The following is a 56,266-nucleotide window of genomic DNA, read 5'->3' on the forward strand; positions in this document are numbered from 1 at the left end:
TGCGCGATATCATCGGCTTCCTGCGCTGACAGGTCGCTGCTGCGCGGATGCGGTGGGCGGTTTGCGCCTGCCGTGATTTGATATAATCTCCGCCCGAACCGTCGGGCGGTTTCTCGGATCACGGCGGACCTAGGGAGTGCAGAATGGTTTCAAAACGGCTGTCGCGTCTGGAAGGGCATCGTCGCAAGTTTCTCGCTGTTATCGATGACACACCGGAATGCGAAAGGGCCGTGCACTATGCCGGTCGTCGCGCCAAGAATTCCAATGGCGGGCTTGTGCTGCTTTACATGATCCCCGAAGGCGACTTCCAGCAATGGCTTGGTGTCGAGCAGATCATGCGGGCGGAAGCGCGGGAGGAGGCGGAAGCCACACTCGCCAAGATCGCCCAGAAGGTTCGTGAAACCATCGGCATCGAGCCGGAAGCGGTGATCCGCGAAGGCAGCGCCACCGAGCAGATCCACGGGTTGATCGAGGAAGACCGCGATATCGCGATTCTCGTTCTGGCGGCGGGATCGACAAAAGAAGGGCCGGGGCCGCTCGTTTCCTCCATTGCCGGGCGAGGGGCAGCCTTCCCGATCCCCGTCACCGTGCTGCCGGATACGTTGTCGGACGAGGAAATCGACGCACTCTGCTGACCCCGGGGTTCGGGCAAGATTTAGGGGCTGACGATTTCTTGAATGTAATTATCATGTCAGGGCTTGAAGTGAAGCTTCGCCGGGCGTATTTTTTGGAAGAATTCTAAATTACGGGGCGTGAACGGCGACCTCGAAGGAGAAGACGATGTTCATTCAGACGGAAGCCACGCCGAACCCCACGACGCTCAAGTTCCTGCCGGGCAAGGTGGTGCTGGAAAGCGGGACGGTGGAGTTTCTCAATCCTTCGCAGGCGCAGGCTTCGCCCCTGGCGGAGCGCCTCTTCACCATTCCGGGGGTTACCGGCGTTTATTTCGGTTTCGATTTCATCACCGTCACCAAGGACGGCGCGGAATGGCAGCACCTGAAGCCGGCCATTCTGGGCGCGATCATGGAGCACTTCATGTCCGGCCGCCCCATCATGGGTACGGCTATCGCGGCCGAAGTGTCAGATGAGGAAGGCGAGTTCTTCGAGGAGGGTGACGAAACCATCGTCGCGACCATCAAGGAACTGCTGGATACCCGCGTCCGCCCTGCCGTGGCGCAGGATGGCGGCGACATCACCTTCCGTGGTTTCCGCGACGGCACGGTGTTCCTGAACATGAAGGGCGCCTGCTCGGGCTGCCCGTCCTCCACCGCCACGCTGAAGCATGGCGTTCAGAACCTGCTTCGCCATTTCGTGCCGGAAGTGCGCGAAGTCGAAGCGGTATAATGCTGTAAGCCAGGTCATGATTGTTCTCGCACTCGACACCTCAGGTGTGGATTGTTCCGCCTGCATCTATGACAGCATCTCAGACAGGGTGCTCGGAGAGGTCTGCGAAACGATCGGCAAGGGCCACGCCGAAAGACTGATGGCCGTGATCGACGGGGCTCTGGAGCAGGCGCAACTGTCGCTCCAGAACGTCGAACGCATTGCCGTGACGATCGGGCCGGGGTCTTTCACCGGTATCCGTGTCGGTGTCGCCGCTGCGCGTGGTTTTGCCCTGTCGCTCGGCGTCGAGGCGATGGGTGTGACCACACTTGAGACGCTTGCCTTGCATCATCTGCTCGAAAATCCCGACCGGCCCGTGGCCGTCGGGCTCGATGCGAAACGCGGCGAAACCTATCTTCAGGCATTCGGCACGGACGGATCACCGCTCAACGAGGCGGCGCTTCTGTCTCTGGATGACGCCAGGGGTGTTCTTTCCGGTTTCAATGGTTCCGTCATCGGCTCCGCCGCGCCGCTGTTTGCAGGAGAGGAAAGCGGGTCCGGGCCGGATCATTTTCCGATTGCTTCCGTTGCCCGTGCTGGCGCGCGCAAGCAGGCGGGCCAGCCGAAACCCGCGCCGCTTTATCTGCGTGGACCGGATGCCCGGCCGCAGACCGGTTTTGCGCTGGCACGCCAGGACGTTGCCTGATACGGCATGCATGAGTGCATGTTTCTGATTCCCGATTTTTGTGATGTTTGACGACTATCTGACCTGGAAGCCCTATTTCGAGATCGTGCCGATGCAGCATGAGGATTGCGCCGCGGTGTCGGACTTGCACGCCTTGCGCTTTCCGCGCCCGTGGAACGACGGGGAGTTTTCCGGACTGCTGACGCAAGGATCGGTTTTTGGTGCTGTGGCACGCCAGACCAACGCATTTTTCAGCAAACCGCTCGGCGGTTTCGTGCTGGCGCGGGAAGTGGCGGGCGAGGCGGAAATCCTCACAGTTGCCGTGGCCGACAAGTTCGCACGCGCGGGTCTCGGCTGGCGCCTGATGCAGTCGGCCATCCGCGAGGCGATGATGCGTGGCGCTGAAACCATGTTTCTCGAGGTGGACAATAACAATGTCTCCGCTCTCGGGCTCTACAGGAAGCTCGGTTTCAAAACCGTCGCGGAACGCAAGGCCTATTACACCGCCAAGGATGGAACGAAGTCGACGGCGCTTGTCATGCGCCGCGATCTTCGCTAGTTCCCTGCGACAGGCATTTTTCGGCGAGAGCCCCGAAATTCAACCGGAATACTCAAAAGGCCAGAAGACGTGATAGACCTTTCGAAAACGCTGGAGGAACTTTGTGCCGAGCGCGGCATGCGGATGACCGACCAACGCCGCGTCATCGCCCGTGTCCTTCAGGAATCGGCAGACCACCCCGATGTCGAGGAGCTTTACCGCCGTTCCTCCGCCGTGGATCCGCGCATCTCGATTTCCACCGTCTACAGAACGGTGAAGCTGTTTGAGGATGCCGGCATCATCGAGCGTCACGATTTTCGCGATGGCCGCTCGCGTTACGAGACCGTGCCCGAAGAACATCACGACCATCTGATCGATCTGAAGAACGGTGTGGTCATCGAGTTTCATTCGCCCGAGATCGAGGCCCTCCAGGAAAAGATCGCCCGGGAACACGGTTTCAAGCTCGTGGATCACCGGCTGGAACTTTACGGCGTGCCGTTGAAGCCCGGCGAACACTGAGACGTCGGTGAACAAGCGCACGGTCCAATCATGATGTGGCTGCGGACAGTCTATATTGCGGTCGTTCTCCTGATCGTCACGCTTATATTGCTGCCGCTGCAATTGTTGGGCCTTGCCTTCGACTGGCGGATTCGTCGCCGCATTCCGCGCATCTGGCACCGCATCGCCTGCCATGTTCTCGGCATCCGCGTGCATGTCCATGGGGATGTGGAGCGGGCAAAACCGCTGATGCTGGCGGTCAATCACGCCTCGTGGAAGGACATTCTCGTTCTCGGCAGCATTGCCGACGTGGTGTTCATCGCCAAGACGGAGGTGCGCGACTGGCCGGTCTTCGGCTGGCTCGCCCGTCTGCAGAAAAGCATCTTCGTGCAGCGCGAGCAGAAGCGCAGCACCGGAGCACAGGTGAGCGAGATCGCCAGCCGCATGGCCGATGGCGAGATTGTCGTCCTGTTCCCCGAAGGCACCACCTCGGATGGCAACCGCATGCTCGCCGTCAAATCCTCGCTGTTCGGTGCGGCTTCCACTGCGGCTGAACAGGTTCCGGGCAAGCTCGTTTATGTGCAGCCGGTCGCCATCGCCTATACGCGGGTGCAGGGCATGGCCATGGGGCGTTACCACCGCGTCATTGCCGCCTGGCCGGGCAGCATCACGCTCGTGCCGCATCTGCTCGGTATCATCAGGGCCGGCGCCATCGATGTCGACGTGACGTTCGGTGACAGTGTACCGTTCCACAGCACCGATAACCGCAAGCGACTGGCTACAGATATTGCCGCCGCCATCCGCTCCATGCTGGCCTTCAGCCTGCGCGGCGGCTGGCGGAATTCGTGAGATCGTAGCTTTTCCGGCATTTTTCTGTTTAATCTGGCCGGGAAAAACACTAGATAGCCGCCATGACCCAGGAAACGCTCGGCCTTGACGCCACACCCATGATCGCCCGCGAGGGTTCGAACAGCCGTAAGGTTTTCATCAAGACCTATGGCTGTCAGATGAATGTCTACGATTCCGTCCGCATGAGCGATGCGCTGGCGAAGGATGGTTACGTTCAGACCGAGGATATGGGCGAGGCCGATCTGGTTCTGCTGAACACCTGTCATATCCGCGAAAAGGCGGCTGAAAAGGTCTATTCGGCGCTTGGCCGCCTGCGTGACATGAAAAAATCCCGCGAAGAGCAGGGCCGCGAATTCATGATCGGCGTTGCCGGTTGCGTGGCGCAGGCGGAAGGCGAGGAAATCCTTCGTCGCGCGCCTGCTGTCGATGTCGTCATCGGCCCGCAGACCTATCACCGCCTGCCGGATGCGCTGAAGCGCGTGCGCGGCGGCGAGCGCGTCATCGAGACCGAATATGCGGTCGAGGATAAGTTCGAGCATCTGCCGGTCGCCGAAAAATCAACATTGAGAACCCGTGGCGTTACGGCGTTTCTGACGGTGCAGGAAGGCTGCGACAAGTTCTGCACCTTCTGTGTCGTGCCCTATACGCGCGGTTCGGAAGTCTCGCGCCCCGTGCGCCAGATCGTCGATGAAGCGATGAAGCTCGTCGATGCCGGCGTGCGCGAAATCACACTGCTTGGCCAGAATGTGAATGCCTGGCAGGGCGAAGGCCCGCAGGGCGAGAAATGGGGACTTGCCGAATTGCTGTATCGGCTGGCGGAAATTCCCGGCCTTGCGCGGCTTCGCTATACCACCAGCCATCCGCGCGACATGGATGATCGCCTGATTGGCGCGCATCGCGATCTGCGCATCCTGATGCCCTATCTGCACCTGCCGGTGCAGTCTGGCTCCGATCGCATTCTGAAAGCGATGAACCGTCGCCATACGGGCGAGGAATATATCCAGCTTATCGAAAAAATCCGCGCCGCCCGCCCTGATATCGCCATGTCGGGAGACTTTATTGTCGGTTTCCCCGGTGAGACGGATCGCGATTTCGAAGATACAATGGCGATGGTCGAGACGGTAAAATACGCGCAGGCCTTTTCGTTCAAATATTCCACCCGTCCCGGCACGCCGGGCGCTGATCTCACGGATCAGGTTGCGGAAGAGGTGAAGGCCGAGCGTCTGGAGAGATTGCAGGCGCTGTTGCTGCGGCAGCAGAAGGAATTTGCGGAATCGCTGGTCGGAAAAACCATGGATGTGCTGCTGGAAAAGCCCGGTCGCATGCATGAGCAGTTGATAGGTCGCTCTCCATGGCTGCAATCCGTGAATCTTGATGCAAAGACGTTGAAAATCGGTGACATTGTTAATGTACGAATCACCGCAACGGGTCCAAACAGCTTGTTTGCCGAGGTGGCAGAGAGTTAGAGTGAGGAGCCGACACTGATTGGGACAGGAGCCTGACCGCTTGAACGCACATGAATTGGTATCACCTTCATCGCGCCAGCCACGCCAAGCCGCGACCGACGCCAATCACTTTGTCCTCACGTTCGAGAATAACAGGATAGCGGGAGAGCTATTCGGTCAGTTCGATCAGAACCTGAAATTGCTGGAACAGCGCCTCAATATCGATGCGCGCCCGCGCGGCAATTCCGTTGCCATCACCGGCGATGTGGTCGCTACCAACCAGGCCCGCCGGGCGCTCGATTTCCTCTACGAGCGCCTGCTCAAGGGCGGAACCGCTGAGGTTTCCGACGTGGAAGGCGCGATCCGCATGGCCATGGCCGCAGACGACCAGCTGACCTTGCCGACGATGGAGCGCAAGGCGAAGATTTCCATGGCGCAGATTTCCACCCGCAAGAAGACCATCGCTGCCCGCACGCCGACGCAGGATGTCTATATGCGGGCGCTGGAACAGTCCGAGCTGGTTTTCGGCGTCGGTCCTGCCGGCACCGGCAAGACCTATCTGGCCGTGGCGCACGCCGCCCAGCTTTTGGAGCGCGGCGCGGTCGACCGCATCATCCTGTCACGTCCCGCCGTGGAAGCGGGCGAGCGCCTGGGCTTCCTGCCCGGCGACATGAAGGAAAAGGTCGATCCGTATCTGCGCCCGCTGTATGACGCGCTTTATGACATGATGCCGGGTGACAAGGTGGAGCGCGCCATTCAGGCGGGCGTCATCGAAATCGCGCCGCTGGCCTTCATGCGCGGACGCACGCTCGCCAATGCCGCCGTCATTCTGGACGAAGCCCAGAATACGACGACGATGCAGATGAAGATGTTCCTGACCCGTCTCGGCGAAAACGGCCGCATGATCGTGACGGGTGACCCGAGCCAGGTGGATTTGCCGCGCGGCGTGAAATCCGGTCTTGTCGAGGCCTTGCAAATCCTCACCGATGTCGAAGGCGTGTCCGTCGTGCGCTTCAAGGATGTCGATGTCGTCCGTCACCCGATGGTGGCGCGCATCGTCCGGGCTTACGAATCCCACACGGCCGTGCCGGACGAAAGCCTCGTGAAGGGCGACTGACGCAAAGCAATGACAGCTCTGGATATTCAAATCAGCGTCGAGGCCGAAGGCTGGTCCTCGGAAGAGGACTTGGCTGCCTTTGCAACCAAAGTGATGGATGAGGCGGCCGATTTTCTGAAGCGGGAAGAGGATCAACCCTTCCCGAAAATGCCCGTGGAACTTTCGCTGGTCTTCACCGACGATGAAAATATCCGGGAAATCAACGCCGAGTGGCGCGACAAGGACAAGGCGACCAATGTCTTGTCTTTTCCCGCTTTTCCGCTGGAGCCGGGCGGTATGCCGGGCCCGATGCTGGGCGATATCGTCATCGCGCGCGAGACGGTTGAACGCGAGGCTCTTGAACTTGACAAGAGTTTCGAGGATCATCTGACCCATCTTCTCGTCCACGGGTTCCTCCATTTGTTCGGTTATGACCACATGGACGAGGAAGAAGCGGAAGAAATGGAGTCGCTTGAGACTCGCATTTTGGCGGTGCTTGGCCTATCTGATCCCTACGCGGGTCAGGAACCGCTTTAAATATTGTCTGGAGCCATGAACGAACATTCTGCACGACCTGCCAATGAGGGCAGAGAAAACGGCGAGCAGTCCTCTTCGGAGGAGGGCAGTAGTCACTTACGTCACGACTACAACGCCAAGCCGAAATCGACCATCTGGTCACGCATCGCACGGCTGCTGAAACCATCCCAGGGCGAGCGCCTGCGCGAGGATCTGACCGACGCGCTGATGGACGATACCGAAATCGGTGCGGCCTTTTCGCCTGAAGAACGGGCGATGCTGAACAATATCCTCCGTTTCCGTGAGATCAGGGTCGAAGATATCATGATCCCGCGGGTCGATATCGATGGTCTCGACCAGAACATGACGATCGGCGATGCGCTGATCCTCTTCGAGGAAACCGGACGCTCCCGCATGCCGGTTTATGACGAGACCCTGGATAACCCGAAAGGGATGATCCACATTCGCGATCTTTTGGCCTATGTCGCCAAGCAGGCCCGCAACAAGCGCCGCGCCGGATCGCGAAGCGTCGCTTATGGCGAAGTGAAGGCGCCGCGCTCACCGCGGCCGAATTTCGATCTGGCTCGGGTCGATCTTGAACAGACGGTCGCCGATGCCGGGCTCGTGCGTAAAATTCTCTTCGCGCCGCCCTCGATGCTCGCTTCCGATCTTCTGAAAACGATGCAGGCGCAGAGAACGCAGCTTGCGCTTGTTATCGATGAATATGGCGGCACGGACGGTCTCGTCAGCCACGAGGATATCGTTGAGATGGTCGTAGGCGACATCGATGACGAGCACGACAAGGATGAGGCGATGTTCTCGCGCCTTTCCGCCGATGTGCTTGTTGCCGATGCGCGCGCGGAACTTACCGAACTTGCCGAGGTGATCGGGCCGGAATTCGACGTGCGCGAACATCTCGAAGAAATCGACACGCTCGGCGGCCTCATCTTTTTCGCACTCGGCCGCATTCCGGCCAAGGGCGAGGTGGTTCGGGCAGTGCCCGGTTTCGAGTTCCAGATTCTCGATGCGGATAGCCGGCGCATCAAGGGCGTTCGTATCGCCCGGGATCATGGCTCCGAAGGTGAGGATGACCGCGCTCCGGGCGAAGCCAACGGGGTTATTGCGCTGCCCGCGCCGGATGTTCGCCTCATCACGCACCAGCAGAACGCCGATTAGGAGAGATGACGGGATGCCCCGTCATCTCCGCCACGCAGCAATTTGACAGGTCGGAGCGGCCAAAAGGCCGCACGGCGCTCCGGCCGCCATCCCTCCTGTGGACTGCGAATCTTTTTTCCTTTACGTCGAGTCTGAGGGGAAATTCCGTGGCTGCGGGCTTTTCCACATGCGCATGAACGGAGATGGCATGGAGCGTCTTGCAGGCAGGGTAATGCTGGCCGGCGGCATGAGCCGCGCAGTGATGGCGATTGCTGCAGGTGCGGTCGGGGCGCTTGCCTTGCCTCCATTCGGCTTTTTCGCGGCGCTATTTCTGTCTTTTACCCTGCTAGTCTGGCTTGTGGACGGCTGCACGGGAAAGCCCGGCGGCGGCCACTTCAGCCGTATTCTGCCGGCTTTCGGCATAGGCTGGTGTTTCGGGCTTGGTTATTTCGTGGCCGGCCTGTGGTGGTTGGGCAATGCGCTTCTGCTGGAGGCTGATGAATTCGCCTGGGCGCTGCCACTTGCCATCCTCGGTCTGCCGGCGTTTCTGGCGCTGTTTTACGGTTTTGCGGTTGCCGCCGCCAATCTCCTTTGGTCGGATGGCCTTGGCCGCATCGCGGCGCTTGCCGCCGCTTTCGGTTTTACGGAATGGCTGCGCAGTTTTCTGGCGACCGGCTTTCCCTGGAACGCCATCGGCTACGGCATCATGCCCATCCCGATCATGATGCAGTCGGCGCATCTGCTCGGTCTTTTCAGCATCACGACGCTGGCGGTTTTCATCTTCGCCTCACCGGCGCTGCTCGGTACGAAAAAAGGCATGGGACCGGGGCTGGCGCTGGCGGGTCTGCTGCTGGCCGCCCATTTCGGTTATGGCTTTTATCGCTTGCAGACGCCGGCGGAGATCCCGGCGGACGCCCTGACGGTGAGGATCGTTCAGCCTTCCATCGATCAGTCCCGCAAGATGTTGAACGACGACCGCGCCGAGATTTTCAGCGAGCATCTGCGGTTGACGGCCCTGCCGCCGGGCGAGGGGAAAAAACGCCCTGATATCATCGTCTGGCCGGAAACTTCCGTGCCGTTCATCCTGACGCAAAATCCGGATGCTCTGGCGGAAATTGCCAGAACACTCGAGGATGGCCAGGTGCTGTTCACCGGCGCCGTCAGAATGGAAGATCAGGGGGCCGGCCGGCCGCCGCGTTATTATAATTCGGTCTATGCGATCGACAGCCAGGGTGAGATCATCGGTGCGACCGACAAGGTGCATCTGACCCCCTTTGGCGAATATGTCCCCTTTGAAGGCATTCTGCGGGAATTCGGCATCGATAATGTCATTGCCCTGCCGGGAGGCTTTTCTGCGGCCTCTTCGCGCACACCGCTCACTCTGCCTTCGGGCAAGACCTTTTATCCATTGATCTGTTACGAGATCATTTTTCCGGGTGAGATGACGCCCGGGCTGGCCGGCTCGGCCGCCATCCTGAACGTGACGAATGATGGCTGGTTCGGTGATACGCCCGGCCCCTATCAGCATTTTCTACAGGCAAGGGTACGGGCCGTTGAGACGGGCGTGCCGGTGATTCGCGGCGCCAATACCGGAATTTCTGCCGTCATCGATCCCTATGGCCGCATTATTGCAGGGCTGGACTACGGTCGGGTCGGAATTGTTGACGCCACTTTGAGTGGTGGGTCAAACGACGCATTTACCTACGACACACATCGGACGTATTTCTGGTTGATTTTTTCCATCTTGATAATCGTCGCGGTATTGCCTGCGTGGAGTTTTGCGCGGCGCCAGAATTGACCGCGAACCCCCACAATTGCATAGTGAATACGTCAGTCGTAAAACAAGTTTAGCCGTTGTCGAAATACCGGCTCATTTCTTCGAATAGTACTGAAGCGAGATATCAACCCTTTCCGAGTGTCAGGACCGCATGATGACCGAGAATAAGAAAAAGCCTAACCCCATCGACATTCATGTCGGAAGCCGAATTCGCCTTCGCAGAACCATGCTCGGAATGAGCCAGGAGAAGCTGGGTGAAAGTCTTGGAATTACCTTTCAGCAAATCCAGAAATATGAAAAAGGCACCAACCGCGTCGGCGCCAGCCGCCTGCAGAATATTTCCGCGATCCTCAATGTACCGGTTTCCTTTTTTTTCGAAGATGCGCCCGGCGATCAGGTCGGCGGTACGACCGGCATGGCGGAAGCGTCGAGCTCCAATTACGTGGTCGACTTTCTGTCCTCGGCTGAAGGTTTGCAGCTGAACCGCGCATTCGTGAAGATCGCCGACCCCAAGGTTCGCCGTCGCCTCGTTGATCTCGTCAAGGCACTCGCCGCCGAGGGCGATGCCGAGTAGAGCCTGGCCCGCACAGCGCAGAAAATTTCCGGCACGGGATGCCGGGCACTCAACGGTCCGCAAGGACCGTTTTTTTGTGCCGGATTGGAAAGGAATTCTCACATAAAGATATATTTATGTGGTTGTGTCCTTGTTTTTCGCGCCTGAAATGACTAACAAACTCCAAGACCGTTCTTTGAGGGGAATCCCGCATGCGTGCCAATTACCTGTTCACCAGCGAGTCCGTGGCCGAGGGTCATCCGGACAAGGTTTGTGATCGTATTTCTGATGAAATCGTGGATCTTATTTATCGTGAAGCGTCCAAGACGGGTGTTGACCCGTGGACCGTGCGCATCGCATGTGAAACGCTTGCGACGACCAACCGCGTTGTTATCGCCGGTGAAGTTCGCGTTCCCGATACACTTCTGAAGAAGGACAAGGACGGCAAGGTCGTCAAAGACGCCGCCGGCCATCCGGTCATCAATCCTTCGAAGTTCAAGTCCGCCGCCCGCAAGGCGATCCGCGACATCGGCTACGAGCAGGATGGTTTCCACTGGAAGACCGCCAAGATCGACGTTCTCCTGCACCCGCAGTCGGCAGATATCGCGCAGGGCGTGGACAACGCCTCTGACAAGCAGGGCGACGAGGGCGCCGGCGACCAGGGCATCATGTTCGGTTACGCCTGCAAGGAAACGCCGGATCTGATGCCGGCGCCGATCTATTATTCTCACCGTATCCTTCAGCTGCTCGCCACCGCCCGCAAGAGCGGCGAAGGCGAAGCGGCGAAACTCGGCCCTGACGCCAAGAGCCAGGTGACGGTTCGTTACGTCGACGGCAAGGCTTCGGAAGCTGTATCCATCGTTCTGTCCACGCAGCATCTCGATGCAAGCTGGGATTCGAAGAAGGTTCGCGCTGTTGTCGAGCCCTATATCCGCGAAGCTCTGGGCGACCTGAAGATCGCCGACGATTGCCAGTGGTATATCAACCCGACCGGTAAGTTCGTCATCGGCGGTCCCGATGGTGATGCGGGCCTCACCGGCCGCAAGATCATCGTCGACACCTATGGCGGTGCTGCTCCCCATGGCGGTGGCGCATTCTCCGGCAAGGACACGACCAAGGTTGACCGTTCCGCCGCCTATGCTGCCCGTTATCTTGCCAAGAACGTCGTGGCTGCCGGCCTTGCCGAGCGCTGCACGATCCAGATTTCCTACGCAATCGGCATTGCTCAGCCCCTGTCGATCTATGTTGATCTGCATGGCACCGGCAAGGTCAGCGAAGATCAGGTCGAGAACGCGATCCGCAAGGTCATGGACCTTTCTCCGTCGGGTATCCGCCGTCATCTCGACCTCAACAAGCCGATTTACGCCAAGACGTCCTCCTACGGTCATTTCGGCCGCAAGGCCGGCCGTGACGGCTCCTTCTCCTGGGAGAAGCTCGATCTGGTAAAGCCGCTCAAGGAAGCTTTGAGCGCTTGAAGCATTTCCAGTAAAAGTGCGTAGCGGTTTTACGTCCGGAAAATGCGTCAACTGGATATCGCGCTTGTTATTTGACGGCGATTGAGAGATACCGTCGCCAACTTTTGTAACCCGCACAGTGCCTCATGTGGCGCTGTGCGGGTTAAATCTATTTGTTCTTGAGAGTATGAGATGACGGAAGAACGGCGTTCGCGCGCAACGGAAGCTTTTTTTGGCAGACGCAAGGGCAAGCCCCTGCGCAATCAGCAGGTCGATACGATCGAGAACCTGCTGCCTTTGCTGAAAATCGATCTGGAAAGCGCTCCGCCGCAAAATCTCGCCGCTCTTTTTCCGGCGGATGTACGATCAATCCGTCTGGAGATCGGTTTCGGCGGTGGCGAGCATCTCGCCCACCGCGCGGTCGAAAACCCCGAGACGGGTTTCATCGGGGTCGAGCCCTTCGTTAACTCCATGGCCAAGCTGCTCGCCACGGTGCGCGAACGCGAGCTGATGAATATCCGGCTCTATGACGATGATGCGACGCAGCTGCTCGACTGGTTGCCGGAACGGTCGATCGATCACATCGATCTGCTTTATCCCGATCCGTGGCCAAAGAAGAAACACTGGAAGCGCCGTTTTGTCTCGGACGTCAATCTCGCCCGTTTCCATCGCGTGTTGAAACCCGGCGGCAAATTCTGCTTTGCGTCGGATATCGATACATACGTCAACTGGACGCTGCAGCATTGCGCCCGGCATGGCGGTTTTGAATGGACGGCGACGAGCGCTGACGACTGGCGCACGCCCTATGCCAACTGGCCGGGCACGCGTTACGAAAACAAGGCGAAAAGAGAAGGCCGCAGCTCGGCCTATCTCACCTTCATTCGTCGTTGAGCGGCTGATCCCTCAGAGCGCGGCATCCACTTCCGCTGCCAGCGGAATGGAAGGCTGGGCGCCGGCGCGCGTGCAGGCGAGCGAACCTGCAACGGCGGCACGCTTCAGCGCCCTTTCGAAATCCATCCCCTGATCGAGGCTGGCGGCGAGATAACCGCAGAAGGTATCGCCCGCGCCAACCGTATCAACCGGCTCGATCTTGAGGCCGGAAGCCCTGTAGACCTTGCCGTTGCGCATGGCGATCACGCCGTCTGCACCAAGCGTTACGATCAATGTCTGGCCGGTCCTGTCGTGAAGGGTCTTGAGTTCGTTTTCCCGCTCGGCGCTGGAGAGGCCATTCTTGCCGATCAGCAACTCGAACTCGGTTTCATTGGCGATGACGATATCGGCGAGACCGGCGAGACGCGGCCCGTCATCGGTCAGCGGCGCTGTGTTGATGACGGTGGTGATGCGCTTTGCCTTGGCGGCCGTCAACGCCGCTTCGATGGCTGCGGCCGGTATCTCGAACTGCAGCATCAGAATGTCGCCAGCGGCCATGTCGGATACGGTCTTTGCGGCATCGGAGGCGGAGACCTCGCCATTGGCGGCGGGAATGACTGAGATCATGTTCTCTCCGCCTTCACCGATCAGGATCACCGCCGTTCCCGTCGGGCCGGGCGCAGTCTTGACCAGAGACAGGTCGGTGCCGGCGTCGCGCAGTAATGTCAGCGCCGGTGCCGCAAAGGTATCGTCACCCGCAGCCCCTGCCATCTTGACTGTGGCGCCTGCACGCCGCGCGGCCAGCGCCTGATTGGCTCCCTTGCCGCCGGCGGCCGTGGAGAATGTCTCTCCCGTTACGGTTTCACCGGGTTTGGGCAGGCGTTTGGCGGTCGCGACGAGGTCCATGTTGATGGAGCCGAAAACAGTAATCATGGGGCGCTGGGTCCATATGAAATTTGAGCAAGGCGGCGACTTTGCCCGAGACGATCACTCGTCGTCAACTACCCGCAATTTGGCTGCGCCGGCTCTGTTTTCGGCGAAGCGACGCGCCTGCTCGATTTCACCATGCGGGGCGTCTTTTTCCGTCGGCGAGAAATCAAGTCCTTCGATCTTCTGGCCGCGTGCCAGGACCTTGTCGGAGGAGATGAGCATCATGTCGACGTCCTTCTGTGCCAGCCCGAAATGGGCCTGCAGCTTGCGCGTCCGGTCGTCCAGCCGCCGCACATCGTCCATCAGAAGAGCAACTTCCCCCTGGATGAGATGCGCCTGCTCCCGCATGCGCTGGTCCTTCAGCACGGACTGAATGACCTGCACCGACAGCATCAGAAGCGACGGCGAAACGATGACGACACGGGCGCGGTGAGCGCGCTGCACCAGATATTCGAAATGCTGGTGGATGTCGGCGAAGATCGATTCGGACGGCACGAAGATGAAGGCGGTATCCTGTGTTTCGCCACGGATGAGGTATTTCTCGGCCACATCGCGAATATGCACTTCCATATCGCGGCGGAATTGCTGAACGGCGGCGCGTTTGGTTTCCGGTGTCTCATCCGCCTTGATGGCGTTCCATGCCTCCAGCGGAAACTTCGCGTCGATGACGAGCGGCGGCGCATTGTTCGGCATCTTGATGGTGCAGTCCGGCCGGTAACCGTTCGAAAGCGTCGGCTGAAGCTGGAAAGCGCCGGCGGGAAGGGCGTCGGCGATCAGAATTTCCATGCGTGCCTGTCCAAAGGCGCCGCGTGTCTGCTTGTTGGAAAGGATGGCCTGCAGCCCGACCACGTCCTTGGCGAGATCCTGAATATTGCCCTGCGCGGCGTCGATGACCGCCAGGCGCTCCTGCAGTCGGCTCAGATTTTCATGGGTCGAGCGGGTCTGTTCCGTCAGTGTTTCGCCAATGCGCTGTGACATGCCGTCGAGGCGCTGGTTGAGCGTCTGGCTCATCTCGGTCTGACGGGTGCCGAGCGTTTCCGCCATGGCGGCGATCCGGCCGTGCAGTTCGGACTGCGTTTTCAGGAGGTCGGAGATTTCACCGTCGGCTCCCGCTTTTTTCACGCGGTTTGTCGTGACCAGCCAGGTTGTGACCAGACCGAAAACCAGAGCCGCGAGCAGCGCGCCGAAGCTGATATCAACGGAGCCGGCCCGCAGCGCGGGATCAAGGAGAACGGAGAAATCTATACTCATGATTAAATCTAGCAGATTTCCAGTGATTCGGAAGATCAAAACAAGAACATTCCTGTGGCGGAAATGAGTCGGGCGGGGTGGATGCCCGAGGCGATTTGAACCTCGTATTTTTTATTTCCTCCGCGCAAGAGATACGTTATGGGAAGCCATGACCATCAAACCGCTTATCATTTTGCCCGATCCCGTGCTGCGCCAGCAGTCGAAGCCCATCGAAAAGGTGGATGCAGAGGTGCTGCGTCTTGCCGACGACATGCTTGAAACCATGTATGACGCGCCGGGTATCGGCCTTGCCGCTATCCAGATCGGCGTGGCGCGCCGCATGCTGGTGATCGACGTTGCGCGTGAAGGTGAGGAGAAGACCCCGATCGTCTTCATCAACCCGGAAATCCTCAAGGTGTCGGACGATGTCTCGACCTATGAGGAAGGCTGCCTCTCCATTCCCGACTACTACGCCGAGGTCGAGCGTCCCGCCTCGCTCACGGTGCAATATGTCGGCCGTGACGGCAAGCAGCAGACGGTCGAGGCGGATGGTCTGCTCGCTACCTGCCTGCAGCACGAGATCGATCACCTCAATGGTGTTCTGTTCATCGACCATATTTCGCGGCTGAAGCGCGACATGGTTATCAAGAAATTCACGAAAGCGGCCCGCGCAAAGATCTGATCCGTCCTCTCTGGACCGGAATGGACGACAGGGCAGGGGGCGACAATGGCTCTTCGCATCATATTTATGGGCACACCGGATTTTTCCGTTCCCACATTGCGTGCATTGGTGGAGGCGGGCCACGAGGTTGTCGCTGTCTACACCCAGCCGCCGCGTCCCGGCGGCCGCCGAGGTCTCGATCTGCAGAAGTCACCGGTGCATCAGGCTGCCGAATTGCTGGGGCTTCCGGTGTTTACGCCCGTGAATTTCAAGGCTGAGGAAGATCGTCAGCAGTTCCGGGAATTCAATGCTGATGTGGCGGTTGTCGTGGCTTACGGGCTGCTGCTGCCCGAAGCGATCCTCTCCGGTACGCGTCTCGGCTGTTACAATGGTCACGCCTCTCTACTGCCGCGCTGGCGCGGTGCTGCTCCCATCCAGCGGGCGATCATGGCCGGCGACCCCGAAACCGGCATGATGGTCATGAAAATGGAAAAGGGGCTCGATACCGGTCCCGTCGCGCTGACCGCGAAAGTCGCGATCGGCGATAACATGACGGCCGGCGAGCTGCATGACAGTCTGATGCTAACAGGCGCGCGGTTGATGCGGCAGGCGATGGAAAAGCTGGAAGCAGATGACCTGCCGCTCGTCACACAGGCGGAAGAGGGTGTTCTCTATGCCGCGAAGATCGACAAGGGCGAGACTCGCGTCGATTTTTCTCGGCCCTCGCAGGATGTGCATAATCACATTCGCGGCCTTTCGCCGTTTCCCGGCGCATGGCTGGAAATGGACATCGGCGGCAAGACGGAGCGCGTGAAGGTTCTCGCCTCCGAACTGGCAAGCGGCATGGGAGAAGCGGGCGCAGCGCTCGACGATGCTCTGACCATTGCCTGCGGCAGCGGGGCCGTGCGGCTCACCCGCCTGCAAAAGGCGGGCGGCAAACCGATGTCGGCGGCTGATTTCGTTCGTGGCACCCCCGTTCCGGCCACAACGAGGCTCGGCTGATGCCGCGTTTCCGCATGACCGTCGAATATGACGGCACGCCTTATTACGGCTGGCAGAGACAGGATAACGGCCCCTCGGTTCAGGGTGCGCTGGAGGCTGCGGTTCGCTCGCTGACGGGAGAGAGCGTCTCCATTCGCGGCGCCGGCCGCACCGATTCCGGTGTGCATGCCGTTGGGCAGGTTGTCCATGTCGATCTTTTGCGCGACTGGGAGCCCTACAAGCTTCGCAACGCCCTCAATGCGCATCTCGCCATGGCGGGCGAAGCCGTGGCCGTTCTCGATGCCGCTTCCGTGACCGAGGATTTCGACGCCCGTTTTTCCGCCCTTCGTCGGCACTATCTCTACCGCATCATTTGCCGCAAGGCCCGGCTGGCGCTGGAGCACAAGCGGGCATGGTGGGTGTCGAAGGATCTCGACCATGAGCGCATGCATGAAGCCGCCCAGATGCTCGTCGGCCGGCATGATTTCACCACCTTCCGCTCGGTCCATTGCCAGGCGAACAGCCCCGTGCGCACGCTCGACCGGCTGGATGTGACGCGCAATGGCGATCTCATCGAGATACGCGCGACGGCGCAGAGCTTCCTTCATAACCAGATCCGCTCTTTCGCCGGCACGCTGAAACTGGCGGGCGAGGGCACGATGACGCCGGAGGACTTGCGTGCCGCACTGGAGGCACGGGACCGCAAAGCCTGCGGCCCTGTCGCACCGCCGGACGGTCTTTATTTCGTGCAGGTCGATTATCCCGACGTCATTCCGCCGCGCCGGCGTCCCGAAGTCGACATGTCCGAGGATGCGGACTGACGTCTAAATCTGCGCCATTCTCAGGCGGGATAGACACCGAGAAAACGTTGCAGTGCTTCCGATAGAAGCATGGCCGGCACCAGCAGTGTCATGACGATGGCCGAGACGAGCAGCGACTGATCGCGGATGAAGAACCGCACGATCCGCGAAAAGGCGAAAACCAGTGACAGCAGCAGCGCCAGCCAGAGAACGGCGATCAATCCCTGCAGCGGCGGCAGGAAGAACGCGATCAGTATCAGAACCGCATAGGCATAGGAAAATGGCAGCGACAGCCAGTTCATGGTGGTGACGAGCGGCGCGAATTTTTCCCGAGCGCCGAAGGCGTATAGTAGCATGCCGATCAAAAGCAGAGGCACGATCCAGCAGATAGCCTCAACCATGGCAAGGCGGAAGAAAAAGATGAATCCCGTTCCGGTGCCCGGCGGATAGCTGGCGAGGAAGGCAGCCCGCAGCCACAGCCAGGAAACCAGCATGGCCGGCAGGCACCAGAGCGCGGAATAGAAGGATCGCCACATGCCGCGCTCGGAGAGATCAAGATAACGCGCACCGTTATGATCACCCAGCAGCAGAAGCCACAGGCCGGTCAGATAGAGCCTTACTTCACTTGCCGTCGGCATGGGCGAACCAGCGTTCGATAAAGGTCTCGTAAATGCGCGTCAGCGTTTCGAGATCGGCAACCGCCACGCGTTCATCGACCATATGCATGGTCTGCCCGACGAGGCCGAATTCCACGACAGGGCAATAATCCTTGATGAAGCGTGCGTCGGATGTGCCGCCAGTGGTCGAAAGCTTCGGTTCCTTGCCGGTAACGGCTTCAACCGCGCCTGAGAGCGATGAGATAAGCGCATTGTTCCGCGTCAGGAAGACATGGGACGGGCGGTCGGCCCAGACGATCTCATATTTCACCGGTGCGCGTTCGGGGCGAAGCTCACCCTCGGCCGCAGCGGCGTCGAGGCGGCGGATGATTTCCGCGCGCAGGCCCTCCGCCGTCCAGGTGTCGTTGAAACGGATGTTGAAGGCCGCTGTCGCTCGCGCCGGGATCACATTGGTGGCGGCATTGCCGGTATCGACGGTTGTCACCTCCAGATTGGATGGCTGGAAATCATCCGTGCCGTGATCGAAGGGCGGATGCATCAGCGCATGGGTCAGCTGCAGCAGACCGCGAATGGGGTTGTCGGCGAGATGCGGATAGGCGGCGTGACCCTGAACGCCATGGACGGTGATCCGGCCTGAGAGCGATCCCCGGCGGCCGATCTTGATCATGTCGCCAAGCTGGTCGGGATTGGTCGGCTCACCCACCACGCAGGCGTCCCACGTCTCGCCCCTGGCGGCGGCCCATTCCAGCAGCTTGGAGGTGCCGTTGATCGACGGGCCTTCTTCGTCGCCGGTAATCAGGAAGGAAACGGAACCCTGCGGCTTGCCGTGTTTTTCGATATGACGGGCGATTGCCGCCACGAAACACGCGATGCCGCCCTTCATGTCCACCGCCCCGCGACCGAACATTTCACCGCCGGCAATCTCTGCGGCAAAAGGCGGATGGCTCCACGCCGCCTCGTCGCCCACGGGAACGACATCCGTATGGCCCGCAAACATCAGATGCGGACCCTCGGTGCCGAGCCGGGCATAGAGGTTTTCCACGTCAGGCGTTCCCGCCTCACTCGCCACCATCCTGTCCACCGCAAAGCCGAGCGGTGAAAGCAGGCTATCGAGCAGGGAAAGCGCGCCGCCTTCGGCAGGCGTCACCGAAGGGCAACGGATGAGGGCGGCGAGATTGGCAACGGGATCGGTCGTGGTCATGGCAGTCGCTTTATATCAGTCGCGCAGAAGCTCGTTGATGCCGGTCTTGGAGCGGGTCTTTTCATCGACGCGCTTGACGATCACGGCGCAATAGAGGCTTGGGCCAGGCTCGCCGTTCGGGAAAGGTTTGCCCGGCATGGTGCCGGCAACGACGACGGAATAGGGCGGCACTTCGCCATAGGTGATCTCGCCGGTGGCGCGATCGACGATCTTGGTGGACTTGCCGATGAAGACGCCCATGCCGAGAACCGCGCCTTCGCGCACGATGCAGCCTTCCACGACTTCCGAACGGGCGCCGATAAAGCAATTGTCCTCGATGATCGTCGGACCCGCCTGCAGCGGTTCCAGAACGCCGCCAATTCCGACGCCGCCGGAGAGGTGCACATTCTTGCCGATCTGCGCGCAGGAACCGACGGTTGCCCAGGTATCGACCATCGTGCCTTCATCGACATAGGCGCCGAGATTGACGAAGGAGGGCATCAGCACAACGTTCTTGGCCACATAGGCGGAGCGGCGGACGACGGCGTTCGGCACAGCGCGGAAACCGGCGGCGCGGAACTGGTTTTCACCCCAGTTTTCGAACTTCGACGGCACCTTGTCCCACCAGGTGGATTCGCCCGGGCCGCCGGTGACGATTTCCATATCGTTCAGACGGAATGAGAGGAGCACGGCCTTTTTCAGCCACTGGTTCACCTTCCAGTTTCCGTCCGCCTGCTTCTCGGCCACGCGTGCCTTACCGCTATCGAGAAGTTGAAGAGATGTGTCCACGGCGTCGCGAACCTCGCCCTTCGTCGATACGTTCACGCTATCGCGGTTGTCGAACGCCGTTTCGATGATGGTTTCGAGGGAGGTGAGATCCGTAAGGCTCATGGAAAATTCCTTAAAGTCGCGTGGTGTTCATGGTCACGGATGGTACCGCGCCGCTGGAAGGCTTTGGTCATTTGATCTAAGGGAGTGTTGGAAAGGCGTCAATGTGATTTGGGTGATTTGGCGCGTCAGACGAAAGGCATGGAAATGACACGACTGAAAAACGGCAAGTTGCGACGTAAGGACGGGGTATGGGACCCGTTGAAGCGCAGCGCCGTGGACAAGCAGCAGGCCGAGGTCGTTCAAAAAACACCGCAGTCGGACTCCCCGTCCTATCGCCTCGCCTATGTGGACATGGATTTTCTCTGCCGCGAGGAATTGCGCCCCGTCAGGCTTCAATTGGAACTTCTGAAGACGGAAATGGCGCTCACCGAGCGCGGCATCAAATCCACCGTCGTCATGTTTGGCGGCGCGCGCATTCCCGAACCCGGCGGCGAAGCCTGGGCGGCACGCAACGAGACGCAAAAGCGCAATCTGGAACAATCCTCGGTCTATTACGACGAGGCGCGCAAGTTCGCCCGTCTTTGCACCGACTATGCCGCGAAATCGGATCACCTTGAATATGTCGTGGTCACCGGCGGCGGTCCGGGCGTCATGGAAGCGGGCAATCGTGGTGCGGCCGATGTGGGTGGCCCATCCATCGGCCTTAATATCGTCCTGCCGCACGAGCAGGCGCCGAACCCCTATGTGACACCGGAACTGAGCTTCAACTTCCACTATTTCGCCATTCGCAAGATGCATTTCCTGATGCGGGCGAAGGCGGTTGTGATCTTCCCCGGCGGTTTCGGCACGCTGGACGAATTGTTCGAAGCGTTGACCCTGATCCAGACGAAGCGCATGGAGCCCATTCCTCTCATCCTGTTCGGTGAGAAATTCTGGCGATCGGTGATCAATTTCGAGTTCCTGGCGGATTTCGGTACTATCGCGCCTGAAGATATGAATCTTCTGCATTTTGCTGAAACGGCCGACGATGCATGGAAAATCATCTCGGCTCACTACGAGCACTGATTATGCTTGGCGCGACGAAGTAATTTTAGGGCTTAATTAGCAATCTTCTTCTAGTTTTGCCTCGTCGCGCTGCAGCGCACTGTCCCATGGGGACGGGCCTCCATGACGGAGATTTATCATCCGTTGACGTCAGCCTTTTCGGGCGGGCGATTTGATCGAGGCCAAAATGTTCAATTTCAAAGTGAAGTCGCTTGCGACCAAGCTGATCCTCGTAACCGGCTGCGCCATCACCACGGTTCTCGTTGCATCGAATTCCTTCCTCATTTCCCAGACGAGTGAGCGCGTGCACGCGCTGACCATGGATCAGGCCAATACCGAAGCGCGCGCCATCGCCAACGTCATCGCCGCCGATGTGGGTGAACTCGGCAGCGCCGCGCGCTCCATGGCCGGTGTCATCGGCCGTGCGCATCAGGCGAAATCAATGGATCGCCCCGGCATCGTCAACATCCTGAAGGCCAATGTCGAGCAGAACGCCTTTGCCTTTGGCAGCTGGTTCTGTGAGCAGCTCGGCCTTTTTGACGGCCAGACGACGGAGATCGCCAACAGGCTCGATCTCGGCACCAATGCGACCGGCGCCTTCGCTCCTTACTGGTCGAAAACCCAGAAGGGCGAAATCCAGTTCTCGACGTTCAAGAATGACTATGCCGCGGAATGGTATGCGCTTGCCGCCAAGTCCGGCAAGGGCGCGATCACGCAGCCCTATCTCGCCGAAGGCACCGAAGTGCCGACGACGATGACGTCGCTTGCCTATCCCGTCATGTCTGATGGCAAGATGATCGGCGTGGCTGGTGTCGATATCTCGCTGGCCTCGCTGTCGCAGAAGCTGCAGGCGCTGCATCCTTTCGAGACCGGCCGCGTGACGCTCGTTTCGCAGGGCGGCCAGTGGCTGGTGCCGCCGACGCCCGAGCAGAACATGAAAGCCTATGACGGAGACGGTGCAAGCACCGTTCAGGCGGCAATCACGTCAGGCAAGCAGGGCCTCATCGAAAATCTCGGCGTTGATACGGACGCGCCCTATAACCGTCTCGTCTATCCCTTCGCCGTTCCCGGCCTCAACGCGACCTGGGTGGTGCTGGTGGATATTCCCCATCAGGCCCTGAACGCACCGGTTCAGGAGCAGACCTACATGATGATCATCGGCGCGATCGTCATTCTCGCCGCGGTCATCACCGCGCTTTATTTCGCCGTGCGTTATTTCGTCCGTAATCCGCTTGCTTCGCTGGTTTCCGATGTCAGGACGCTGAGCGACGGCCGCTACGATGTGCCGGTTTCCGGACAGGAGCGCCGGGATGAGACGGGCGCCGTCGCTACCGCGCTGGAAGGTTTCCGTGCGAAGCTTGCCGGCATTCGCGAGATGGAGGCTGAAGCCGACGCCCAGCGCGGTCACGCCGAGACGGAGCGCCAGCGATCCGAATTCGAGCGCAATGAGAACAGCCGCATGCAGCAGCACATTGTCGGCGTGCTGGGTGCTGGCCTCAATGCGCTCTCGCAGGGCAATCTCACCTACCGCATCGAGGACGAATTCCCGGGTGAATATGCGAAGCTGCGCGAGGATTTCAACTCGGCGCTTGCGAGCCTCGAGGAAACGGTTTCCACCGTCAACGCAACCGTCGTCAGCATCGGCAACGGCACAGGTGAGATCACCCGCGCCGCCAGCGATCTTTCGCACCGCACGGAACAGCAGGCCGCAAGCCTCGAAGAAACCGCTGCCGCCCTCAATCAGCTGACCGCACAGGTCAATTCCAGCGCGGAAAATGCTGCACAGGCGGCTGGCGCCGTCAGCCATGCCTGCGACGACGCCGGCAAGTCAGGCGAAGTCGTGCAGCAGGCCGTGAATTCCATGGAAGGCATCGCGCAATCCTCGGCCGAAATCTCCCGCATCATCGGTGTTATCGACGAGATTGCCTTCCAGACCAATCTTCTGGCGCTGAATGCGGGCGTCGAAGCCGCCCGCGCGGGTGATGCCGGCAAGGGCTTTGCCGTCGTCGCACAGGAAGTCCGCGAACTGGCGCAGCGGTCCGCAACCGCCGCCAAGGAGATCAAGGGCCTCATCAACACTTCGGCCACCCAGGTGGGCGAGGGCGTCCAGCTGGTCGGCAAGGCCGGTGAGACGATGAAAAAGATCGCCGATCAGGTTCTGCAGATCAACCAGCTGATACGGCAGATCTCCGCCTCCGCCAGCGAACAGGCGGTAGGCCTCAAGGAGATCAATTCCGCCGTTACCCAGATGGACCAGGTTACCCAGCAGAATGCGGCGATGGTGGAAGAAACCACGGCGGCAAGTGTAACGCTGAACAGCGAGGCCGAAACGCTGAAATCGCTCGTTGCCGGTTTCTCCGTTTCCGGCGGCCATTCCAGCCAGCAATTGCGCGCCACTGCTGCGGTGATGCGCGCACCCACCGCGCCGGCGCAGGCATCGGGCCGCCCGGCCGCGCCGCGCGCCCGCCCAAGAACCAGCGGCGCAAACGCGCTGGCGCAGGATGACTGGACGGAGTTCTGACGCGCCATTTCCGCCTCAAATAAAAAGGGCCGCTGGTATCGCCAGCGGCCCTTTTTCCTTGTCCGCTTCCGTCAGAGACGGGCGAAACGTTCCGTCAGCAACTCGAAGAAGCCGTCGGCATCCACATTGCGCATCACGCGGGCATTGGCGGGCCGTTCGGTAACATTCCACCAGTCCACCACGGTCATGCCCATGGTCAGTTCTGAATGGACCTCGATTTCGACGTTGCACTCGCGACCCTGAAACAGTTCGGGTTTGACGAGATAGGCAATGACGGTCGGATCGTGCAGCGGGCCGCCATCCGAACCGTATTTCTCGATGTCGAAGCGTTCGAAGAATTCCAGCATTTCCGCCATGGCGATGGCCGGCCGTGTGCCGATCTCGCGAATGCGGCTGACCCGGGCCTTGGTCGTCAGCAACTGATGGGTGACGTCGAGCGGCATCATGACAACAGGCATGCCGGATCGGAAGACGATGTCGGCGGCCTGTGGGTCGACATAGATGTTGAATTCCGCCGCCGGTGTGATGTTGCCGCCCTCGAAGAAGCCGCCCCCCATCATCACCAGTTCCTTGACGCGGTCGGCGATCTCAGGCGCCTTCAGGAGCGCCAGCGCCACATTGGTCAGCGCGCCGAGCGTGCAGAGCGTTACGGTGCCGGCGGGTTCCCGCATCAGCGTTTCGATGATGAAATCGACCGCGTGCTGCTTTTGCGCCTCCATGGACGGTTCGTCGAGAACCGGGCCATCGAGGCCGGTGCTGCCGTGAACATGTTCGGCGGTGATGGGCTTGCGTACCAGCGGCTTCTCGGCGCCCTCATAGACTGGAATATCGGTGCGCCCGCACAATTCGCAGATGATGCGGATGTTGCGGCTGGTCAGCTTCAGCGGAACGTTGCCGGCGACGGCGCACAATCCGAGAATGTCGATTTCCTCCGGGCTGGCGAAAGCGAGCATGATTGCCGCTGCGTCGTCCTGGCCGGGATCGGTGTCGATGATGATTTTTCTGCGTTCTGCCATGTCTTGCCCGCCGTTGAGATGAGCGCTTTTTTCGAGCGGCGGGTGCTCACTTGTCAAGTCTCATTCCTGCGGCTTGCCTTTGCCCCGCGTTTCGTCTTGCGCATCGTGGTTCGGCTTCCCATATTGCTGGGGCCGGTGCTATTGACCGGCAAGGTTGCCGGAAGCGGGACCGCGAAACGTCGCTTGGTTGCAAGGACAGAAGAGACATGAGCCGCATGACGCCATTCACCCACCCGCTTCTGCTGGGTTTTGATGCCATGGAAAAAACGCTGGAGCGTATGGCGAAGGCCAATGACGGCTATCCTCCCTACAACATAGAGCGCCTGCCCGGCAGCGAAGATATGCCCGAACGCCTGCGCATCACCATCGCAGTCGCCGGTTTTTCGCAGGATGATCTGGATGTGACGACGGCCGATAACCAGCTTGTCATTCGTGGTCGCCAGCAGGAACAGGAGAAGCGCGATTTTCTCTATCGCGGCATCGCGGCGCGCCAGTTCCAGCGGGTTTTCGTGCTTGCCGATGGCATGCAGGTCAGGGAAGCGCGCCTGCGCAACGGCCTTCTTTCCATCGATCTGGTCCGCCCTGAAATTTTAAACGTGGTGAAGAAAATTAATATTTCCGTCTCAGAGTAGAACGTGAACGCCAGAATCCGGCACGAATCGCTAGGCGTGAAGAAGGAGGCTGAAATATGCTTTTAAAAGAAGCGCATGCGCGTCTCACCCAATCCCAGCTCGCCCATATCGGCGAAGGAGAAGTGGGATATATCCGCAAGATCCGGGCGGAAGACGTCAGCCGCTGTTTCCCGGAAGCGCCTGATCTCGATCCGCAATTGGATCTTTGGGCACTGTTCGGTGCGGATGGTACGCCGATCCTCCTTACGGACAACCGATCAAGTACGTTTTTCAAGGCTGCCGAAGACGATCTCAAGACAGTCAGCCTGCATTGAATAAAAAAGCCCGCTTTTAAGCGGGCTTTATGCTTAGTGGATCAGAGGAACGGGCGCTCCGGCATGTCGTCGATGGAGATGACGCCGTCCTTGTTCCTGTCCAGCCGTTCGAACATCTTTTCGCCAGCGGCGGTGAATTCGGCCTTGCTGACCTGACCGTTCTCGTCGGTATCGGCCCAGCGGATCAGCGCGTAGCCTGCGCCCTTGCCGCCATGCTTGCCCCAGCCCTGATGGCCGAAACGGCCGCCGTGCTCGCGCTCTGCGCGCTTGCCCTCGGGACCCTTGCCTTCATCCGCCTTGGCTTCCTCTCGCTCGGGGCGCGGATGGGCGGCGCGGAAGGCTTCCATCTTCGCCTGACGGTATTCGCGCATCTCCTTCGGCGTGATCGAGCCGTCCTTGTCCTTGTCGATCTCAGTGAAGAGCGCGTCCTGACGGGCGGCGAATTCCTCCTTGGAAATCTTGCCGTCCTTGTTGGCGTCGGCAACCTTCAGCAGGTGAACGAAAGCCGCTTCCGGCCGGATCGGCATGCGATCCTTGTGGCCCTTGCCGGGCGCAGCGAAACTGGCCGTTGCGGCCGTGCTGAGCACAAGGGCTGCGCCAAGAGCAGACAGGGCGATTTTGCGTGTGGTCATCGTCATTACCTTTCTTTGGTGTCCCTGAAGAAAAGATAGTGACGTCCAGCAAGCCTCACCACTTAAACATCCGTAAGGTGGATGAAGCTTCGGTAATGTTCGCTGCTCAGCGGGTGATGGTTTTCGTCAGGAACCCGGTCAGGTCGTCGGTAATGTAGTCGATATGCTCATCCGTCACGGCCGGGATTTCCCAGCGTTCCATGATGACGCCCTCAAGATTTGAAGGCACGAGCAATACGGTCTTCATGCCCAGCGCCTTGGGGGCGGCAAGATTGCGCGGCAGATCCTCGAACATGGCGGCTTTTTTCGTGTCGAGTTTCGAAAGTGCTGCGAATTTCTCATAGGTCGCGCTGGCTGGTTTCGGCAGGTATCCCGCGGCGACGATATCGAAAATATCCTCGAAATGATCGAGAATGCCGAGCGCGCCAGCGGCGGCCTGCGCGTGTTTCACGCTGCCATTGGTGAGGATGAACTTGCGACCAGGCAAAGCCTTGATTGCCTCACCAAGTTCCGGATGCGGTTTCAGCGCCGAATAATCTATGGCGTGGGCGCGTTCCAGAAACTCGTCCGGGCTGATGCCGTAATGGATCATCAGGCCCTGCAGCGTCGTGCCGTGGTCGTGATAATACCGTTTCTGCAGCACCCGGGCTTCCTCGGGGTCAAGCTTCAGAAGTTCCGCCACATAGGCCGTCATGTTTCGATCGATCTGCGAAAACAGATTGATGTGATGCGGATAGAGCGTGTTGTCGAGATCGAAGACCCATTCGCTTACATGGTCGAAATCGGCGGCTTCGGGCAGGTTTTTCGGCTTTGTGTCCATGGGCTGCTTTATGCCCTTTTCGAATGACGAAGAAAATCGAAAAGACGACGATTGGTCAGAAAATCGGGCTTGGCTGCGGCCTCCGGCGCATGATACCGCCAAAGCCATGGAACTCTGGATAGGCATAACCTTCGCAAGCGCGTTCTTGCAGAACCTGCGCTCGACCCTGCAAAAGCACCTCAAGGGGATGATGGGCACCACGGGCGCGACCTTTGTGCGCTTCGTGTTCGGCATGCCCTTCGCTCTCGCCTATCTCGCTTTTCTGCATTTCGGGCTCGGTCGCCCGCTGCCGGTGCCCAACATGTCCTTCGCTTTGTGGGCGACTGTCGGAGCCATGGCGCAGATCGCCGCCACCTTCCTGCTGGTGCACCTGTTCTCCTTCCGCAATTTTGCGGTGGGAACAGCCTATTCCCGCACAGAGCCGGCGCAGGCGGCGCTGTTCGCGCTTATCTTCATCGGTGAAAGCGTCAATGGCGGTACATTGGCGGCCATCGCCATCTCGGTCGCCGGTGTCATGCTGATTTCGGTGGCGCGCACGGAAGTCACGCCCGCTTCCTTCTTCACCTCGATCTTCAGCCGGACGGCGGGCATCGGCCTTGCCTCGGGCGCTTTCTTCGGCCTGTCGTCGGTTGCCTACCGATCGGCGTCGCTCGCGCTTGCGCCGAGCCTTCCCGTTCCTGACGCGATGATGCAGGCGGGCTTCACGCTCGTCGTCGTCATCGTCATGCAGACCGTGTCGATGTTCCTGTGGATCATCTGGCGCGAGAGGGAAGAATTGCGACGCATTGCCAGGGTGTGGAAACCGTCGCTTGCAGTCGGTTTCGTGGGCGCCACGGCCTCATTCGGCTGGTTCACGGCAATGACCCTGCAGCAGGCCGCCGTGGTGAAGGCATTGGCGCAGGTGGAGATGCTCTTCGCCTTCGCCTCGACCGTGCTTTTCTTCAAGGAGAAGATCAACCGGCTCGAACTCTCCGGTTGCCTGCTGATTGTCGTGGGTGTGCTGTCGCTTCTGGTCTTCGGCTGAAAGCCAGCCGTGGCGGACAGATTTGCCGTCCGCCACCTGAAGCATGTCAGGGCACGATGAGCGTGCCTGCGCCTTCCGTGAAGATTTCCAGAAGGACGGAGTGGGGCGTCTTGCCGTTAAGGATCACCACGCCCTGAACACCAGCCTTGATGGCGTCGATGCAGGTCTCGACCTTCGGGATCATGCCACCGGAAATCGTGCCGTCCTTGATGAGCGCACGCGCCTGCGAGACGGTGAGTTCCTTGATGAGTTCCTTGTTCTTGTCGAGAACGCCGGGAACGTCGGTGAGAAACAGCAGACGCGAGGCGTGAAGCGCACCGGCAATCGCGCCGGCGAAGGTATCGGCGTTGATATTGTAGGTGGCGCCATCGCGGCCAGGCGCGACCGGGGCGATGACCGGGATCATTTCCGATTTGGCGAGCAGGTCGAGCAGGGTGCGGTCGACTTCGGTGACTTCGCCGACGAAGCCGAGATCGAGCACGCGTTCGATATTGCTGTCAGGATCGATGACGGTCTTTTTCGCCTTTTCGGCGAAGACCATGTTGCCGTCCTTGCCGCACAGGCCGATGGCCCATTCGCCTGTCTGGTTGATGAGGGCGACGATTTCCTTGTTGATCGAGCCGGCCAGAACCATTTCGACGATCTCGACCGTCTTGGCGTCGGTGACGCGCAGGCCGCCCTCGAATTTCGATTCGATGCCCATCTTGGTCAGCATCGCGCCGATCTGCGGGCCGCCGCCATGCACGACGATCGGGTTTATGCCTGATTGCTTCAACAGCGCGATGTCTTCCGCGAAAGCCTTGCCGAGCGTGGAATCCCCCATGGCGTGACCGCCATATTTCACCACGATGGTCTTGTTCTCGTATTTCTGCATAAAAGGCAGAGCCTGTGCGAGCAGCCGCGCCTGAGTTTCGCTTTCGGAAGACGTCATCTAAAAACCTCGGTCTGTGGTTGCGGCTGTTGAGAGCCTGTCATCGCTCTAAAGCAAGTCTTTGACGGATGAAATAACCTCTCGGCCTTATTGTGTCGGCAGCAGTCAAATTTCTTTTTTTTGGCGTTCCGGGCCCTGTAATGCGATTGACATAAAGGCCCAATGGGACCAGCCTTGCAGGGGAAAGGGGAGGGGTGAATTCAGGGCGACAGAAGATGTCGCGCGCCGCGCAAGCGATGCTGACCTGAACGACCGAGGAGCGAGAGACCACATGACGGCACCCGATCGAGACAAGCAAAGCGGTTTGCGGGACGAAGTCCTTGCGGGCGAATATGTGCTGGGTGCCTTGCCGCCTGAGAGCATGGCGGAGCTTGCCAAGCGCATCAAACGCGACCGCCAGTTCGCGGCCATGGTCAGGCGCTGGCGGGACAATCTGGCGGAAACCGAATATCGTGAAAACGCGAGCGTCGCCGCCCTGCTCGAACGGGATCCAAGCCGCTCCGGCCTGCCATTCAGGAGCCAGCCGCTACGGGGTGGCAGCATGTTCGCTGCCATATTTTCGGAGGTCTGGCATTCGGTGCGCTTCTGGCGCCTTCTGGCATTGACGGCGATGCTCTGGACCGCCGTTCTGCTTTTCACTATCGCCTGAGCGGCGCGCCTCTCAAAGAGAGATCGTTCTGACGATCTCGGCCCGCAGGCTATCCAGCCCAAACGATTTTTCCGAGGACGTGGCGAGAACTTCCGGATAGGCGGCAGGGCGCTTGCGGATTTTTTCAAGCGTTTCGCCGATCAGCCGAGGAACGCCGACATCCTTGATCTTGTCCGTCTTCGTTAGCACGATCTGGTAGGACACGGCGGCCTTGTCGAGCAGGGTCAGAACCTCTTCGTCATTCTTTTTCACGCCGTGGCGGGAATCGATCAGCACGTAAACGCGCTTCAGCGTCGCACGGCCGCGCAGATAATCGAAGACAAGCTTCGTCCAGGCGTCAACATGATCCTTGGGGGCCTGCGCATAACCGTAACCGGGCATGTCGACCAGCGCCATCGGCGGCAGGTCGCCCGCTTCGCCGGAATAACCATCCGGAACGAAGTAGTTGAGTTCCTGCGTGCGTCCGGGCGTGTTGGACGTGCGGGCAAGCCCCTTGTGGCCCACCAGCGCATTGATGAGCGAGGACTTGCCGACATTCGAACGACCGGCGAAGGCAATCTCCGGCGGGCCTTCGGGCGGCAGGAATTTCATTGCGGGGACGCCGCGAATGAAAATCCAGGGTCGCCCGAACAGGGGCTTTTCGGTTGCCGTGCCGGTCTCACTCATTTCGATTGCACCGGCTTTCGCTTGAACAGCCCCTTGATATTATCGAACAGTTCGATCTTGGCGCCCTGACGCTTCATGATGACGGCCTGCTGGGTGATGGAGAGCGTATTGTTCCATGCCCAGTAGATGACCAGACCGGCCGGGAAGGAGGCCAGCATGAAGGTGAAGATCAGCGGCATCCAGTTGAAGATCATTGCCTGCGTCGGATCGGGGGGCGTCGGGTTCATGCGCATCTGCAGGAACATGGTGATGCCCATGACCAGCGGCCAGACGCCGATCATCAGGAAGTGCGGCACGTCGTATGGCAGAAGGCCGAACAGGTTGAAAAGCGACGTCGGATCGGGCGCGGAAAGGTCGTGAATCCAGCCGAAGAACGGTGCATGCCGCATTTCGATCGTGACGTAGATGACCTTGTAAAGCGCGAAGAAGACCGGAATCTGTAGAAGCATCGGCCAGCAGCCGGCAACCGGGTTGATCTTCTCTTCCTTGTAGAGCTGCATCATCGCCTGCTGCATGGCCATGCGGTCATCGCCATGCTTGGCTTTCAGCTCTTCCATCTTCGGCTGCACGCGCTTCATGTTCGCCATGGAAGCATATTGCTTGCTGGCGAGCGGGAAGAAGAGCGCCTTGACGACGATGGTGGTGAGCAGGATGGCCACGCCGAAATTGCCAAAATAACGGAAGAAGAAATCCATCATTTTGAACATCGGCTTGGTGATGAAGTAGAACCAGCCCCAGTCGATCAGAAGGTCGAACTTCGGAATGGAATATTCTTTTTCATAGCGGTCGACCAGCGGCACTTCCTTGGCGCCGGCGAAGACAAGGCTCTTCAGCTCGATGGACTGGCCGGGTTCGACCGTCATCGTGTCGCTCTTGAAATCCGCCTGGTAGCTCGGCTGATTGCCGGTGATATGCGAAAAGCGGGTTTCGAACGGCGTTGTCTGCGGCGGAACGATGGCTGCAGCCCAATATTTGTCGGTAATGCCGAGCCAGCCGCCGGTCGCCTTGGCAATAGTTACCGGTGCTTCTTCAACATTCTTGTATTTTTCTTCCGTCAGGCTGCCGTCTTTGCCCGAAACGCCAAGAAAACCTTCATGGATGACGAAGACGGGCGGGATCGCCGGCTTGTTGTTACGCGTCACACGGCCATAGGTGGCGAAGGAGACCGCAGCCTGTCCCGGGTTCTCGACCTTGTCGGCGACCGAGATCATGTAATGCTCGTCGATCGAAATCGTACGGGAGAAAATCACGCCCTTGGAATTGGTGTAGGTGAGGGTGACCGGGGTGGTTTCCGTCAGCTTCTCACCGCTTGCAAGCGTCCAGACGGTGGTCGGACCGGGAACGCCGCCGACTTCCTGTGCAGCAACAAAACCGAGTTCGGTGAAGTAGCCGTCCTTGGTGTCGGAGGGCGAGAACAGCGTGATGATCGGGCTCGAGTCATCGACGGTCTCATGGTAATCCTTGAGCCGGATGTCGTCGAAACGGGCACCGGTGAGATTGATCGAACCGGCGATGGCGTTGGTGTCGATGGCCACACGCTGGGTTCTTGCAATCGACTCGTCACGGGTCGCCGTTGCGGCGGTCTGCGGCGAGGAGGCGGGCGGTGTGCCTTCGACGGCTGCACCGGGCGCGGCACCCGGTGCCGGCTGCTGTTGCTGCGTCGTCTGCTGCTGCGCCTGGCGGGCCTCTTCGGCGCGGCGCTGCTGCTCGATACGCGGATTCATGTAAAGGAATTGCCAGGCGAGGACGATGACAACCGAAAGGGCTATCGCGATGAAGTAATTGCGGTTCTTTTCCATCATTCTTTCCTGGAGCGGGTCTCCTGGGACCGTTTCGGTTTCGCCGTTCCTTCAATGCGCTCGGCAAGGAGAGACTGAAGTTTCGGGAAGGCCGTATCGAGCACATCCCTGCGGGCGACAATCACATAGTCATGACCGGGCTTCATTGCGACCCCGGCAGAAAGCCTGACGGCTTCCCTGAGACGGCGGCGCATGCGATTTCGCTCGACCGCGTTGCCTTGTCTTTTTGTTACGGTAAAACCGACGCGAGGCTCGGTTTCCGGGGCTTTTCGGTCAAGCACTTCCAGAAGAAAGGTGCTTCCCCGCCGTTTTTCCCCCGCCTGAACGGCAAGAAACTCCGACCGGTTTTTAAGCCGGCCGGGGTGTTTTTCAGTCTTGCTCATGTGCCCACGACTTTCATCGGGCCACAGGCTCGGCAATTAAGCCGACAGACGTGCGCGGCCGCGCGCACGGCGGGCTGCGAGAACCTTGCGGCCGCCGGCGGTAGCCATGCGGGCACGGAAACCATGACGACGCTTGCGAACAAGCTTGGACGGTTGGTAAGTACGCTTCGACATTTATTTAATACCGCGGTGTGCGGCCCTTCTTGAATTTGCAATTATTTGCAAGAGCGTTTCGTTTTTTGCACGGCTAACCCCGCCTGGGCGAGCTTTCAATGGCCGAGCGTGCGCGGCTTATAAGGGCATAGGCCGAGCAAAGTCAATTGCCGAAGGGGTTTTCGCGGTTCACCTTTTGCGGAAAACGCACCGCAATCTCCTTCGCCGACTGTCGATTGAGGCTGATTCCGACGCGCAATCGATAAAATCCGAAATTCTTTCTTAACGCCGGATTGATAAATCTTGTGACGCGAAAAGTTATGCCAGCTTCCCATTTTCATTGCGCGGCTGGTTTTTGTTGGGGGAACGAAATTGAGAATTCGCGGTCGTATCAATCTACTTGTCGGGCTTATGAGCCTCGTTGCCTGCACCATCGGCGGGCTTTCCATCTATGCGATCAACGAGTTCCGGGTCAGGTCGCATCATTTCGAGGAGACTGCCGAAAGGGCCTACAAGGGCGAGGCGCTTAACCGTCTGGTGACAGCAGTCGTCATGGAGGCGCGCGGCGTCTATGCGGCGGCGGATGTGGCCGCAGCCACCCCCTTTGCCGACGGCATGGTCAAAAACCTTGACGCCATGGAAAAGCTGATTGCCAGCTGGGCTCAGCTCGTGCCGGCGGAACAGCGGACGAGTTTCGACAAGCTTGTCGGCCGGTCCAAGGAATTCCGGACCTTCCGTCTGGAGACTGTCCGGCTGGCGAAGGAGAGCGGGCCGCAGGCAGCCGCCCAACAGGGCAACAATGAGGCGAACCGCGCCAACCGCAAGGCCTATCAGGCGGAGATCGATGGTGTCGTGAAAAACGACATTGCCGAACTGGAAGTCGTAAAGGCAGGAATGGATTCTTTCAGCACCGCCATATTCTGGGTGATCGTCGCCGTGACGGTTGCAGGTGTCGGCGCAGGCGCCGCCTTCGGCCTCTACATCGGAACGCGGCAGCTCAGCGCGCCCATCCGCAGGGTTTCGCAGGTGATGAATGCGGTGGCCGATGGAAATCTGGACGCGGAAGTCCCCTATCTCGGCCGCAACGACGAGATCGGTGAAATGGCCGCCGCCGTCGAGGTCTTCAAGAACAACGGCCGCGAGGTGCGCCGCATGAATGCGCAGGAGACCGCCATGCGCGCCAAGAGCGACGACCTGCAGGCCGGCATGGCCGTCGTCGTCGACGCCGCGGCCCAGGGCGATTTCAGCCGCCGCATCAACAAGGATTATGGCGACGAAAACCTCAATCGTTTCGCCGCGACGATCAATTCGCTCCTCACGGGGGTCCATAACGGCGTATCCGAGACCAGCCGCGTCATTGAAGGTCTGGCGCGGGGTGATCTGACGGAGAAGATGGACGGCGAATTCCGCGGTGTGTTCGCCGAACTCCAGGAGAACGTCAACCAGACGCTGACGAAGCTGCGCGAGACGATGAGGGAGGTGCGCGGCAGCACGGAGGGCATCAGCGGCAACGCAAGTGAACTGCGCTCGGCGGCCGACGACCTGTCGAAGCGAACGGAACAGCAGGCTGCGGCGCTGGAGGAAACCTCCGCCGCCCTGGACGAAATCACCGCCGTTGTTCGCAATTCCACCGACCGTGCGCAGGAAGCCAGCGCCATGGTTGCCGAAACCAAGCAGAAGACGGAGGAATCCGCCAGTGTCGTGCGCGATGCCGTCTCCGCCATGGATCGCATCGAGCATGCCTCGCGGGAAATCAGCCAGATCATCAACGTCATCGACGAGATCGCCTTCCAGACCAACCTTCTCGCGCTGAACGCCGGCGTGGAAGCGGCGCGTGCTGGCGAAGCCGGCAAGGGCTTCGCCGTCGTCGCGCAGGAAGTGCGGGAACTGGCGCAGCGTTCCGCAACGGCTGCAAAGGACATCAAGGCGCTGATCACCAAATCCGGCCAGGAGGTCGGACGCGGCGTGTCGCTGGTGCAGAAAACCGGCAGCGCACTAAGCGAGATCGAGACCCGCGTTCTGACGATCAATGAGCACATCCATTCGATCGCGACGGCGGCCAGGGAGCAGTCCACCGGACTGCACGAGGTGAATACCGCCATCAACCAGATGGATCAGGTGACGCAGCGCAATGCCGCCATGGTGGAGGAGACCTCGGCCGCAACCCACAAGCTGAGCAGCGAGGCGGATCATCTCGTGACGCTGGTGACCCGTTTCAATGTTGGCGCCGAAAATGCACAGCGCAGCCACCGTTTCGAGCAGCCTGCAAGACCGGTAACGGCATCCGCCGGACCGGTTGCGGTCTCCGGCAGGACGGCGGCGGTGGCGTCTCCGGCCCGCAAATTGATGAACAGCGTCAGTCGTGCGCTCAACGCCCAGCCCGCTGCAGCACCGGCGCATGGCGACTGGCAGGAATTCTAGGCGACCTGCGGTTCCGCGTCAAACAGGCTTATGTTGCGAACGCCGCCCCTTTCAGGCGGCGTTTGTTTTCCGGCAATGAAAACGTTTGTTTTGCAGCGCATTGGAAAAATATCCATTAGGTCCTATTATCGTCGCTGCATATAAACCGAGCCGTTCCACGCAAGCAGCGGCGCGCATACAGGATCATGGCCCGGTGTTTTCTAAAGGCGTAGACAGCTTGGACCGCACGCAAGACGATCCGGTGCACTGCATGCCGGGATTGACCGCCGGTCTTTCCGGGCGGCTGCTGCTGCTCACGGTCATTTTCGTGATGATCGCCGAAGTGCTGATCTTCGTGCCTTCCGTCGCCAATATGCGTCTTTCCTGGCTGCGGGACCGTCTGAATACGGCCGCCGCCGCCGGCGCGGTGATTGATGGCTTGCAGGCCGAACTGCCGCGAAGCGTGCAGAACGACACGCTGATGGCAACCGGGGCGAAGCTTATCGCGTTGCGAAAGGACGGCACCTCGCGCCTGCTTGCCGTGGCGGAAACACCGCCCGGTGTCGACGAGCAATATGATCTTTCCGATGTTTCGCAGGTGGCGGCGGTGCGGGATGCCTTCTCCACCCTGCTGTTTGGCGGCAACCGTGTCATCCGCGTTTTCGATGTGGTGGGCGACAGCGATACCATCATCGAACTGGTGCTGGGCGAAAACAAGCTGCGGGCGGCGATGCTTGCCTATGCCCGCAACGTTTTCCTGATTTCCATCGTCCTGTCGCTGATCACGGCCGGCCTGATATTCATCTCCATCAACCGCATCATGATCCGGCCGATACGTCGGCTGACGCTCGGCATGCAGAATTTCTCCGAGGATCCGGGTAATCCCGAGCGGATTTTCGTGCCCGAGGAGGGGACGGACGAACTGTCGGTTGCCGGCCGCCACCTTGCGGATATGCAGACCGAACTGCAGAAAACCCTGCGCCAGCAGAAGAACCTCGTGGATCTCGGCCTTGCGGTGTCGAAGATCAACCATGACATGCGCAACATCCTCTCCTCCGCGCAGCTGATGTCCGACCGGCTTGTGGATGCCAAGGACCCGATGGTCAGGAGCTTCGCGCCGAAGCTTCTGCGCACCATCGACCGTGCCGTGGCCTATACGGGCGAGGTTCTGGCCTATGGCCAGGCGACCGAAGGCGCGCCGAAACGCAAGATGGTGCAGTTGAGCCTTCTGGTGCGGGATGTGCGCGACATTCTGGCGCTCGATCCCGACAGCGGTATCGAGTTTCACGACAGCGTCCCCCCGGATCTCACGATCGATGCGGATTCCGAACAGCTTTTCCGGGTCATCCATAATCTCTGTCGCAATGCCGTCCAGGCTCTGCAATCCGATGCCACGAATGCCGCGCCGAGACACCTTTCCATCCTTGCCCAGAGAGCCGGCAGCGTCGTCAGCATCGTCATCGACGACAATGGGCCGGGAATGCCGCGCAAGGCCAAGGAAAACCTGTTTTCCGCTTTCAGGGGGTCTGCCCGCTCCGGCGGCACGGGCCTCGGGCTGGTCATTGCCCGCGAACTGGTGCTTGCTCATGGCGGCACCATCGCGCTCGTCGAAAAGCCCGGTCCCGGCACGCAGTTCCGCATTGAAATCGCCGACCGCGCCACCTCCGTGCAGGCCGCCAGAACCGCCTGAAAAACCCGCACCGCAGCAGGCCCGTGAAATCATTATCTCCGCCGGAATGGACATGGTCTCAGGCCCGTGGAAAATGAGACGCATGGAATTTTCAATATAATCAACAAGATAAAGGAATTGCTGCGGAAAAATGACAATTTCCAAACGAAATCGCTTGCATTCGGAATGAGGACGTTTTAGAGGATCGCCACGCCACCGGAAACGACCGGAACGGCACGCACCCGTAGCTCAGCTGGATAGAGCACCAGACTACGAATCTGGGGGTCAGGAGTTCGAATCTCTTCGGGTGCGCCATTTTCTTTCCTAAAAAACAGGTCCTGAAACACGCGATGTTTCTCGCTTGCCATGTGGCTTGAAACGGTAAATCCGTTCCGCCAGATGCTTCGGCCGCTGCGACACCCGGCAGGACCGAAGGAATTCCGAACCTTCCGAATATATGTTAAAATCATCCGGTCATCGATGGCCCGGGGTGAAAGCCATGTTGGAAGCGGACAAGGTATTTGCGGGTTCGATTCCGGAAAATTACGACCGCTATATGGTGCCGTTGATTTTTGCGCCGTTCGCCGCTGATCTGGCGCGACGGGCGGCGGCCCTGATGCCGATTGATATTCTGGAGGTCGCTGCGGGAACCGGTGTCGTCACGCGAGAACTGGCTCCCCGATTATTGCCTGCCGCAAACTATGTGGTGACCGACCTCAATCGGCCGATGCTCGATTTCGCCGCGTCGCGGCAGGCGCCGGATCACCGCATAAAATGGCAACATGCGGACGCCCAGACGCTGCCTTTTGAAAGCGCTGTTTTCGACCTCGTCTTCTGCCAGTTCGGTGCGATGTTTTTCGGTGATCGCCTGTCGGCCTATCGAGAGGCAAAGCGGGTGCTGAAGCCCGGTGGGCATTATTTATTCAACGTCTGGGATCGCATCGAGGAAAACCACTTCGCGAATGATGTGACGAACGCCCTGGCGCGCCTGTTCCCCCATGATCCGCCGCGCTTCATGGTCCGTACCCCGCATGGTTATCATGATGTGGCCGTGATCCGCCGCGAACTGGAGGATGCCGGGTTTTCCCGCGTGACGATCGAGACGGTGGCGGCGCAAAGCCGCGCCTCTTCGCCGCGTATTCCAGCGATCGCTTATTGTCAGGGAACCGTTCTGCGGACGGAGATCGAGGCAAGGGCTCCCGGAAAGCTGGATGCCGCGACGGATTATGTCACCACGGCCATTGAAACGCGTCATGGCGGCGGTGAGGTTGCCGCCAAAATTCAGGCGCATGTGATTCTCGCCGCCGTATAAATCGGCGCCTTAAGGCTGGTTTCCCAGTCCATGAATAAGCGCCGGGAATATTCTGTAATGCCCCCCTCAATATTAGTGGTTTGGGTAGAGGCCTATACAGCAAGGTTTTCCGATTACCCGAGATTTCCGGGCTTTCGAGTGTCATCGAACTTTCCCCGAACCTTCGTCATATTGTCATACAATAAAAGCATATGCGCTCCAGAAAAGGAGCGCAGAATGACGCCACAATCACTTGAACTTTCGGGCATTGGCAAAGGCTTCGGGGCTGACGATGTTCTGAAAGAGATCGATCTCTCAATCCGTCCAGGCGAGTTTTTGTCCCTCGTTGGCATGTCGGGCTGCGGCAAGTCCACGCTGTTGCGTATCATTGCGGGCCTGGAAACGCCGGATCGCGGTTCGGTTTCGATCGGCGAACAGGATGTGACGGAGATTGATCCGAGCGATCGCAATCTGGCGATGGTTTTCCAGTCCTACGCCCTTTATCCGCATATGAGCGTGCGCCAGAACATCGCGACGCCGCTCAGGATGCGACGCCTGCCTTTTGCTGCACGCCTGCCGCTGATCGGACGTTTTGCGGCGCCCGCTGAAACATTGAAGCAGATCGATGCCGCCGTCGAACAGGCGGCCGAGACCCTGCAGATCGCGCATCTGCTGGATCGCAAGCCGGCGCAGCTTTCCGGCGGCCAGCGTCAGCGTGTGGCGCTCGCCCGGGCGCTGGTGCGTTCGCCTGCAGCCTTCCTGATGGATGAGCCGCTCTCCAACCTCGATGCGAAACTTCGCGCGCATATGCGTGAGGAACTGGCGGGCCTGCACCGCAGGCTTGGGGCAACCTTCATCTACGTCACCCATGACCAGATCGAAGCCATGACCATGTCCGACCGCATCGCCCTGATGTCGGAAGGCCGCATCGAGCAGCTGGGCACGCCGGACGAGCTTTACCGCAAGCCCGCGACGCTGACGGTCGCGCGTTTTATCGGCACGCCTTCGATCAACCTGCTGCCGGTCGAAATCGATGCGCAGGGCAAGATCACGGCTTTTGGGCGCGATCTCGGCATTGAAGGTGCCGGCCGCGATGCCGGCCCGGCGACGCTCGGCCTTCGTGCCGAAGACTTGCGTCCGGGCGAAGAGGGTTTTGCCGTGCGCGTGGTGCGCAGTGAAACCCACGGCGCCGATCGTTTCGTGAGCTGCCGCCTGCTGAGCGACGAGAACGTCGCCATCACCCTGCGTCAAGTCGCGGGGGAGGCGCTGGGTGCCGATGCGAATGGCGTCATGAATCTCGGCTTTGCGCCGGAACGCGCGCATCTCTTCGCGGCCGATGGGCAGCGTCGCAAGGTGACGGTGCGCGAACGGGTGCCGGCATGACGGCGGTTGATTTCTCCTCGGCTGCACGGGCGAAGGCTCGCCCGCGGCTGTCGAAGGCGGACCGGCGGATGATCTGGCGCGGCCTGATGTTCGCAGCCCCCGCAAGCCTGCTGCTTCTGGCGATCTATATTGTGCCGATGCTTGTTCTGGCAGGTTTTTCCGTCACCGATTATCAGCTGGGTGCGCTTTCCACGCGTTTTGTCGGTCTTGGAAACTTCATCAAGGCGTTTCAGGATCCGGTTTTCCTGCGCGCCCTGGCCAATACCGCCATCTATGCGCTCATCGTTATTCCCTTCGGCGTCTTTCTGGCGCTCGGCGTGGCTTTGCTCGTATATAACCGCAAGCGCAGCCGCGCTTTCTGGGAAGTGGCTTATTTTCTCCCCGTCACAGCAACACTCGTCGCCATGGCGACCGTGTGGCAGTTCCTGCTGCACCCTTCGCTTGGTCCGGTGAATGCGGCGATCAAATGGCTGGGCTTCGAGCCCGTCGCCTTCCTCTCCAATCCCGTCCTCCTCATTCCCACCATGGCGCTGATGGGCGTCTGGCAGATCCTCGGATTCAACATGGTGCTGTTCCTTGCCGGCCTCACGGCCATTTCGAAGGATTTGCACGAGGCGGCGCGGCTGGATGGCGCCAAGAACCCCATCGACCGGTTCCTGACGGTGACATGGCCGATGCTCGGACCGACGACGATGTTCGTGGTGGTCACCACCTCCATCTCGGCCTTCAAGGTGTTCGAGACGGTCGCTGTACTGACCAAGGGCCGTTTCGGTTCCGAAACGCTGCTGTTCGACCTCTATCTCGAAGGTTTCGAATATTCCAACACCGGTTATGCCGCCGCGCTGACGATTATCTTCCTCGCGATCGTGCTGGTCCTGTCTATCGGCCAGACGCTGCATATGGACCGGAAGGTGCATTACTGATGGCCGCATTGCGCAAATATTTCCCGCATCTCGTGCTTGCCGTTGGCGCTTTCGTGATGCTCCTGCCGTTCTACTGGATGGTGCTGACTTCGATCCGCTCGCCGGCGGAAATATTCGATGTCTCGCTCTGGCCGATCCCGCAAAAATTCGACGCTGTCGATAATTACGCCCGGGCGGCGGGTCAGGTGCCGATGGCGCGTTTCATGCTGAACGGCGTCATCGTCTGCGTCGGCATTCTCGTCGTGCAGGTGCTGACATCGGTTCCGGCTGCCTATGCGCTGGCAAAGCTCCGGTTCCCGGGCCGCAAGCTGCTGCTGGGCCTCGTTATTGCGGCGCTCTGCGTTCCCATTCAGGCGCTTGCATTGCCGCTTTTCGTCGGTCTGGCCAAGACGGAACTTCTGAATACCTATTTCGCGATGATGATGCCGTTCTTCCTTTCGGTCTTCGCCATCTTCCTGTTCAACCAGTCCTTCCGCAGCTATCCGAATGAAATCATCGAGGCTGCCCGCATGGACGGGTTCTCGGAAATGGAGATTTGCTGGGGACTGGTCCTTCGCGGGTCGTTGCCATCGCTTGCCGCCTTCTCGATCTTCTCGCTCGTTGCCCACTGGAACGACCTGTATTGGCCGATGATCGTGGTCTCCGACACCAATCTCGCCCCGCCGCCGCTTGGCATGATGCTTTTCGCGGATGTCGAATCCGGCGCGAATTATGGTGCGCTGATGGCGGGCGCCACACTGATTACCGCGCCGATGGTGCTGTGCTTCCTCCTCGCACGACGGCACTTCATCGCCGGTATTACCATGACCGGCGTCAAGTGACGCCGTTCAGACTTCCTCCTCCCAACCTCTCTGGAGACTGACATGAAACTCAACCGACGCGCTGTGATGGGCGGTCTGGCTCTCGGCATGGCTTTTGCGGGCCTCGCTCAGCCGGTTCTGGCCAATGAAATCACGCTCAACGTTCTCTACAACCTGCCGGGCTTCACCAAGTTTCATCAGCCGCTGGCCGATGAATTCATGAAGAAGAACCCTGATGTGAAGATCAACTTCCTCGCTCCGGCCGCCGGTTACAATGAAGGCCAGCAGCAGGTTCTGCGCTCTGCCGTCACTGGCAATCTGCCTGACGTTTATTTCTCGGGTTACAACCTGACGGCGGAACTCGTTCACACGCTTGCACCGCGCAACCAGATCACGGATCTCGGCCCGTTCATTCAGGCTGAAGGCGGCCAGGCCTTCCTTGACAAGAACTACAGCCCCAAGATGGCCGCACTCGGCCAGATCGACGGTAAGCAGTACGGCCTGCCGGTCAACGCCTCCTCGCCGATCATCTACATCAACTCCGACCTCGTCACCAAGGCTGGCGGTGATCCGGACAAGATGCCGACGACCTTTGCCGAGCTCATTGCTCTTGCAAAGAAGATCAAGGCTCTCGACCCCAAGTTCGCCGGCATGAGCTACGACATCAACGGCTGGCCGGATGACTGGTTGTGGCAGGCGCTCATCGTCGAACAGGGCGGCAAGCTCGTTGACGAGACGGCCAAGACAGTTGGCTTCGACAACGAGATCGGCCTCAACGCCCTGAAGATGACCCGTCAGTTCGTCACCGAAGGCGGCCAGAACCTGCTCGACTGGGATCAGTCTCGCCAGCAGTTCGGTGCAGGCCTCACCGGCTTCATCTTCTCGACGCCCGCCCACGTTCAGACGATCCAGGGTCTGGTCGGCGACCGCTTCAAACTGAAGACGGCGACCTTCCCGCTCGACAACAAGGAAAAGGGTGGCGTGCCGACCGGCGGCAACTCTGCCGTTATCCTGACGCAGGAAAAGGCCAAGCAGGATGCTGCCTGGAAGTACCTGAAGTGGATCACCGGTCCGGAAGCGCAGAACACCATTGTTCGCATCACCGGTTACCTGCCGACCAACAAGCTGGCAACCGGCCCGGACTTCCTCGCTCCCTATTATGTCGAGAACCCGAATGTGAAGACCGCGTCGCTTCAGGCTGACCGTTCTCTGCCCTGGGCAGGTTATCCGGGTGGCGATTCCGTTCGCATCTGGCGCACGCAGCGCGACATCATCGGCACCGTCATGCGCGGCGAGGTGACGCCGGAAGCCGGTCTCAAGCAGATCGTCGAGCAGACCAACGCCCTGCTGAAATAAGCAGAGCCATGAAAGAGGCTGCGGGGAAATCCGTTCCCGCAGCCGTTTTGCGCAGAAAGACTTGTCATGAAGATCATCCAGATTACCGATAGCCATCTCGTACCGCCCGGCATTGCTGTAAACGGCGTGGACCCGGAAAAGCAGCTGCGCGCGGCGGTGGCCGATATTGTCGAAAAACACGCCGACGCCGATCTTCTTGTCATGACGGGTGATCTTTGTAATTACGGCGAGCCGGAAGCCTATGAGCTGCTGCGCGACATCCTCACGCCGGTCTCCATGCCGGTGAGGCTGATGCTCGGAAATCACGACCGCCGACCGGAATTCGTGGCCGCCTTTCCCGAGCAGCCGCGCGACGATAATGGTTATATCCAGTCCTTCATCGATACGGATTTTGGTCGTTTGCTGTTTCTCGACAGCCACGAAGCTGATGTCATAGGCGGCATGTATGGTGCGGATCGTCTGGCATGGCTGGAGAGTGCGCTGGAAAACCCGAGCGATCTTCCGGTGACGGTTTTCATTCACCACCCGCCGATGGATTGCGGCATCCGCCATTTCGAACATATCGGCATGCATGATGACGGTGCTGTCATGCGCCGCCTCTCCGCCCATCCGGCCGGTATACGTCACATCATTTTTGGCCATATCCATGTACCGATGGCGGGCACGACGGCGGAAGGCATAGCTTACAGCTCCGGTCAGGCCTGCGCGCACCGTTTCATTACCGATATCGATGTTGTCGATCCGCTGTGGACGGGCGGCAATCCCTGTTACCGGGTCATAAGCCTCGGCGCATTCGGTCTGCGTGCCTATGATGCGGAGGTGGGGCAGGTCGTGCTCGGTCAGGCGCCTGTCTGCGAAGGCCCCTGACACCGGACAATTTCCGTGTTGCAGAGAGATGATCTCCGCCTCGCCGCCTGTTGCCAGTGCTGATGGAGGGTTTTTTGCCAATTACAAGGCTGCGGTGGTGAGAAGACCCCGCAGCCTGTCGCGCCGATGCGTCACTTGAGGTTTGTTGAACGGATTTGATGCGCGAGAGCCATGGTTCCGTGCACACCCTTGATCTATGTCAGTTTCATCGATGAAACTGCACGCCATAGTCGCCGAGAGGTGGCCAACAGAATGCCGTGCCATCGTGATGACAGATCATGGAGAAGTGCATGCTTGAAAAGCGTATCCGCAACGCGTCCCTCTTGAACAGGATCGTCAGCGCCGAAGAGGCCGCCAGCCTCATTCAGGACGGCATGACGGTCGGCATGAGCGGCTTCACGCGGGCCGGCGAAGCGAAGGCCGTGCCGCTGGCGCTGGCCGAACGCGCCAAGACGATCCCCATGAAAATCACCCTGATGACCGGCGCATCGCTGGGCAACGATCTCGACAAGACCATGGTCGAAGCGGGCATGCTGGCGCGCCGCATGCCGTTTCAGTCCGATCCGGCTTTGCGCAGGGCGATCAATGACGGCAAGGTGATGTTCATCGATCAGCATTTGTCCGAAACGGTCGAGCAATTGCGCGGCGGCCAGATCCACGGTGTCGATATCGCAATTGTCGAGGCGGTGGCAATCACGGCGGAAGGCGGCATTATTCCCACCACCTCAGTCGGCAATTCCGCGAGCTTCGCGATTCTGGCTGACAAGGTCATCGTCGAAATCAACTTGTCGCAGCCCGAGGTGCTGGAGGGGCTGCATGATATCTTTATTCCCGCCAAGCGCCCGACCCGCATGCCCATTCCGGTGGTGGCAACGGATAGTCGTGTCGGCCTGCCCTTCATCCCGGTGCCGCCGGAAAAGATCGCGGCCATCGTGCTGAGTGACAAGAGCGACAGTTTTTCAACCGTGCTGCCGCCGGATGACGAGACCAAGGCCATTGCAGGCCATCTCACCGAGTTCCTGTTGAACGAGGTGCGTCACGGCCGCATGACCCATGAACTCCAGCCGCTTCAGGCCGGTATCGGCACCATTGCCAATGCTGTCATGCATGGTTTCATTGATACGCCGTTTCACGATCTCAAAATGTATTCGGAGGTCCTGCAGGATTCGACTTTCGAACTGTTTGATGCGGGCAAGCTGACCTTCGCCTCGGGTTCGTCGATTACCCTGTCTTCCGCCATGAACGAGCAAGTGATGCCGCGACTGGCGGAGTACAAGAGCAGGTTGATCCTGCGCCCGCAGGAGGTCAGCAATCACCCGGAAGTCATCCGCCGCCTTGGCATTATCGGTATCAACACGGCGCTGGAGTTCGATATTTACGGAAACGTCAATTCCACACATGTCGGCGGAACGCACATGATGAACGGCATCGGCGGTTCGGGGGATTTCGCCCGCAACGCCTATATGTCCATCTTCGTCACCAAATCGATCGCCAAGGGCGGGGCAATTTCCAGTGTCGTACCGATGGTGAGCCATGTCGATCATACCGAACATGATGTCGATATCCTCGTCACCGAGACCGGGCTTGCCGATCTGCGCGGTCTCGCACCTCGCGAGCGTGCGGCGGTTATCATCGCGAATTGCGTGCACCCCCATTACCGGGATGCGCTGACGGATTATTATCAGCGCGCGGTGGCGCGGGGCGGGCACACGCCGCATCTCATCGAAGAGGCGCTATCCTGGCATGAGGCTCTGCGCGAAAGGGGCACGATGCTGCCGCAGAAATAGGCCTGCGTTTTTTTAAAGGCGCCCCCGCCGCCGGCTCAACCGCCATACAATTGGGTCTGTTTGGACACACCGGGGCGGAAATTGTCCGCTCTTGGGTCAGGTTGCTGGCGTGGCGGTTCCGCCTCCGGTAGAAAATCCTCTCCCCCGGCTGCTTTCCGGCTGCCTCTGGGTTGTAGGAGAGTGATGTGATGCCCATTCGCTTCGTGGCCATAATCGCCATTGTCGCCCTGCTCGCCGGTTGCGGGGGGCGTCCGATCGGGGTCATGACGCCGACGGGGCAGACCGTGGCGGGAACCACGCCGGTCAATCTTCTCGTCGCCACCACCCGCGCGCCATCGGAAAACGCCGCCGTGCTTTTTGGCGGCGAGCGTGGAACGGGTCTGAAGGTGGATGCGGTGACGGTTTCCATTCCGCCCAACGCCAACCGCAAGGTCGGGCAGGTGCAATGGCCGAAGAAGCTGCCGCCGAATCCGCTGAAGGATTTCACCACGGTGGCGGTGGAGCCCATTCGCTCGGAAGCCGAGACCAGAAGCTGGATCGGCAGACATATCCAGAAGGACCGGCGGGTGCTGGTCTTCGTTCACGGTTTCAACAACCGGTACGAGGAATCCGTTTATCGTTTCGCGCAGATCGTCCATGATTCCGGCACTGACGTCGTGCCCGTCGTCTTCACCTGGCCGTCGCGAGCGAGCATCTTTGACTATAACTACGACAAGGAAAGCACCAACTACTCGCGCGATGCGCTGGAGGAGATGCTAACCCGCCTCGCCAAGGACAGGTCCATCGGCGAGGTCACGGTCATGGCCCATTCCATGGGCACCTGGCTTGCAGTGGAGGCGCTGCGCCAGATGGCCATCCGCAATGGCCGTGTCGATCCGAAGATCGGTAATGTCATCCTCGCGGCGCCGGATCTTGATGTGGACGTGTTCAGCCGGCAATTCGCAAGCCTCGGCAAAACCCCGCCGAAATTCACACTTTTCGTTTCGCAGGATGACCGCGCGCTCAGCCTGTCGCGCCGCATTTCCGGCAATGTCGACCGTCTCGGCCAGATCGACCCATCCGTCGAGCCCTATCGCAGCGAGCTTGAAAAAGCCGGTATCACCGTTCTCGATCTCACCAAGCTGCAATCCGGCGATCGTCTGAACCATGGCAAATTTGCCGAGAGCCCCGAGGTCGTGCGTCTGATTGGCGACCGCCTTATCGCCGGGCAGACGGTAACGGATTCCGACGTCGGTCTCGGCGAAGCTCTTGGCGCTGTCAGCATTGGTGCTGCGCAGACCGTTGGAACGGCGGCCAGCGTGGTGGTCAGCGCACCGATTGCAGTCTTCGATCCTCGCACGCGGGAAAATTATGGCAGGCAGGTGGAACGACTGGGCCGCTCCATGGAAAACACGGTCGGATCGGTGGGGGATACGGCCAGCTCCGTAGTGGACGATCAGGCGCTTCAATCGTCAAGGGTGAACTGCGATGCTGCTGCCAACCGAAACCGGGCGGAATGCCGTAACCGCTAAGCTACGATGCGAGAAAGGGCGCGGAAACGCTAAGCGTTTTTGTCATCACATTCTCGCAGATTTGTATACAGCTTGTATTTTTATCTGTATGGTCCGGTTAATAACCCCACTTCCGGAGTAAGACCCATGCGTTGGAAACGCACCCTCCAGCTTCTCGATGTCCATTGCGAAGGCGAAATCGGTCGTGTCGTCACTGGCGGCGCGCCGAAAATTCCCGGCAATACCGTGGCCGAACAGCTTCACTGGATGAATACCGATCCGCAGGGTGAGGCGTTGCGCCGCTTTCTGACGCTGGAGCCGCGCGGCACGCCCATGGGCTCGGTCAATCTTCTCCTGCCGCCGAAACATCCGGATGCGCATGCGGCTTTCGTCATTCTCCAGCCGGATCAGGCGCATGCCAGCTCGGGCTCGAATTCCATCTGCGCAACGACAGCGCTGCTGGAAAGCGGCATGGTGGAAATGCAGGAACCGGAAACCGTCATCATTCTGGAAACGGCTGCCGGTCTGGTAAAGGCCACGGCCACCTGCCGGGACGGTCGTTGCGAAAAGGTCAAGCTGACCATGGTGCCGTCCTTCGTGCACGAGCTGGATGTCAGCATCGACACGCCGGAATGGGGCAGGGTGACGATGGATATCTCCTATGGCGGCATTTTTTATGCGCTGGTCGATGTCCGCCAGATCGGCCTCACGATCGAAAAGGCCAATGCCGCAAAGCTGGTCTCGGCGGGCATGATCCTGAAAGATTTGGTCAACCGCGAAATGACCGTCGTCCATCCGGAAATCCCGGCCATCTCAGGCGTCGCCTATGTGATGTTCCGGGATGTGGATGCGGACGGTTCCATCCGCACCTGCACCACCATGTGGCCGGGCCGGGCGGATCGCTCGCCCTGCGGCACCGGCAACTCCGCCAATCTTGCCACGCTTTATGCGCGCGGCAAGGTGAAGGTGGGAGATGAATATAAATCCCGCTCGATCATCGGTTCGGAATTCGATGTCGGCCTTTCCGCCGTCACCGAGGTGGCGGGCCGCCCGGCCGTCATTCCCACCATCGCCGGGCGCGGCTTCACCTTCGGGCTGCATCAGGTCGGCCTCGATCCCTTCGACCCCCTGGCGGATGGTTTCGCCATGACCGATGTCTGGGGGCCGGAAGCGGGCAACATCTGAGGCATGTCTCAAAAAAATGACATTTACAGCCGCTCGATGGACTTTGGCGGCTGTTTTCCCGTGGCAAAAGATGATAAGCGGGCGCCAATTCCGTCATACTCCGAGGTATCCCGATGAAGTCGCTCACCCTGCGCCGCCCTGATGACTGGCACCTGCACCTGCGTGACGGGGCAATGCTGGAAGGAGTGATCGGGGATACGAGCCGCCATTTCGCCCGCGCCATCATCATGCCGAACCTGGTGCCGCCGGTCGTCACCACGGCCGATGCCCGCGCCTATCGCGAACGCATTGTCAGGGCCATTCCGGCAGGCGATCGTTTCGAGCCGCTGATGACCCTCTATCTGACGGAGGACACGCAGGCCGACGATGTGGAAGAGGGCAAAAAAAGCGGCCTCATCACCGCCGTAAAGCTCTACCCGGCTGGCGCGACCACCAACTCCCACGGCGGTGTGCGCGATTTCAACAAGGCCATGCCGGTTCTGGAGCGCATGGCGAAGATCGGTCTGCCGCTCTGCGTGCATGGCGAGGTGACGACGCCGGAGGTCGATATTTTCGATCGCGAGAAAGCCTTCATCGATACGGTTCTGGAACCCCTGCGCCAGCGTCTGCCAGAGTTGAAGGTGACCATGGAGCACATCACCACCCGCGACGGCGTGGACTACATCAAGTCGTCCAAGTCCAATCTGGCCGGCTCCATCACCACGCACCACCTCATCATCAATCGTAACGCCATTCTGGTCGGCGGTATCAAGCCGCATTATTATTGCCTGCCCGTCGCCAAGCGCGAGGAGCACCGGCTGGCGCTGCGGGCTGCTGCGACTTCGGGCGACGCCCGCTTCTTCCTCGGCACGGATTCCGCCCCGCATGTGGACCCGCTGAAGGAATGCGCCTGCGGCTGCGCCGGCATTTACACCTCGATCAATACCATGAGCTGCCTTGCCCATGTCTTCGAGGATGAAAACGCCCTCGATAAACTGGAAGCCTTCGCTTCGCTCAACGGCCCAGCCTGGTATGGTCTTGCGCCGAACGAGGAGACGATCACGCTGGTCAAGCGCGGGGAAGCGGTGTCGTTTCCCGCCAAGATCGAAACGGGCGCCGGGCCGGTGACCGTGTTCGACCCGATGTTCCCGCTCCATTGGGATGTAAGCTGATTTTTTTATGACCGCCGGCACTGCCGGCGGTTTTGTTATGGTCCCCAGGCATTCGCCCTTCGGCGCCGCCTGCGGATGCCTGCAATGCTGAACCGAGATGTTGTGCTTTCCGAAAACCGATCCGGGTTTTCGGAGCGATAAACCAAGGCCGAAAAAGGAGAACGCCTATGAACCATTTCACATTCACTGACCGCACCGTCGTTGCGGAACTGGTTGCGAAGATGTTGTGGGAAATCAAGGCGGTCCATTTTAATTCCGAAAGCCCCTACACCTTCGCTTCGGGCATGAAGAGCCCGGTTTACATCGATATGCGCAAGCTCATCTCCTTCCCGCGCATCCGCTCGGCGGCAATGGATTTTGCGGCGGCGGCTGTCATGCGCGAGGCCGGTTTCGAGAAATTTGACTGTGTCGCGGGCGGTGAAACGGCGGGCATTCCTTTCGCGGCTTTCCTTGCTGAGCGCCTTGGCCTGCCGATGATCTATTGCCGCAAGAAGCCGAAAGGCCATGGCCGCAACGCCCAGATCGAAGGCCATATGCCTGAAGGCGCACGGGTTCTCGTCATTGAGGATCTGACGACGGCCGGCGGCTCGATGTTCACCTTCATCGACGCCATCCGTGCGGCGGGCGGTATCGTCGACCACGGCATCGCGCTCTTCTATTACGGCATCTTCGAAGAGGCCGAAGCGCGCTTCGCCAACGGCAATGTCAAGCTGCATTACCTGACGACCTGGCGCGATGTTCTGGCGGTCGCCCGCGCCGAAAAACTGTTTGACGAAGAGACCCTGTCCGAGGTCGAGGCTTTCCTCGATAACCCCCTGCCGTGGTCGGCAAAGCGCGGCGGTGTCAGCGAATTGCCGCAATCGTGATTTCGGATGCGGCCAGTCCGGTTTTGCGGCTGGCCTTCCGATCGATCTTCGTCTAAATCGATTTAAGTCCATTTGATTTGCTGTTTGAGGAGGACCGTAATGATCCTGTGTTGTGGTGAAGCCCTGATCGACATGCTGCCCCGGCAGACGACGCTGGGCGAGGCTGGTTTTGCCCCCTATGCAGGCGGAGCGGTCTTCAACACGGCGATTGCGCTGGGGCGTCTCGGCGTCCCGTCCGCCTTCTTCACGGGTCTTTCCGACGACATGATGGGCGATATCCTGCGGACAACCCTGCGGGCGAGCAATGTGGATTTCAGCTATTGCGCAATGCTTTCGCGGCCGACCACGATCGCCTTCGTCAAGCTCGTCGATGGCCATGCCACATACGCTTTTTATGACGAGAATACCGCCGGCAGGATGATTACCGAGGCCGATCTTCCGGCGCTTGGCGCGGATTGCGAGGCGCTGCATTTCGGCGCCATCAGCCTCATTCCGGAACCCTGCGGCAGTACCTATGAGGCGCTGCTGGTACGCGAGCACCAAAGCCGCGTCATTTCGCTCGATCCGAATATCCGCCCCGGTTTCATCAAGGACAAGCAGGCGCATATGGCCCGCATCCTCCGTATGGCGGCGAAGTCTGACATCGTAAAATTCTCCGACGAGGACCTTGAATGGTTCGGAGTGGAAGGCGACGAGGAGACGCTCGCACGCCACTGGTTGCATCATGGCGCAAAACTCGTCGTGGTTACCCGGGGCGCCAAGGGTGCCGTTGGTTATTCGGCCAATTTCAAGGTGGAAGTGGCGTCCGAACGGGTAGAGGTAGTCGATACGGTCGGTGCGGGCGATACATTCGATGCCGGCATTCTCGCTTCGCTGAAAATGCAGGGCCTTCTGACCAAGGCGCAGGTTGCCTCGCTGACGGAAGAGCAGATCAGGAAGGCTTTGGCGCTGGGTGCGAAGGCTGCGGCGGTCACGGTCTCGCGGGCCGGCGCGAATCCACCCTTTGCGCATGAGATCGGTTTGTGATGGGCGCGGTTGAACCATTTTGAACAGGTGGTTCAACACTCTTCCCGCCGCTAAAGCCGTAAAAAACCGTTATTTCGATATTATGAAGCTTGTGTCCGCTGTTTTTTCACGAAACAAGCATCGCATGAGCGTTCCCAAGTCCCATCCTTTTGATTTCGACCCGACCTATGGCATGCAGCGTGAACAGTTGCTGGCCATCACCCCGCCCGAGGCGCCGCCGGGCTTCGATGATTTCTGGAAAAAGCGCTATCGCCGCGCACTCGCCACGGATCCTCGACCGGTACTGCGCAAGAGCAGGCTCAGCGACCCCCGCTGGCATGTCCTCGATATGACCTACACCTCCACCGGCGGTTTTCGTATCGGCGGGTGGCTGCTGCTACCGCGCGAAGGGCAGGTGCGTCGCGGCCTCGTTGTGGGTCATGGTTACGGCGGTCGTGAGGCTCCTGATTTCGACGTGCCGGTGGAAGAAACAGCCGTGCTGTTTCCCTGTTTTCGCGGGCTTTCGCTGAGCGCCTGTCCGCCGATCTCGTCCGACCCGGCCCTCCATGTTCTCTATAATATCGACAGGAAAGACGATTACATCATTGGCGGCTGCGTCGATGATCTGTGGGTTGCCGTTTCCACGCTCATAAGCCTTTATCCCTGGCTGGACGGGCAGGTGGGGTATAGCGGCATCAGTTTCGGCGGCGGAATCGGCGCCCTGGCCATCCCTTTCGACGAGCGTATTGATCGCGGCCATCTGGTGGTCCCCACATTCGGACATCGGCCGTTCTGGCTGACGCTGCCCACCGTCGGCAGCGCGGATGCGGTTCAGACGTACCAGAAGACCCATGCCAATGTGCTTGAAACGCTGCGCCTGTTCGATGCCGCCTGCGCCGCCGCCCGCATAAAAGTACCGATGCTGGTCGCGCCTGCGCTTTTCGATCCGGCAGTGGCGCCGCCTTGCCAGTTCGCCGTGGCCAATGCGCTGCCACAATCAAAATTTAATGAAATCTTCATCCTCGACGCCGGACATTTCGATTACCCTGACAGCGCATCGCAAGATGCGGTCCATAAGGACAAGGTCAGACGGTTTTTCAAGGTGTCATGAAACGCGAATATCTCCGCTGGTATAGTCAAAGGCTCCATCGCGACATGGAGCTGTTAATATTCGGACATTCTGGCGCCAAGGTGCTGATGTTTCCCACCCGCGACGGGCGTTTCTTCGAATATGAGGAACTGGGCCTTGTTGGCAGTCTGGCCGACAAGCTGGAGGCGGGCCACCTTCAGCTTTATTGCATAGAGGGGCTGGCCAGAGAGACCTTCTATGCGGCCGGGCGTCATCCCGCCGATCGCATTCGCCGGCATACCGCTTTCGAAGAGTATATTCTGAACGAAGTGCTGCCGCTGATGGCCGAGAAAAACCCGAATAGTGACACGATCGTGCAGGGCTGCAGTCTCGGTGCGTTTCAGGCCGCCAGCCTCGTCTTTCGCCACCCGCATCTGTTTCGCAAGCTCGTCGCCTTTTCCGGTCGTTATGATCTGACGATGAAGGTGGAATCCTTCGGTGATCTGTTCGACGGTTATTACGATGACGACGTCTATTTCCACATGCCGAGCCATTTCCTGCCGGGCCTCGCCTGCCCATGGCGGCTTGATCACCTGCGGCGTATCGACATGGTCTTCACCATCGGCGATGCCGACCCGTTTCTGGATAACAATCACCATCTGAGCCGGGTCCTGTCGGACAAGCAGGTGGGGCATCAGATGCACGTCTGGGACGGCCGCGCCCACCGTGCGGGTGCGTGGCGCAAGATGGCGGCGCTTTATATTTGAAGTAAAAATGGAAATAGAAAATCACGACGAGGATTTAAAATACGCAATGGATTTAATTTTTAATTATTTTTCTAAAATAAAAGAATTTTTAGAAAATAATACTTACAAAAATATTATGGGCGCTCTGATTGTATTTTTCTCTGCTCCGTTTTTTTTGGAAGTAATCGGTCTGAAATGGGTTCCCTCCCTTGACTGGGTTTCGCAGATCAACACCGTAGCGACCATTATAGGTGTTGTGACGGCCGCTTGGTCTTTTGCAGCCGCAATGTGTTCGGAAAAAGAAGTTACCGATTGGGGGAAGTTCACCAGGGTACTGACAATTATATTTTCTCCCATCTTCTTTTATTTTTTGGCAAGGAACGCGACGGTCGTTGTGGTGCCGATGTTTTTTGCGCTGGTCGCAGGACACGAAGTCGAGCTTCCCTTCATCGTTTCCGACACTGACGCCGGTCGAAGGGGCTGTTCCGATGCGATAGAAATAGCGGATCAGCTAATATTGCATGAAGAGATTTGCAGGATTCCCTTGGAGATTAGACTTAGTTTAAATGCCGGTGACAAAGTCATGGTCGTTGGCCGTGGCAACGATTTTGGCGTGTTTCCGAAACGTGTTTATCGAGTTGAATAGTTAAAACCCCCGCACATTAGGCATCAAGCAACGCCTGCAAGTCGGGTTCAAGAATGCCCATTTTATTCCGGCGTGAAAACGAAGCGATATTTCACAGTGTAACAACCTCGCTTCTCAGCCTTGTGACAACGTTTTGTCTCGCGAGAATGAGCCGGAAGCTTCCTTCCGGCTCCTATCAAAATGGTAAATCTCACCCCGCCAGTCCCGCCAGCGCCTTCACCAGACCCTGTGTCGAGCTGTCATGGCCGGCAGCGCTTTCCTTGCCTTCAACGACGGGAAGCAGGCCGGTCGCCAGTTCCTTGCCAAGCTCCACGCCCCACTGGTCGAAGGAGTTGATGCGGAACAGCACGCCTTCCACGAAGACGCGGTGTTCGTAGAGCGCGATCAGGCGGCCAAGCGCAAAGGGCGTCAGCTTGTCGTAGACGAAGGTGATGGACGGACGGTTGCCGGTGAAAACGCGGTGCGGCGCGATGAAATCGGCGAGCTTGTCTTCCATGCCCTTGGAGGTGAGCTGGGCTTTTGCTTCGGCCAGCGTGCGGCCCTTCATCAGCGCTTCCGACTGCGCCAGGCAATTGGCGATGAGAAGCTGGTGCTGATGGTGCAATTCGGGCTCAAAACCGTTGGCGGCGATCATGAATTCCGCCGGAATGACGCTCGTGCCCTGGTGGATGAGCTGATAGAAGGCGTGCTGGCCGTTGGTGCCGGGCTCGCCCCAGACAACTGGGCCGGACTGGCCTTCGACCGGCGTGCCGTCGATGGTCACACCCTTGCCGTTCGATTCCATGTCGAGCTGCTGCAGATAGGCGGGGAAACGCGAGAGCCGCTGGTCATAGGGCAGGATTGCCCGGGTCGGATAGTTCAGCACGTTGCGGTTATAAAAACCGATGAGGCCGAGCAGCATCGGCAGGTTTTCGCGGATTGGCGCCTCCCGGAAATGCCTGTCCATGGCGTGTGCGCCATCCAGGAACTTGCCGAAATTATCCGGGCCGATGGCAAGCATCAGCGGCAGGCCAATGGCCGACCAGATCGAATAACGTCCGCCAACCCAGTCCCAGAAACCGAAGATGCGATCGCTTTCGATACCGAAGGCGGCGACCTTGTCCAGCGCGGTCGAAACGGCGGCGAAATGGTGCTTTACGGCCTCTTCACCCAGCTTTTCGGCGATGAAGCGGCGCGCGGTGGCGGCATTCGTCATCGTTTCGATAGTGGTGAAGGTCTTCGACGCGACGATGAAGAGCGAGGTCTCGGGATCAACCAGCTTCAGTGTGTCGGCAATATGTGCGCCATCGATGTTGGAAACGAAATGCGCGCGCGGGCCATCATGGAAAGGTGCGAGCGCCAGCGTCGCCATGACCGGGCCGAGATCGGAGCCGCCAATGCCGATATTGATGACATCCGTAATCTTCTTGCCGGTCGCGCCCTTCAGAGAACCGGAACGGATCGCATCGGCAAATTTGCCCATGGCCACCAGAACGGCGTTCACATCAGGCATCACGTCCTTGCCGTCGACGAGAACCGGCGTGTTGGAGCGATTGCGCAGCGCGGTATGCAGCACGGCGCGATCTTCGGTGAAGTTGATTGCCTTGCCGGAGAACATCTCCTCGCGCTTGGCCTCGACACCGCCTTCGCGTGCGAGCTGCTCGAGAAGCGTGACGATCTCCTCATTCACGGCGCATTTGGAATAATCCATCAGCAGGTCATCGAATTTGGCGCTGAAACGGCTGAATCTCTTGTCGTCGGCCGCAAAGGCGGCGCGAAGATCGGTTGCGGCTGTGCTGCTCGCCGTTGCTTTCAGTTTTTCGATGGTGGCCTGCATCTTGTGCTCCTCGGCTTCCGTGGAAGGATGAGGAAACTATTCTTTTTCAGGCGGCCAAATCAAGGCGACTTTGATAAAAGAAAAGGGCCGGGATGAAAGAAAGAGCCGGTCGCCCGGCTCTCCCCATTGGCTGAAACAATCAGTTCAGATTGCGCAATTCGCGCCGCAAGATTTTGCCGACATTCGATTTCGGCAGCTCAGTGCGGAACTCGATGATTTTCGGCCGTTTGTAGTTCGTCAGGTTCTTGGCGCAGAACGCCTTGAGCTCCGCTTCCGTGAGCGACTGGTCCTTCTTGACCACGAAAAGTTTGACGGTTTCGCCCGAATGTTCATCCGGAACACCGATTGCCGCGCACTCCAGCACGCCCGGATGGCTGGCGGCCACTTCCTCCACCTCGTTCGGATAGACGTTGAAACCGGAAACGAGGATCATGTCCTTCTTGCGATCGACGATCTTGGTGTAACCGCGCTCGTCCATGAACCCCATGTCGCCGGATCGGAAGAAGCCGTCCGCGGTCATGGCCTTTGCGGTTTCATCCGGCCGCTGCCAGTAACCGGCCATGACCTGCGGACCGCGGATGCAGATCTCGCCGACTTCCCCTGTTGGCAGGCTGTTGCCGTCTTCGTCGCGAATATCGATTTCGGTCGAGGAAATCGGCAGGCCGATGGTGCCGCTGAATTCCGTGGAATCGAGACGATTGACCGTTGCAACGGGTGATGTCTCGGAGAGGCCGTAACCTTCGGCAATCGGGCAACCGACGATCGAAAGCCAGCGTTCCGCAACGGGCCTTTGCACCGCCATGCCGCCGCCGAGAACCAGAATGAGGGAGGACAGATCGAGCTTGCGGAAATCCTCGTTGTTCATCAGCGCGTTGAAAAGCGTGTTAATGCCGGGGAAAACATGCGGCTGATAATGCGCCAGCTCCTTCACGAAGCCGGGAATATCGCGCGGATTGGCGATCAGCAGATTATGGCCGCCGAGTGCAATGCCCATCAGCGAATTCACTGTCAATGCGAAGATATGGCAGAGCGGCAGCGCGCAGATGAAGTTGAGAACCTCCGGGCGATCTTTTTTGCCATTGAAGGCCGCGTCCAGCCACAGGCTGATCTGAACCTTGTTGGCCAGAAGATTGGCGTGGGTGAGAACCGCACCCTTGGATACGCCCGTTGTGCCGCCGGTATATTGCAGGAAGGCGATGTCCTGCGCCGTGAGGCTGACAGGCTTCAACGAAAATCCCTGACC

Annotated in this window: 56 protein-coding genes and 1 tRNA gene (2 of these 57 running past the window's edge); 42 read left to right on the plus strand and 15 right to left on the minus strand. The window is 59.5% G+C overall.

The window, feature by feature from the left end:
- The 15 genes from trpS to trmB form a co-directional block, all read left to right on the plus strand.
- Positions 1-29: the 3' end of a tryptophan--tRNA ligase gene (gene trpS / locus CFB10_RS08300; protein WP_020011055.1), read on the plus strand. It extends 1,036 nt beyond the left edge of the window; only the last 29 of its 1,065 coding nucleotides appear in the window; its start codon lies beyond the left edge, outside the window; its stop codon occupies positions 27-29.
- A 114-nt stretch (positions 30-143) separates the two neighbouring features.
- Complete coding sequence (locus tag CFB10_RS08305; RefSeq protein ID WP_003503758.1) at positions 144-635, plus strand: universal stress protein; 492 nt, start codon at positions 144-146, stop codon at positions 633-635.
- Between the two features lie 145 nt (positions 636-780).
- Positions 781-1,344, plus strand: a complete 564-nt coding sequence (locus CFB10_RS08310; protein ID WP_003503755.1) for a NifU family protein — start codon at positions 781-783, stop codon at positions 1,342-1,344.
- Between the two features lie 16 nt (positions 1,345-1,360).
- Positions 1,361-2,029 carry a tRNA (adenosine(37)-N6)-threonylcarbamoyltransferase complex dimerization subunit type 1 TsaB gene (gene tsaB / locus CFB10_RS08315; protein WP_020011054.1) on the plus strand — a complete coding sequence of 223 codons (669 nt, stop codon included), beginning with the start codon at positions 1,361-1,363 and terminating at the stop codon, positions 2,027-2,029.
- A 43-nt stretch (positions 2,030-2,072) separates the two neighbouring features.
- A complete protein-coding gene (locus tag CFB10_RS08320) occupies positions 2,073-2,567 on the plus strand; it encodes a GNAT family N-acetyltransferase (protein ID WP_020011053.1) in 495 nt (164 codons plus the stop codon).
- Positions 2,568-2,636: 69 nt separating this feature from the next.
- A complete protein-coding gene (locus CFB10_RS08325; protein ID WP_020011052.1) occupies positions 2,637-3,065 on the plus strand; it encodes a Fur family transcriptional regulator in 429 nt (142 codons plus the stop codon).
- Positions 3,066-3,095: 30 nt separating this feature from the next.
- A complete protein-coding gene (locus CFB10_RS08330; protein WP_020011051.1) occupies positions 3,096-3,893 on the plus strand; it encodes a 1-acyl-sn-glycerol-3-phosphate acyltransferase in 798 nt (265 codons plus the stop codon).
- 62 nt (positions 3,894-3,955) lie between these two features.
- Positions 3,956-5,359, plus strand: coding sequence for a tRNA (N6-isopentenyl adenosine(37)-C2)-methylthiotransferase MiaB (miaB, locus tag CFB10_RS08335; RefSeq protein WP_020011050.1), 1,404 nt, complete (start codon positions 3,956-3,958; stop codon positions 5,357-5,359).
- Positions 5,360-5,399: 40 nt separating this feature from the next.
- Positions 5,400-6,455: a PhoH family protein gene (locus CFB10_RS08340; RefSeq protein WP_026363799.1), complete on the plus strand. Its 1,056-nt coding sequence runs from the start codon at positions 5,400-5,402 to the stop codon at positions 6,453-6,455.
- 9 nt (positions 6,456-6,464) lie between these two features.
- Positions 6,465-6,971 (plus strand): rRNA maturation RNase YbeY, encoded by a 507-nt coding sequence (gene ybeY, locus CFB10_RS08345; RefSeq protein ID WP_020011048.1) that lies wholly within the window; start codon positions 6,465-6,467, stop codon positions 6,969-6,971.
- Between the two features lie 15 nt (positions 6,972-6,986).
- Positions 6,987-8,126, plus strand: coding sequence for a hemolysin family protein (locus CFB10_RS08350; protein ID WP_020011047.1), 1,140 nt, complete (start codon positions 6,987-6,989; stop codon positions 8,124-8,126).
- 187 nt (positions 8,127-8,313) lie between these two features.
- Positions 8,314-9,903, plus strand: coding sequence for an apolipoprotein N-acyltransferase (gene lnt / locus CFB10_RS08355; protein WP_026363798.1), 1,590 nt, complete (start codon positions 8,314-8,316; stop codon positions 9,901-9,903).
- 133 nt (positions 9,904-10,036) lie between these two features.
- Positions 10,037-10,456: a helix-turn-helix domain-containing protein gene (locus CFB10_RS08360; RefSeq protein WP_026363797.1), complete on the plus strand. Its 420-nt coding sequence runs from the start codon at positions 10,037-10,039 to the stop codon at positions 10,454-10,456.
- A 191-nt stretch (positions 10,457-10,647) separates the two neighbouring features.
- A complete protein-coding gene (metK, locus tag CFB10_RS08365; protein ID WP_020011044.1) occupies positions 10,648-11,910 on the plus strand; it encodes a methionine adenosyltransferase in 1,263 nt (420 codons plus the stop codon).
- Positions 11,911-12,081: 171 nt separating this feature from the next.
- Positions 12,082-12,780 (plus strand): tRNA (guanosine(46)-N7)-methyltransferase TrmB, encoded by a 699-nt coding sequence (gene trmB, locus CFB10_RS08370; protein ID WP_020011043.1) that lies wholly within the window; start codon positions 12,082-12,084, stop codon positions 12,778-12,780.
- Between the two features lie 12 nt (positions 12,781-12,792).
- Here trmB and CFB10_RS08375 read toward each other — a convergent pair whose 3' ends face one another.
- Both CFB10_RS08375 and CFB10_RS08380 read right to left on the minus strand, forming a co-directional pair.
- A complete protein-coding gene (locus tag CFB10_RS08375; RefSeq protein WP_020011042.1) occupies positions 12,793-13,692 on the minus strand; it encodes a ribokinase in 900 nt (299 codons plus the stop codon).
- A gap of 54 nt (positions 13,693-13,746) precedes the next feature.
- Complete coding sequence (locus tag CFB10_RS08380) at positions 13,747-14,940, minus strand: DNA recombination protein RmuC (RefSeq protein WP_003503726.1); 1,194 nt, start codon at positions 14,938-14,940, stop codon at positions 13,747-13,749.
- 148 nt (positions 14,941-15,088) lie between these two features.
- Between CFB10_RS08380 and def the strand changes: the two genes are divergently transcribed.
- Genes def through truA form a run of 3 tightly spaced genes read left to right on the plus strand, consistent with a single transcriptional unit; the run spans position 15,089 to position 17,382 of the window.
- Positions 15,089-15,601, plus strand: coding sequence for a peptide deformylase (def, locus tag CFB10_RS08385; protein ID WP_003503724.1), 513 nt, complete (start codon positions 15,089-15,091; stop codon positions 15,599-15,601).
- Between the two features lie 45 nt (positions 15,602-15,646).
- Positions 15,647-16,582 carry a methionyl-tRNA formyltransferase gene (fmt, locus tag CFB10_RS08390; protein ID WP_020811935.1) on the plus strand — a complete coding sequence of 312 codons (936 nt, stop codon included), beginning with the start codon at positions 15,647-15,649 and terminating at the stop codon, positions 16,580-16,582.
- Positions 16,582-17,382: a tRNA pseudouridine(38-40) synthase TruA gene (truA, locus tag CFB10_RS08395; RefSeq protein ID WP_020011040.1), complete on the plus strand. Its 801-nt coding sequence runs from the start codon at positions 16,582-16,584 to the stop codon at positions 17,380-17,382. Before fmt ends, truA begins: the two co-directional genes overlap by 1 nt.
- 20 nt (positions 17,383-17,402) lie before the next feature.
- On the opposite strand, the gene CFB10_RS08400 is transcribed toward truA, so the two are convergent.
- The 3 genes from CFB10_RS08400 to dapD are packed head-to-tail and all read right to left on the minus strand — an operon-like array spanning position 17,403 to position 20,049.
- A complete protein-coding gene (locus CFB10_RS08400; protein ID WP_020011039.1) occupies positions 17,403-17,999 on the minus strand; it encodes a hypothetical protein in 597 nt (198 codons plus the stop codon).
- Positions 17,983-19,179: a succinyl-diaminopimelate desuccinylase gene (dapE, locus tag CFB10_RS08405; RefSeq protein WP_020011038.1), complete on the minus strand. Its 1,197-nt coding sequence runs from the start codon at positions 19,177-19,179 to the stop codon at positions 17,983-17,985. Before dapE ends, CFB10_RS08400 begins: the two co-directional genes overlap by 17 nt.
- A gap of 15 nt (positions 19,180-19,194) precedes the next feature.
- Entirely contained in the window at positions 19,195-20,049 is an 855-nt protein-coding gene (gene dapD / locus CFB10_RS08410) for a 2,3,4,5-tetrahydropyridine-2,6-dicarboxylate N-succinyltransferase (protein WP_003503714.1), read from the minus strand.
- A gap of 138 nt (positions 20,050-20,187) precedes the next feature.
- Here dapD and CFB10_RS08415 point away from each other — a divergent pair, with 138 nt between their 5' ends.
- Positions 20,188-21,054, plus strand: a complete 867-nt coding sequence (locus CFB10_RS08415) for an LOG family protein (protein WP_020011037.1) — start codon at positions 20,188-20,190, stop codon at positions 21,052-21,054.
- 166 nt (positions 21,055-21,220) lie between these two features.
- Complete coding sequence (locus CFB10_RS08420) at positions 21,221-23,554, plus strand: methyl-accepting chemotaxis protein (protein WP_026363796.1); 2,334 nt, start codon at positions 21,221-21,223, stop codon at positions 23,552-23,554.
- A 71-nt stretch (positions 23,555-23,625) separates the two neighbouring features.
- On the opposite strand, the gene CFB10_RS08425 is transcribed toward CFB10_RS08420, so the two are convergent.
- Positions 23,626-24,570 (minus strand): nucleoside hydrolase, encoded by a 945-nt coding sequence (locus tag CFB10_RS08425; RefSeq protein ID WP_020011035.1) that lies wholly within the window; start codon positions 24,568-24,570, stop codon positions 23,626-23,628.
- A gap of 206 nt (positions 24,571-24,776) precedes the next feature.
- On the opposite strand from CFB10_RS08425, the gene CFB10_RS08430 reads away from it, so the two are divergent.
- Positions 24,777-25,202, plus strand: coding sequence for an Hsp20 family protein (locus CFB10_RS08430; protein WP_020011033.1), 426 nt, complete (start codon positions 24,777-24,779; stop codon positions 25,200-25,202).
- Between the two features lie 56 nt (positions 25,203-25,258).
- On the plus strand, positions 25,259-25,516 hold the full coding sequence (locus tag CFB10_RS08435) for a DUF1150 family protein (protein ID WP_003503706.1): 258 nt from the start codon (positions 25,259-25,261) through the stop codon (positions 25,514-25,516).
- A gap of 41 nt (positions 25,517-25,557) precedes the next feature.
- On the opposite strand, the gene CFB10_RS08440 is transcribed toward CFB10_RS08435, so the two are convergent.
- Together CFB10_RS08440 and CFB10_RS08445 are read right to left on the minus strand one after the other, a co-directional pair.
- Complete coding sequence (locus CFB10_RS08440) at positions 25,558-26,154, minus strand: EF-hand domain-containing protein (protein ID WP_020011032.1); 597 nt, start codon at positions 26,152-26,154, stop codon at positions 25,558-25,560.
- Between the two features lie 100 nt (positions 26,155-26,254).
- Positions 26,255-26,968: a pyrimidine 5'-nucleotidase gene (locus tag CFB10_RS08445; protein WP_020011031.1), complete on the minus strand. Its 714-nt coding sequence runs from the start codon at positions 26,966-26,968 to the stop codon at positions 26,255-26,257.
- A 106-nt stretch (positions 26,969-27,074) separates the two neighbouring features.
- On the opposite strand from CFB10_RS08445, the gene CFB10_RS08450 reads away from it, so the two are divergent.
- A complete protein-coding gene (locus tag CFB10_RS08450) occupies positions 27,075-27,992 on the plus strand; it encodes a DMT family transporter (RefSeq protein WP_026363795.1) in 918 nt (305 codons plus the stop codon).
- 46 nt (positions 27,993-28,038) lie between these two features.
- Here the strand turns inward: CFB10_RS08450 and argB are convergent, their stop codons facing one another.
- Positions 28,039-28,923 (minus strand): acetylglutamate kinase, encoded by an 885-nt coding sequence (gene argB / locus CFB10_RS08455; protein WP_003503698.1) that lies wholly within the window; start codon positions 28,921-28,923, stop codon positions 28,039-28,041.
- Positions 28,924-29,194: 271 nt separating this feature from the next.
- On the opposite strand from argB, the gene CFB10_RS08460 reads away from it, so the two are divergent.
- Positions 29,195-29,572 (plus strand): hypothetical protein, encoded by a 378-nt coding sequence (locus tag CFB10_RS08460; protein ID WP_020011029.1) that lies wholly within the window; start codon positions 29,195-29,197, stop codon positions 29,570-29,572.
- Positions 29,573-29,584: 12 nt separating this feature from the next.
- On the opposite strand, the gene yihA is transcribed toward CFB10_RS08460, so the two are convergent.
- Genes yihA through rpmH form a run of 4 tightly spaced genes read right to left on the minus strand, consistent with a single transcriptional unit; the run spans position 29,585 to position 32,594 of the window.
- Positions 29,585-30,238: a ribosome biogenesis GTP-binding protein YihA/YsxC gene (gene yihA, locus CFB10_RS08465; RefSeq protein ID WP_003503694.1), complete on the minus strand. Its 654-nt coding sequence runs from the start codon at positions 30,236-30,238 to the stop codon at positions 29,585-29,587.
- Entirely contained in the window at positions 30,235-32,037 is a 1,803-nt protein-coding gene (gene yidC / locus CFB10_RS08470) for a membrane protein insertase YidC (RefSeq protein ID WP_020011028.1), read from the minus strand. Before yidC ends, yihA begins: the two co-directional genes overlap by 4 nt.
- A complete protein-coding gene (gene rnpA / locus CFB10_RS08475; RefSeq protein ID WP_003503690.1) occupies positions 32,037-32,420 on the minus strand; it encodes a ribonuclease P protein component in 384 nt (127 codons plus the stop codon). The genes yidC and rnpA overlap by 1 nt, the downstream gene beginning before the upstream one ends.
- 36 nt (positions 32,421-32,456) lie before the next feature.
- Positions 32,457-32,594, minus strand: a complete 138-nt coding sequence (gene rpmH, locus CFB10_RS08480) for a 50S ribosomal protein L34 (RefSeq protein ID WP_003493611.1) — start codon at positions 32,592-32,594, stop codon at positions 32,457-32,459.
- A gap of 351 nt (positions 32,595-32,945) precedes the next feature.
- On the opposite strand from rpmH, the gene CFB10_RS08485 reads away from it, so the two are divergent.
- The 18 genes from CFB10_RS08485 to CFB10_RS08575 all read left to right on the plus strand — a co-directional run bounded on the left by CFB10_RS08485 (position 32,946) and on the right by CFB10_RS08575 (position 53,207).
- A complete protein-coding gene (locus tag CFB10_RS08485) occupies positions 32,946-34,994 on the plus strand; it encodes a methyl-accepting chemotaxis protein (RefSeq protein WP_026363794.1) in 2,049 nt (682 codons plus the stop codon).
- A gap of 250 nt (positions 34,995-35,244) precedes the next feature.
- A complete protein-coding gene (locus CFB10_RS08490; RefSeq protein ID WP_034501215.1) occupies positions 35,245-36,663 on the plus strand; it encodes an ATP-binding protein in 1,419 nt (472 codons plus the stop codon).
- 217 nt (positions 36,664-36,880) lie between these two features.
- Positions 36,881-36,957, plus strand: a tRNA-Arg gene (locus tag CFB10_RS08500).
- A gap of 184 nt (positions 36,958-37,141) precedes the next feature.
- Positions 37,142-37,954 carry a class I SAM-dependent methyltransferase gene (locus tag CFB10_RS08505; protein ID WP_020011022.1) on the plus strand — a complete coding sequence of 271 codons (813 nt, stop codon included), beginning with the start codon at positions 37,142-37,144 and terminating at the stop codon, positions 37,952-37,954.
- A 216-nt stretch (positions 37,955-38,170) separates the two neighbouring features.
- Entirely contained in the window at positions 38,171-39,316 is a 1,146-nt protein-coding gene (locus CFB10_RS08510) for an ABC transporter ATP-binding protein (protein ID WP_020011021.1), read from the plus strand.
- Positions 39,313-40,239: a carbohydrate ABC transporter permease gene (locus tag CFB10_RS08515; protein WP_020011020.1), complete on the plus strand. Its 927-nt coding sequence runs from the start codon at positions 39,313-39,315 to the stop codon at positions 40,237-40,239. Before CFB10_RS08510 ends, CFB10_RS08515 begins: the two co-directional genes overlap by 4 nt.
- Positions 40,239-41,060 carry a carbohydrate ABC transporter permease gene (locus CFB10_RS08520; protein ID WP_020011019.1) on the plus strand — a complete coding sequence of 274 codons (822 nt, stop codon included), beginning with the start codon at positions 40,239-40,241 and terminating at the stop codon, positions 41,058-41,060. The genes CFB10_RS08515 and CFB10_RS08520 overlap by 1 nt, the downstream gene beginning before the upstream one ends.
- A gap of 42 nt (positions 41,061-41,102) precedes the next feature.
- Positions 41,103-42,395, plus strand: coding sequence for an ABC transporter substrate-binding protein (locus CFB10_RS08525; RefSeq protein ID WP_020011018.1), 1,293 nt, complete (start codon positions 41,103-41,105; stop codon positions 42,393-42,395).
- 66 nt (positions 42,396-42,461) lie between these two features.
- Positions 42,462-43,262, plus strand: a complete 801-nt coding sequence (locus tag CFB10_RS08530) for a phosphodiesterase (RefSeq protein ID WP_020011017.1) — start codon at positions 42,462-42,464, stop codon at positions 43,260-43,262.
- Between the two features lie 290 nt (positions 43,263-43,552).
- Entirely contained in the window at positions 43,553-45,049 is a 1,497-nt protein-coding gene (locus tag CFB10_RS08535) for an acetyl-CoA hydrolase/transferase family protein (RefSeq protein ID WP_026363793.1), read from the plus strand.
- A 188-nt stretch (positions 45,050-45,237) separates the two neighbouring features.
- Positions 45,238-46,560 (plus strand): alpha/beta hydrolase, encoded by a 1,323-nt coding sequence (locus tag CFB10_RS08540; protein WP_020011015.1) that lies wholly within the window; start codon positions 45,238-45,240, stop codon positions 46,558-46,560.
- 126 nt (positions 46,561-46,686) lie between these two features.
- Positions 46,687-47,724, plus strand: a complete 1,038-nt coding sequence (locus tag CFB10_RS08545; protein ID WP_003520015.1) for a 4-hydroxyproline epimerase — start codon at positions 46,687-46,689, stop codon at positions 47,722-47,724.
- Positions 47,725-47,837: 113 nt separating this feature from the next.
- On the plus strand, positions 47,838-48,875 hold the full coding sequence (gene pyrC / locus CFB10_RS08550; RefSeq protein ID WP_020011014.1) for a dihydroorotase: 1,038 nt from the start codon (positions 47,838-47,840) through the stop codon (positions 48,873-48,875).
- 167 nt (positions 48,876-49,042) lie between these two features.
- The gene (locus tag CFB10_RS08555; protein WP_003503621.1) at positions 49,043-49,741 is read left to right on the plus strand and encodes an orotate phosphoribosyltransferase; all 699 of its coding nucleotides are present in this window, start codon (positions 49,043-49,045) and stop codon (positions 49,739-49,741) included.
- A 99-nt stretch (positions 49,742-49,840) separates the two neighbouring features.
- Positions 49,841-50,767 (plus strand): carbohydrate kinase, encoded by a 927-nt coding sequence (locus tag CFB10_RS08560; protein ID WP_020011013.1) that lies wholly within the window; start codon positions 49,841-49,843, stop codon positions 50,765-50,767.
- 124 nt (positions 50,768-50,891) lie between these two features.
- Positions 50,892-51,857 carry an acetylxylan esterase gene (locus CFB10_RS08565; protein ID WP_026363792.1) on the plus strand — a complete coding sequence of 322 codons (966 nt, stop codon included), beginning with the start codon at positions 50,892-50,894 and terminating at the stop codon, positions 51,855-51,857.
- Positions 51,854-52,582: an esterase family protein gene (locus tag CFB10_RS08570; protein ID WP_026363791.1), complete on the plus strand. Its 729-nt coding sequence runs from the start codon at positions 51,854-51,856 to the stop codon at positions 52,580-52,582. The genes CFB10_RS08565 and CFB10_RS08570 overlap by 4 nt, the downstream gene beginning before the upstream one ends.
- A 7-nt stretch (positions 52,583-52,589) precedes the next feature.
- The gene (locus tag CFB10_RS08575; RefSeq protein ID WP_020011010.1) at positions 52,590-53,207 is read left to right on the plus strand and encodes a hypothetical protein; all 618 of its coding nucleotides are present in this window, start codon (positions 52,590-52,592) and stop codon (positions 53,205-53,207) included.
- 190 nt (positions 53,208-53,397) lie between these two features.
- Here CFB10_RS08575 and pgi read toward each other — a convergent pair whose 3' ends face one another.
- Both pgi and CFB10_RS08585 read right to left on the minus strand, forming a co-directional pair.
- Positions 53,398-55,023: a glucose-6-phosphate isomerase gene (pgi, locus tag CFB10_RS08580; RefSeq protein WP_020011009.1), complete on the minus strand. Its 1,626-nt coding sequence runs from the start codon at positions 55,021-55,023 to the stop codon at positions 53,398-53,400.
- Between the two features lie 139 nt (positions 55,024-55,162).
- Positions 55,163-56,266: the 3' portion of a long-chain fatty acid--CoA ligase gene (locus tag CFB10_RS08585; RefSeq protein WP_020011008.1), read on the minus strand. 609 nt of this gene lie beyond the right edge of the window; the window shows 1,104 of its 1,713 coding nt (coding positions 610-1,713); its start codon lies off the right edge, out of view; its stop codon occupies positions 55,163-55,165.

Origin of the sequence: Agrobacterium sp. 719_389, assembly GCF_900188475.1 — a bacterium.
Lineage (GTDB): Bacteria > Pseudomonadota > Alphaproteobacteria > Rhizobiales > Rhizobiaceae > Agrobacterium > Agrobacterium radiobacter.

Excerpts from the sequence above, each read along its gene's own strand:
- yihA (WP_003503694.1), bottom strand. The coding sequence starts at position 30,238 with ATGAGTGAGACCGGCACGGCAACCGAAAAGCCCCTGTTCGGGCGACCC.
- rpmH (WP_003493611.1), bottom strand. The coding sequence starts at position 32,594 with ATGTCGAAGCGTACTTACCAACCGTCCAAGCTTGTTCGCAAGCGTCGT.
- CFB10_RS08535 (WP_026363793.1), top strand. The coding sequence starts at position 43,553 with ATGCTTGAAAAGCGTATCCGCAACGCGTCCCTCTTGAACAGGATCGTC.
- dapE (WP_020011038.1), bottom strand. The coding sequence starts at position 19,179 with ATGACCACGACCGATCCCGTTGCCAATCTCGCCGCCCTCATCCGTTGC.
- CFB10_RS08425 (WP_020011035.1), bottom strand. The coding sequence starts at position 24,570 with ATGGCAGAACGCAGAAAAATCATCATCGACACCGATCCCGGCCAGGAC.
- CFB10_RS08360 (WP_026363797.1), top strand. The coding sequence starts at position 10,037 with ATGACCGAGAATAAGAAAAAGCCTAACCCCATCGACATTCATGTCGGA.
- CFB10_RS08560 (WP_020011013.1), top strand. The coding sequence starts at position 49,841 with ATGATCCTGTGTTGTGGTGAAGCCCTGATCGACATGCTGCCCCGGCAG.
- CFB10_RS08350 (WP_020011047.1), top strand. The coding sequence starts at position 6,987 with ATGAACGAACATTCTGCACGACCTGCCAATGAGGGCAGAGAAAACGGC.
- def (WP_003503724.1), top strand. The coding sequence starts at position 15,089 with ATGACCATCAAACCGCTTATCATTTTGCCCGATCCCGTGCTGCGCCAG.
- CFB10_RS08415 (WP_020011037.1), top strand. The coding sequence starts at position 20,188 with ATGGAAATGACACGACTGAAAAACGGCAAGTTGCGACGTAAGGACGGG.
- CFB10_RS08330 (WP_020011051.1), top strand. The coding sequence starts at position 3,096 with ATGATGTGGCTGCGGACAGTCTATATTGCGGTCGTTCTCCTGATCGTC.
- CFB10_RS08305 (WP_003503758.1), top strand. The coding sequence starts at position 144 with ATGGTTTCAAAACGGCTGTCGCGTCTGGAAGGGCATCGTCGCAAGTTT.
- truA (WP_020011040.1), top strand. The coding sequence starts at position 16,582 with ATGCCGCGTTTCCGCATGACCGTCGAATATGACGGCACGCCTTATTAC.
- CFB10_RS08575 (WP_020011010.1), top strand. The coding sequence starts at position 52,590 with ATGGAAATAGAAAATCACGACGAGGATTTAAAATACGCAATGGATTTA.
- argB (WP_003503698.1), bottom strand. The coding sequence starts at position 28,923 with ATGACGTCTTCCGAAAGCGAAACTCAGGCGCGGCTGCTCGCACAGGCT.
- miaB (WP_020011050.1), top strand. The coding sequence starts at position 3,956 with ATGACCCAGGAAACGCTCGGCCTTGACGCCACACCCATGATCGCCCGC.
- trmB (WP_020011043.1), top strand. The coding sequence starts at position 12,082 with ATGACGGAAGAACGGCGTTCGCGCGCAACGGAAGCTTTTTTTGGCAGA.
- CFB10_RS08450 (WP_026363795.1), top strand. The coding sequence starts at position 27,075 with ATGGAACTCTGGATAGGCATAACCTTCGCAAGCGCGTTCTTGCAGAAC.
- CFB10_RS08420 (WP_026363796.1), top strand. The coding sequence starts at position 21,221 with ATGTTCAATTTCAAAGTGAAGTCGCTTGCGACCAAGCTGATCCTCGTA.
- CFB10_RS08445 (WP_020011031.1), bottom strand. The coding sequence starts at position 26,968 with ATGGACACAAAGCCGAAAAACCTGCCCGAAGCCGCCGATTTCGACCAT.
- CFB10_RS08310 (WP_003503755.1), top strand. The coding sequence starts at position 781 with ATGTTCATTCAGACGGAAGCCACGCCGAACCCCACGACGCTCAAGTTC.
- lnt (WP_026363798.1), top strand. The coding sequence starts at position 8,314 with ATGGAGCGTCTTGCAGGCAGGGTAATGCTGGCCGGCGGCATGAGCCGC.
- dapD (WP_003503714.1), bottom strand. The coding sequence starts at position 20,049 with ATGAGCCTTACGGATCTCACCTCCCTCGAAACCATCATCGAAACGGCG.
- CFB10_RS08380 (WP_003503726.1), bottom strand. The coding sequence starts at position 14,940 with ATGAGTATAGATTTCTCCGTTCTCCTTGATCCCGCGCTGCGGGCCGGC.
- CFB10_RS08320 (WP_020011053.1), top strand. The coding sequence starts at position 2,073 with ATGTTTGACGACTATCTGACCTGGAAGCCCTATTTCGAGATCGTGCCG.
- CFB10_RS08490 (WP_034501215.1), top strand. The coding sequence starts at position 35,245 with ATGCCGGGATTGACCGCCGGTCTTTCCGGGCGGCTGCTGCTGCTCACG.
- CFB10_RS08400 (WP_020011039.1), bottom strand. The coding sequence starts at position 17,999 with ATGCCGACGGCAAGTGAAGTAAGGCTCTATCTGACCGGCCTGTGGCTT.
- CFB10_RS08515 (WP_020011020.1), top strand. The coding sequence starts at position 39,313 with ATGACGGCGGTTGATTTCTCCTCGGCTGCACGGGCGAAGGCTCGCCCG.
- rnpA (WP_003503690.1), bottom strand. The coding sequence starts at position 32,420 with ATGAGCAAGACTGAAAAACACCCCGGCCGGCTTAAAAACCGGTCGGAG.
- yidC (WP_020011028.1), bottom strand. The coding sequence starts at position 32,037 with ATGGAAAAGAACCGCAATTACTTCATCGCGATAGCCCTTTCGGTTGTC.
- CFB10_RS08460 (WP_020011029.1), top strand. The coding sequence starts at position 29,195 with ATGACGGCACCCGATCGAGACAAGCAAAGCGGTTTGCGGGACGAAGTC.
- CFB10_RS08555 (WP_003503621.1), top strand. The coding sequence starts at position 49,043 with ATGAACCATTTCACATTCACTGACCGCACCGTCGTTGCGGAACTGGTT.
- CFB10_RS08520 (WP_020011019.1), top strand. The coding sequence starts at position 40,239 with ATGGCCGCATTGCGCAAATATTTCCCGCATCTCGTGCTTGCCGTTGGC.
- CFB10_RS08440 (WP_020011032.1), bottom strand. The coding sequence starts at position 26,154 with ATGACGATGACCACACGCAAAATCGCCCTGTCTGCTCTTGGCGCAGCC.
- CFB10_RS08435 (WP_003503706.1), top strand. The coding sequence starts at position 25,259 with ATGCTTTTAAAAGAAGCGCATGCGCGTCTCACCCAATCCCAGCTCGCC.
- pgi (WP_020011009.1), bottom strand. The coding sequence starts at position 55,023 with ATGCAGGCCACCATCGAAAAACTGAAAGCAACGGCGAGCAGCACAGCC.
- CFB10_RS08530 (WP_020011017.1), top strand. The coding sequence starts at position 42,462 with ATGAAGATCATCCAGATTACCGATAGCCATCTCGTACCGCCCGGCATT.
- pyrC (WP_020011014.1), top strand. The coding sequence starts at position 47,838 with ATGAAGTCGCTCACCCTGCGCCGCCCTGATGACTGGCACCTGCACCTG.
- CFB10_RS08540 (WP_020011015.1), top strand. The coding sequence starts at position 45,238 with ATGCCCATTCGCTTCGTGGCCATAATCGCCATTGTCGCCCTGCTCGCC.
- fmt (WP_020811935.1), top strand. The coding sequence starts at position 15,647 with ATGGCTCTTCGCATCATATTTATGGGCACACCGGATTTTTCCGTTCCC.
- CFB10_RS08545 (WP_003520015.1), top strand. The coding sequence starts at position 46,687 with ATGCGTTGGAAACGCACCCTCCAGCTTCTCGATGTCCATTGCGAAGGC.
- tsaB (WP_020011054.1), top strand. The coding sequence starts at position 1,361 with ATGATTGTTCTCGCACTCGACACCTCAGGTGTGGATTGTTCCGCCTGC.
- CFB10_RS08525 (WP_020011018.1), top strand. The coding sequence starts at position 41,103 with ATGAAACTCAACCGACGCGCTGTGATGGGCGGTCTGGCTCTCGGCATG.
- CFB10_RS08375 (WP_020011042.1), bottom strand. The coding sequence starts at position 13,692 with ATGATTACTGTTTTCGGCTCCATCAACATGGACCTCGTCGCGACCGCC.
- CFB10_RS08565 (WP_026363792.1), top strand. The coding sequence starts at position 50,892 with ATGAGCGTTCCCAAGTCCCATCCTTTTGATTTCGACCCGACCTATGGC.
- metK (WP_020011044.1), top strand. The coding sequence starts at position 10,648 with ATGCGTGCCAATTACCTGTTCACCAGCGAGTCCGTGGCCGAGGGTCAT.
- CFB10_RS08505 (WP_020011022.1), top strand. The coding sequence starts at position 37,142 with ATGTTGGAAGCGGACAAGGTATTTGCGGGTTCGATTCCGGAAAATTAC.
- CFB10_RS08430 (WP_020011033.1), top strand. The coding sequence starts at position 24,777 with ATGAGCCGCATGACGCCATTCACCCACCCGCTTCTGCTGGGTTTTGAT.
- ybeY (WP_020011048.1), top strand. The coding sequence starts at position 6,465 with ATGACAGCTCTGGATATTCAAATCAGCGTCGAGGCCGAAGGCTGGTCC.
- CFB10_RS08570 (WP_026363791.1), top strand. The coding sequence starts at position 51,854 with ATGAAACGCGAATATCTCCGCTGGTATAGTCAAAGGCTCCATCGCGAC.
- CFB10_RS08510 (WP_020011021.1), top strand. The coding sequence starts at position 38,171 with ATGACGCCACAATCACTTGAACTTTCGGGCATTGGCAAAGGCTTCGGG.